Source organism: Arenibaculum sp., assembly GCF_035998295.1.
GTDB lineage: Bacteria > Pseudomonadota > Alphaproteobacteria > Azospirillales > Azospirillaceae > DASYHS01.
The window spans coordinates 1-53,787 of the sequence record NZ_DASYHS010000035.1; the positions used below are offsets into that span (position 1 = coordinate 1).

The following is a 53,787-nucleotide window of genomic DNA, read 5'->3' on the forward strand; positions in this document are numbered from 1 at the left end:
CGGCGAGGCCGTTGCGCGCGGCGTGTTCGGCTCGCCCTTCTTCTTCGTCGACGGCGAACCGTTCTGGGGTTCCGACCGCCTGCCCATGATCGACGAATGGCTGGCCCGCGGCGGCTGGTGATCCCTCCATGCCGCCCGCCGAAGCCGACGACATCGAGGGAAAATAATCGAGATAATATTCCGGGAAAATAAACGCGCGCCAGTCACGAATATATTGTGATTTATACCGCGTATGGCGTTGACTCCGTTTCTTCATCGATACACGATTAGATAACAATTCAAGAAACAAAACGGCTCAGCACTCCAACATTGCTTCCGATAAACCTGCGCACGTCCTTTGACGGCGGCCGCTTCCACGCCGTGGGCTCCGCCTCGAGACCGCCGCCATCCCGTCCGGTCCGGCGATCCTCCGGGCCGTCCGCGAAATTCGACGAGGGCGAATGATGAGCAGCCATCCGGTTCGCGAAGCCGCGTCCGCCGGGCGCAAGCCCGTGACGCTGACGAAGCTTCGGGACATGCACCTCCAGGCCGAGCCGATCACCATGCTGACCTGCTACGACGCGACCTTCGCCGAAGTGCTCGACGAAGCGGGCCTCGACTGCCTCCTGGTCGGCGATTCGCTCGGCATGGTCGTCCAAGGGCACTCGACGACGCTGCCGGTGACCCTGGAGCAGACGATCTACCATACGCAATGCGTGGCCCGCCGGCTCTCGGCGGCATGGCTGGTCGCCGACCTCCCGTTCGGCAGCTACGGCGAGACGGTCGAGCAGGTCGTGAGGAGCGCGGCCGCCCTGATGAAGGCGGGGGCGCGCATGATCAAGCTGGAAGGCGGAGGATGGACGGCCGAATGCGTCCGCGCGCTCACCGAGCGCGGCATCCCCGTCTGCGCCCATCTGGGCCTGACGCCCCAGAGCGTGCATGCGCTGGGCGGCTACCGGATCCAGGGTCGGACGGAAACCTCGGCGGAGCTGCTGAAAAGGCAGGCGCGCGAGCTGTCCGACGCCGGCGCATCGATGCTCGTGCTCGAACTGATGCCCTCCTCGACGGCCGCGGAGGTCGGACGGGAGGTGCCGGAGATCGTCACGATCGGGATCGGCGCCGGCCCTTCCACCTCCGGCCAGGTCCTCGTGCTCCACGACATGCTGGGCCTGACGCGGGGAAGGCTGCCCCGCTTCGTCAGGAACTTCATGGCCGGCAGCGCCGGCATCGAAGCGGCCGTCCGGTCCTATGTGGAGGCGGTCAAGGACCGGTCCTTCCCCGACCCCGAGCTGCACGGCTACTGAGCGGCCGGATGAACGTCGATCCGCCGAGGGGATGACATGCAGGCCCTGCAATCCATGCCGGCGCTGTTCGGGGGCCGGTCGGCGGGAACGCCTCCCGACGGGTCGGGATACGTCCGTTCCTTCGACGGGCTCGACATCTACTACGAGATGCGGGGGCACGGCCCGCCGCTGGTGATCTCCAACAGCTTCTTCATGGAGACGCGGCACTGGGAGCTGTTCACGCGCCGCATCCGCCGGAGCCACACCGTCGTGACCTACGACCTGAGGCATCAGGGGCGGTCGGGGCGGGTGGACGGACCGATCGCGCCGGCCGACTATGTCCGCGACCTCGGCCGCCTCGTCGATCACCTCGGCTTCGACACCGTCTCGCTGCTCGGCACCTGCGTGTCGACGCTGACGTGCCGCGACTACGCGCTCGAGGCGCCGGGCCGGGTGGCGCGCCTCGTCCTGGTCGGCCCCATGTTCGGGCCCTTCGGCAGCCTCTACCGGGCCTTCTTCCACCGGTCGCTTCTCGCGAGCCTGGAGGCGGGCGGCCCGGAAGCGCTGTTCGACCACTGCTATCCCCTGCTCCACACCTCCAGGACGATCGAGAACAACGGGACCGCCGGGTACCTCGCCCTCAAGATCCGGTTCGCCGACGACCACCCGGAAGACCAGCTCCGCCGGCATCTTTGCTCGATGCTGAAGATCGAGGAGCGCCCGGAGACCTTGAAGCGGCTCCAGGCCCCGACCCTGCTGCTGTGCGGCGAGGACGACTTCCTCATGAGCCGCAACGCGCTCGAAATGCTGTGCCGCCTGATCCCGAACGCCTCTTGCCAGCTGGTGGCGATGGCCGGGCACAACCCCCATGTCGAAGCGACCGCGGAGTTCGAGAACCGCGTCGTAGCTTTCCTTCTGGCGGGAGACCTGGCAGAAGACCAGGAAGAGGACGCGGCCCCCGACGCCGCCGCGGGCCGCCGATGACGCCGTCCGCACGCCTCGGCGACGTTCTTCTCGATGCCTGCGCACGGACGCCGGCGCATCCGGCCGTCGTCGCCGGCGGGGACGCCTGGACCTACGCCCGGCTCGCCGAGGCCGTCAGGCATGTCGGCGAGGATCTGCGGCTGCGCCTGGACGGGACGCGGTGCATGTTCGTCCCGGAGCCGCTTCCATCGTCGGTCGCCACCCTCTTCGCCCTGTTTCGCGCCGGCAAGGTGCCGTTCATCGCGGACCCGACCTGGCCCGCGGCCGTCCTGCTCGACATCTGCGGGACCTTCGGCTGCAGGACCGTGGTGGCCGGGTCCGGACATTCCTTTTCCGAACCCCTCCCCGGCCGGCAACCCGTCCGCGACGACCGCCGGTCGCCGCCGTTCGCCTGGACGCTGCCCTGGATAGCCGACGGGGGCGCGCTGCACCCGAGCACGGCCTTCGTCCGGTTCAGCTCGGGCTCGACCGGCAGGCCCCGGGCCCTGGAGTTCTCCGCGTCCGCCGCCCTCGAAGCCGCGGGGACCTGGCGGGCGGCGGCGGCGATCTCCGAGCGGGACAGGATCTTGTGCCTGGCGACCCTCAACAACGGCCTCGCCTTCAACACGAGCCTGCTGTCCGCCCTGCTCGCCGGCGCGACCCTGCACCTCCACGCGGGCCTTCCCACCCCCGGCGCGATCGTCAGGAACGCGCTGCAGGTCCTGCCCACGATACTGGTCGGCTTCCCGTTCATCCTGGAACTGCTCCTCGGCCAGGGCGAAAAGCTGCGGCGGAGCCTGGGCGAGGCCAGGCTCGTCGTCAGCTCGGCAGCGCCGCTGCCGGCCGATGTCGCCACGCGGTGGCAGGACGTGACCGGCCTTCCCATCGGGCACTACTACGGCATCGCGGAGACGGGGCCCGTGACCTTCAACGACGGCCGGACGCCGGGCAGCTCGGGGACGCCGCTGCCGGGAACCCGCATCCGCGCCTCCGGCCGGGAAGGATCGCCCGGGCCGATCGCGGTGCGCACCCGCTACCAGGCGACCGCCTATGTGGACGATGGCGGCCCCCCGCTCACGGACGCGGCCGACGCCGAGGGATATTTCCTTACCAGCGACTTAGGCCACCTGGCGGCGGATGGCGGCCTGCGCATCGTCGGGCGCGCCGGCCGCGTGGCGAACCTGGCGGGAAACAAGTTCTCCCTGGACGCCGTGGAAGCGGCGATCGGCTCGCTGCCGGGCATCGAAGGCGTGCACGTCCAGATCCGGGACGGCGTCATGACCGCCTACGTCCATGGCCCCGGGATTCCGGTCGACGCCGTCCGGGCGCATTGCCTGCGCGTCCTGCCGCCGCTCCAGGTCCCCCACCGCATCCGGCAGGTCCCCCATCTGCCGCGCTCCGCCGCCGGGAAGATCAGCGTGGCGTCGCTCGAGCTGCTGAGCGAGCGCCCCAACCGCACGACGTACTCCACAGGGGAAGAGACATGAACCAGTCCGCGGCGCAGGCCGACGCCGAGCTCCGCACGCGCCTTTGCGACGTGCTGAGCGAGGTCAGCCAGGGCAAGATCACCGTCTCCCGCGCGCAGTTTCAGGCCCCGCTCAAGGACCTGGGCATGGACTCCGTGACCCTCCTCAGCTTCCTGGTGGCGGTGGAGGACCTCGTCGGGATCGAATGGCCGGCGGACATACCGAAGTCGACGTTTGCGAGCATCGACTCGATCGCCGACTACATCGACTCCGCGTAGCCGGAACCGGATTTCGGCCCATGGACCGCCCGTCGACCTCTCCCGCAGCGACCTTCGCCCACACCGCGACTGCCGTGGCCTATGTCGTGGTCTGCCAGCTCGCGCTGCGGCTCGTGCTGCTGCCGTTCGCGCCCGTCGCCCATCTGTCGCGGCTGGGCGGCCTGGACGCCGCGGCCCGGCGGTTCCCGGCGACGGCCCTCGCCCTCACCGTTCCCCCCGTGACCTGGGTCGCCGCCTCCGGCTGGGCCTCGCCGTTCGGGCCCGACCCGTCGGCCATCCTGCTCGGAACCGTCGTCTGGCTGTTCCTGCTCCATCTGCTGGGCGTCGCCTACACCGCCGCCGCGCAGACCCCGACCGATCCCCGGGCCTACGAGGCGGCCGTCGCCGGCCGATGGCCCGACCGCTGGTACGCCCGCCACCTGCGGACCCCCGCCAACGCGATCTATGTCCGCACCCTGGTCGTCAACACGATCGTGCGGATCCCCGCGGTGGCCGCGCTGATCTGGCCGGGGCATGTCGGCCTCTACGCCGTCGCGTTCTTCGTGATCGTGGACCTGCGCAGCGGGATGGCCCACGAGGTCCTCGACCACGCCGACATCCACAACAACCTGTTCTCCCGCCGGCACCTGCGCCCGGGATTTCCGAAGCTGGTCCTGTGGCTCACCGGCGGCTACCTGCGCCTGGTGCTGAACCTCGCCTATCTGCGCGTGCCGCATTTCTATCGGGTACAGCATGTCTACGTCCATCACGTCGAGAACAACGGCACGCTGGACACGCAGACCACGCTGCTGCGCGACAGGACAAGCTTCTTCGACTTCTGCAAGCACGCCCTCGCCTATGCGCTGAGCTGGTCGTTCGCGCTCGACGTCTACCGGCACCAGAAGCGCAGGAACAACGCGAGGGAGTGCCGCCTCCTGGTCACGGGCTTCGCCGCGTGGCTCCTGGTCCTCGCCCTCGTCGCCACGGTCAACCCCGGAGCGGCCGGGTTCTTTCTCCTGTACCGCTTCCTCGGCGGGCCGGGCAGCGCGATGGAGAGCTATTTCCAGCACGGGCTGGTGGACGCCGCCGATCCGGACAACGTCTACACCAACACCGTGAACTGGGTCGTCCACGACCCCTCCACGCCGGCGGCGGGGGACTTCCTCCACGTCCGCCACCACCTGCGCAGCGGCGAGCACTTCAGCCGGCAGCTCCAGATGTCGCAGGAGGACGAGCGGGCCTGGGCCGGGCGCGGCGTGCTGGCGCTGGGCCACGGGATCGATTCGTCCCTGCTGCTCCAGGCACTCCTGTCGCGGAGGTTCGACCTAATCTCCCGGTACGTCGTCCCGCTGGACGGCGCGCGCCCGGGCGAGGCGGAGCTGTGCGACCTGATCGAAAGGCGGACCCGCCCCGTCGCCGCCGTTCCCCATGGGCGCTTCTATCGCGCGGCCGATGCTTACGCGGCCCGCCTCTTCCTCAAATACCTGCTGCCGGCCGACGCGCCTCCGCCCGCACCCGCCGGACCGGAGGCGCCGCGATGAGCGACGCCTTCTCCTTCGACCTCGCGCGGCAGGACGTCAGCCACGCGCTCTCGACGGTGTCGTCGGTCTGCGCCCAGGTGAAGCTCGACACGCTCCTCCTCCACCCGGCGCCGCTCGTGACGACGACGCCGGAAGGCCGGCGCCGCGTCGAGACGCTGGCGTCCTTCCTGGACGCCGCCTACGGCTACAGGCTCCACGACGACAGGCTCACCCGCTACGCGCCCTCGGCGGGAGCCCGCTACCCGACCGAGGTCGTGACGGTCGCGCGGGTCGACGGGCGCTGGCGCTGCGCGATCTTCGACTTCGCCGAACGGATCTTCCACGAGGCCGCCGACGACCGGCCGGGCCGGGACGTGGCGGCGTTCCTGGGCCTCGAGCCCGACGCCGCCTTCATCGGCGCGATCTCCGTCCTGTGGCGGACCGTCCAGCGCTACGGCATGCGGGGCCACCGCTACTGCATCGTCGACGCGGCCTGCGTCGTCTCCAACCTGGTCGAGCTTGCCCGCGACGCCGGGGACGATCCCGTGTGCATCGGGCCGGCGCGCTGCGCCGCCGCGACGAGGCTGATGGACCTCCCCGCGAGCGCGCCGGTCGTGGCCGGCGTGCGGCTGGACCTCGCCCGGATGGAGCCGCCGGGAGACCCGCGGCCCGACCCCGGCGACGCGCTCGCGCGCCTCGTCGTCCGGGAGGAGACGCCGGCGATGAGTCCGCTCCTGAAGCGGGTGGAGCTGTTCCACGCCAGGGCCTCGCTCGAAGCGGCCGAAGCCGACTATCGCCCGCCGGCCGTGAGCGCGCCCGTCCGGCCTCCCCGTCTCTGGGCGGCCCGGCGACACTCCATGAAGGAGGGGCTCGCGGCCCCGTTGCCCGAGCGGACGGAGACCGACCTGATCGGCCATCTGTGGGCGCTGGTCGCACAGCCGCCGGCGCCCGGCCGGGTCCGGCTTTCGTTCGCCTATCTCCGTTTCTCCGGGACGAGGCGGCTGGAAGAGGCCTGGCGGTACGACGCCTCGGGGGCGGCCGCCGTCACGATCCTGCGCGATGCCGACTGCGAGGAGATCGCCGAACGGTGCTTCGAGGGCCAGGGCGTCATCCGCGCGGCCGCGTCCCTGGTCCTGGTCGGGCCGGGCCGCGACGACCTGTCGGGACATGGCGCCTACCTGGACGCGTGCCACCAGGTCGGGTTCGCCATCCCCGAGTTCTACAGGATCGCCGTGGCCCTGGGGATCTCGAGCACCGCGATCGGCGGCTACTCGTGGAATGCCCTGTCCGACTACCTCCTGCTTCCCGACTTCTACCCGCTGATGGCCCATGCCTTCGGCCGGCCGAGCCGACCGGGAGGAAAGCAGGACACGGACGCCTGGCAGTCGCACGCCCTTGCGCCGGGGGCCGCGCCGGGCTCCCGGAACCCGAAATCCAGCTCCAGGAGGTCATCTTGAACCCGACCGAAATCGAGGCCCGCCTTCTCGATGCCTTCAGGGCGTCGCTCGACGTCCCGGAACTGGCCCCGGAGGACGACGTGTTCGCCCGGGGGACCAACTCGATCGCCATCGCCAGGGCCATCGTGGCCGCAGCCGAGGCGGGGGTCGCGGTCTCCATCGCCGGCGTCTACGAGCACCGGAACGTCCGCGGGATCGCCGCCGCCTCCGCGGGCCTCGAAGCGCCGCCCGACGGCACGGTCGAGCCGTTCCCCCTGACCCCCACGGGACGGTTCCTGATGGCGGAGGGCCGGTTCGCCGAGCGGTACAACATCTGCGACCTCTGGGACTTCGACCCCGGGGAGCTGCGCCTCCCGCTTCTGAGCGCGGCGATCCGGACGGTGATGTCGACGCTGCCCACGCTCGGCGTCCGGCTGGACCGCACGCGCGACGGGATCCTGCAGGTGCACCGGCCGGCGATGCCGGAGGAGCCGCTGGAGCACGTGGACCTGAGCCGCCTTCCGGCCGACGCCTTCTCCGAGGCGGTCGAGCGGGCGGCCGCCAGGCTCCAGCGCTCCCTGGTCTTCGAGGCGTCGTCGCCCCTGATCCGCTTCGTCGTCTTCGAGCCGGCGGCGGGACCGTGGAAACTGTTCATCCTGGCCCACCACCTGTTCCTGGACGGCGTCGGCTTCAGGCATTTCCTGCACGACCTGGGGCGCGCCTATGCCGCGCTACGCGACGGACGCGCCCATGTCTCGATCGGCTCGATGGCCGCGCCGGACTTCTGGGTGCGCCGCCTGGTCAGGTACGCGAACGAGGAATGCCCGGCCGAGCTTCCCTACTGGCGGAGCTTTCCCTGGGACGCCTACGCCGCGTTCCGCCTTCCCCCGCAGTTCGACGCCGCCCCCGACGACCCGAAGCCGACATTCTCGGACGCGACCGCGAGGGCGCTCCACCATGATGCGGGCGAGACGCGGCAGGACCGCGACGCGCTGTGCCGGGACCAGTGCACGGTCCGCCGCCGGCTCGACGCCGCGCGCAGCGCCGCGTTCTTCGCCCTCGACACGGGCGCGCAGTTCGACACCGTGCTGTTCGCCACCACGGACGTGCTGCACCGGTTGACCGGCTCGCGCGACCTCTGGATCGACACGTTCGATTCCCTGCGCGGCCCCGTCTTTCCCGACTGCGACACCAGCCGCGTCGTCGGCTACGTCAACGAGATCGTCCCTCTGCCCCTGCGCGTGCCCGAGGGCCTCGGCACCGCGGACGCCATCCGGGACATCGGCCGCCAGCGCCGGCAGGTCCCGAAGCGCGGCCTGGGCTTCCGCGCGCTGCGATACATGAACGCGACGCCGGAACTGGCCGCGGAGGCGGCGCGCTGGCCCGAACCCAAGATCGCCGTGAACTACATCGCCTCCATGCAGCGCGACTACCCGCGGCGCTTCCTGGACCTGCCCACGGCGCCGGAATGGCCAGGGCCGCCGATGGACGAGCAGCACACGCCCTACCTGCTGGCCTTCTCCGTCTCCTGCGTCGACGGCCTGCTGACCGTCGACACCCGCCACGCCCCCGCCGTCAGCTTCCGGGCCGCGGACATGGCCAACGAACAGGTGCTCGGCGCGTTGGCCGCGCTGTGCGACGGGCCGGCGCGCCTCGGGTCCGCCGCCTGAGCAACCGAGCCGCGGAGAAAGCCATGAAAGTCATCCCCACGATACACGCCCTTCGGGCGGAGCTGGCGGCCGCGCGCGGGCGGGAACGGACGATCGGCCTCGTCCCGACCATGGGCTACCTCCACGAAGGCCATCTGACGCTGGCGGGCCGCGCGCGGCGCGACAACGACGTCGTCGTGGCCAGCATCTTCGTGAACCCGATCCAGTTCGGCCCCGGCGAGGACTACGAGTCCTATCCCCGGGACCTCGACCGCGACGTGTCGCTGCTCGCGGCCGCCGGCGTGGACGTCGTCTTCGCGCCCCCGGTCCGGGAAATCTACCCGACGCCGCCGAAGACCTTCGTCGAGGTGCCGCATATCGGCTCGCTGCTGGAGGGCGCGGTCCGGCCCGCCTATTTCCGCGGAGTCGCCACCGTCGTCTCGAAGCTGTTCAACATCGTCCAGCCGACCAGGGCCTATTTCGGCGAGAAGGACTACCAGCAGGTGATGGTGATCCGCCAGATGGTGGCGGACCTGTCCTTCCCGGTGGAGATCGTCCCGGTACCCACCGTGCGCGAGAGCGACGGGCTCGCGCTCAGCTCGCGCAACGTCTACCTGACCCCGGAGGAGAGACGGGCGTCGCTGCGCCTCAGCCAGGCGCTGGCCGAGGCGCAGGCGATGGTGCGGCGGGGCGTCGAGAGCCCCGCGGCACTGGAGGCGCATCTGCGCCGCTACATCGCCGAGGAGCCGCTGGCCCGCATCGACCTCGTCGCCGTGCGCGACGCCGACACGATCGAGGAAACCGGCGACCGCCTGCCGGGCCGGGTCCTCGTGCTCCTGTTCGTCCGCTTCGGCAAGGCGCAGCTGCTCGACCACGTCGTCATCGACCGCGGCGACCCGGCGGCGGAAGGCTTGCGGGCGACGGGCGGATGACGATGCCCGGCACGCCCGATCCCCACCACCTGCACGTCGATCCCGAGGACGTCCGGAAATTCGGCCACCGCATGGTGGACATCGTCGTCGAGCACCTGGCCGACCCCGGCGGCCGGCCCGTCTACCCGCCGCCGCGGACCCCGGCGGAGGCCGCGGCCCTCCTGGGGCGGACGCCGCCGTGGGAAGGGTCCGACCCGATGGCGCTTCTGGAACGCCTGCGTCGCGACCTCGTGCCGGCCTCGGCGAACTTCCTCCATCCCGGCATCATGGCCTGGGTCGCCGCCACGCCCCTGCCTCTGCCCGGCCTGCTGGACGGCCTGCTCGGCGCGCTGCGCATCTTCCCCCACGCCTGGAAGCTGACGCCGGGCAGCATCCAGATGGAACTCACGGTCGGCCGCTGGCTCGCGCAGATGGTCGGCTTCCCGGACGACGCCTTCGGCTACGTGACGACGGGCGGCACGATGGCGAACCTCTACGGGCTCGCGGCCGCGAGATGCGACCGGGCGGGCTGGGACATGCGCGAGCGCGGCGTGGCGGGCGGCCCGGGACTGACCGTCTACGCCTCCGAGCACGCCCATATCTGCATCGAGCAGAGCCTCGCGCTGCTGGGGCTGGGCACCGCCAACCTGCGCCGCATCGCCCTCGACGAGGGGTCCCGCCTGCGCTGCGACCTGCTCCTGGCCGCCATCGAACGGGACCGCGGCGACGGGCTGAGGCCGATCTGCGTCGTCGGCACGGCGGGGACCACGCCGACCGGCGCGGTGGACCCGCTCGACGCGATCGCGGACGTCGCGCAGGAGAACGGGCTCTGGTACCACGTCGACGGCTCCTACGGCGCGCTGGCGGCGCTCGACCCGCGCAAGCGGCCCCTGTTCGCCGGGCTGGCCCGCGCGGACTCGCTCGCCGTCGACCCGCATAAATGGCTGAACATCCCCTTCGAAGCCGGCTGCATCCTCGTCAAGGACAAGGCCTGCCTGGAACGGGCCTTCGGCTGCGTGCCGGCCTATCTGTCCGGCGGGGATTCGTCCGCGGGGCACGATCACTGGCATTACGGCTTCGAGCTCACCCGCGCCGACCGGGCGACCAAGATCTGGCTCGCGCTGAGCCAGTACGGCGTCCGGGCCTTCGCGGACATGGTCTCTGCGCACAACGACCTCGCGGCCGGGCTGCACGGCCTCCTGCTGCTCGACCCGGACTTCGAGCCGGTGCACGTCCCCAGCCTGAGCGTGCTGTGCTTCCGCTATGCCCCGCGGGGGCTGCCCGACCATGCGGTCGACCGCGTCAACGGCCGCATCGAGGGCCAGCTCAACGCCCGCGGACGCGTGGCCGTCGCCGGCAGCGCATTCCGAGGCAGGCCCGTGCTCCGCGTGTGCTTCGTCAACCATCGGACGTCCTGGGCGGACGTCCTGGCCGCCGTCGAGGAGATACGCGAGGTCGGCAAGGGCCTCGCGGACGCCTCCCGGCGGGAAGCGGCCGCCGTCTGATCCCCAAGCGAGAGGCACCGACCATGCCGCCAGTCACGCTCTCCGGAACCGCCACCTCGACCGGCCGGAGCCTTCCGATCGAGGAGGCCGCGCGCAAGCCCGGGGACGCCGCGGCCATCGCCGCCCTGCGCGAGGACGGCTTCGACCGCTTCGTCGCGGCCGAGCGCACCGTGGTCGACCTCGTGGCCGAGGCCATCGAAAAGGGACTGGAGCGGAACCACCTCCTGGCCGAAGACGTGGACGCCGTCGTCTTCTCCACCGAAAGCTTCTGGGACACCGGGGTCGAGCGGTCCGCCGACACCCTCCCGGAAGGTAGGCGCATCCGCGACGGGCTGTTCGAGGCGATGTCCAGGCTCGGGCTGCGCAACGCGTACCCCTATGCGAGCTGGCTGTCGAGCTGCGCCAATCTCGGGCCGGCCCTGGTCCTGGCGAAGAGCCTCGTGGAGACCGGGCAGCACGCGCGCGTGCTCGTCGCCCTGGCCGACAGGCAGCCGGCCGCCCTGGGTCCGCTGATGGACAATGGCGCCTCCGTGTACAGCGACCTGGCCGTATGCTGCACCCTGGACCGGCGCGACGCCGGGTACCGCGTCGAGCGCGTCGTGTCCCACGCCTCCCCCGGCCTGGCGACCCTGCGAGCGCCCGATGCCGGCCCGAACTTCGTGCTCGAGACCAACCGCGCGGTCAAGGCGCTCGGGCGGAAGTTCCGCGCCGCCACCGGCAAGGGATGCGACGCCTACCGGCTCGTGCTGACGAACAACTACAACCTGCATTCGCTGAAGATCATCTGCGACGCGCTCGGCATCGACGGGGCCGCGGTGCGGCGCGACACCCGCGCGGACATCGCCCACGGCAACGCGAGCGATCCCCTCGTCACGCTGGACCACCTCACCCAGGCCGACGCCGTCGCGGACGGCGAGGAGGTCCTGCTGCTGTCGACGGGCGTGTATTGCTGGAGCCTGGTCGTCCTGCGCCGGGCGGCGCCGTCGAAAGTCCGCCCATGACGACGGTCTCCTTCATCGGCGCCGGCCGGGTCGCGTCCGTCCTGGGCAGGGCGCTGTCGGCGCGCGGCGTCCAGGTCGCGTGCGTCGCCAGCCGGCGCGACGCCTCCGCCCGCCGGCTGGCGGCGGCGCTGCCGGGATGCGAGGCCGGTCCCGCGCAGGCCGCGGCCGCCCGTTCCGACGTGGTCTTCGTGACCGTGCCGGACGACGCCCTCGCCGAAGTGGCGTCCTCGCTGTCGTGGCGCCCCGGATCGGTCGTCCTGCATTGCAGCGGCGGCACGGAAGTCGGCGTCCTCGCCCCCGCCGCATCGGCGGGCGCGCTTACGGGCGGCTTTCATCCGCTGCAGAACTTCGCCGATCCCGACATCGCGCTCGGCATGCTGGAGGGATGCGCGGTGGCCGTGGAGGGCGACGGACGCGTGGCCGTGCTGCTGGAGCGGTTCGCGGCGCTGCTGGGCATGACGCCGATACGGCTGCCGCCGGAGGCGAGGACGCGCTACCACGCCGGCGCGAACTACGCGGCCAGCTTCCTGCTGTCGGCCCTGGGCGAGGCGGTGGCGCTGTGGCGGAGCTTCGGCGTGGACGAGGACGAGGCCCTGCGCGCCCTCCTGCCGCTGTCCCGGGCGACGCTGGAGGCCGTCGCGAAGGGCGGGCTGGCCCATGGCCTGTCGGGCCCCTTCTCGCGCGGCGATGCGGGCGCCGTCGCCGCGCATCTCGACCATCTCGGCCGCCTCGGCGCCGACCACGCGGACTTCTACCGGTCCGTCGGCAGGCGCCAAGTGGAGATCGCCGCGGCGGCGGGGCGGCTGGAACCGGGACGGCTGCGCCGAATGACGGACATCCTGCGGGAGGGCACGCCATGAACGCTGCGACGCCGCGCGAACCGGGTGCAACCCTGCTCCGGCAGCTGGCCCTGGGATGCCGCATCCTGTCGCTGCACGGGCACGACGACTTCAACCAGGGCCAGTTCTCCGCCCGGCTGCGGGGCGGCGGCGATTTCCGGATCAAGGCCGCCCGCCGGGGCTTCGACGACGCGGCGCCGGAAGACATGGTGACCTGCCCGGTATCGCGGGAGGGCGAGCCGCCGCCCGAAGCGCCGCCGGAAACCCCGCTGCACCAGGCGATCTACGCCGCGCGCCCCGACGTCGGCGCCGTCGTCCACTCCCATGCCGAGCACGCGACCGTCTTCGGGGCGACCGATCTCGACATCGTGCCCCTCTCGCACGAAGGCTCGTTCTTCCAGGGAAGGGTCGGCCGTTTCGAGGAGACGAGCCACACCATCCTCGACCACGACGTCGCCGACGCGGTGGCGCGTGCGCTCGGCCGGAACGACGGTCTGTTCCTGTGCAACCATGGCCTCGTCGTGGTCGCGCCGACCGCCCGCCAGGCGGTGGTCCTGACATTGATGCTGGAGCGGGCCTGCCGCCTGCAGCTCCTCGCCGAGGCCGCCGGACGCCCCTACCGCACCAGCCGCGCCGACGAGGTCGAGGCGAAGCGCCGCTACATCTATTCGGACGTCGCCCTGCGCAACTACTGGGACCATGCCGCCCAGGCCGCGGTCCGCGCCTTCCCGGAAGCGGCGGCCTGGCACTCCCGGCAATAGGCGGCGACGGACCCTTTCCGCAGGGCTGACAGCCTGTTATGGTGCGGCGCACAACCGCGTCGGGGGCGGCTCATGAAAGTGATTTCCACGATCCGCGAGCTCCGCGCGGCGCTGGGCCCGCACCGCCTGCTCGGGCGGACCATCGGGTTCGTTCCCACCATGGGCTATCTGCACGAGGGGCACCTGACGCTCGCGCGGCACGCGCGGCGCGACACCGATATCGTCGTGGCCAGCATCTTCGTGAACCCGCTCCAGTTCGGCCCCGGCGAGGACTACGAGGCCTATCCCCGGGACGTCGACCGCGACCGCGCGATGCTGGAAAGCGTCGGCACGGACTATCTCTTCTCGCCCCCGGTCCGGGAGATGTACCCGACGCGGCCCGACACCTACGTCGATGTCCCGCATCTGGGCTCGATGCTGGAGGGGGCCGTGCGCCCCGACCATTTCCGCGGCGTCGCCACCGTCGTCACCAAGCTGTTCAACATCGTCCAGCCGACCAGGGCCTATTTCGGCGAGAAGGACTACCAGCAGGTCATGGTGATCCGCCGGATGGTAAGCGACCTGTCGATGCCGGTCGAGATCGTCCCGGTCCCGACGGTGCGCGACGAGGACGGCGTGGCGCTCAGCTCGCGCAACGTCTACCTGACCCCGGAGGAACGGCGCGCGGCGGTGCGGCTGAACCGGGCGCTGGCGCTGGCCCGCTCCCTCGTCGATGAAGGCATCGCGAGCCCGGCGGCGCTGGAACGGCGCCTGCGGGACTACATCTGCGAGGAACCGCTGGCCGGGATCGACCTGGTCGCGATCCGCGACGCCGACACGCTGGAAGACCCGGGCGACGCCTTCCCGGACCGCATCCTGGTGCTGCTGTTCGTCCGCTTCGGCAAGGCCCGGCTGCTGGACCAGGTCGTCATCGAGAACCGGAAGGCGGAAGGCTGACGGCGTCCGCCGTCACTCCGGATCCGACGACGCCACCACCACCCGCGGCCCGGGCAGGCCGGCGATCTCGCGCACCATCTTGGCCAGCACCGCGTCGCGAAAGCTGGTGCCTTCGTCCGCGGTGACCACGAAGGCGCCGAAGCCGCCGATGACCTCGCGCTCGTAGTTGTCCTCGAGCGGCTCCGCCTGATAGCCGGGGCGTCCGCCGCCGGGGGCCGCGATCGCCAGCGCGTTGATCGTGATCCCCGCCAGCACCGCCTCGTCGCGCGCCGCCGTGACCGGGCGGCCGCCGTAATGGGGCGCGTCGCCCGAGACGTCGATCACCATGCGCAGGCCCTCGATCCCGTTCGTGCGCAACAGGACCGCGGCATGGTCGATGGCGCCGCCGATGGAGTTCCAGCCCGAGGCCGCGCGCGGAGCCGCGACCAGCGCCTCGGCGAAGGCGGCGGCCGACGGCTCGTCCTCGACCACCATCCAGTCGACGATGACGTGCTGGCTGTCCGCCCCGCCCCATTCCGTGAAGGCGAGCGCGATCCGGCCGAGCGGGCCGGAACGGATCGCGTCCAGGACCCGCGGGCTGGTCACGGCGGCGGCATAGCCCTCGCGCTGGAAGCGCAGCTCCTCGTCGTCGATCGAACCGGACCCGTCGGCCGCGAGCACCAGTTCCAGGTCGACGGGCCCGATGCCGACGGGCTGCGCCGCGGCCCAGGGCGGGACGAAGGAGACGAGCAGGCACGCCATCGCCGCCATGCGGAACATCGCAACCTCCCTTCCCCTCTCGCCCCGGCTTCCGGTCAGCCGGTCACTGCGCCATCGCCTTTTCCCAGACATCGTGCGTCCAGGCGCCCTCAGGGGTCTCGTTTATGACCGGGTCGGACTGGCCCGACATCAGGACCCCGACCGTCCGCTCGTAGGCTTCCGGATCGAGGCGGCCGGCCTCGTCGCCGGTCTTCGTGATCAGCTTGCCGACCTCCTCCAGCATCCTCGCCTGATGCTCCTCGGTCTGGGCGCCGGACGCGTCGTTCTCCAGCACGATCTCGACCGCCTCCTCCTGGTTCTCGATCGCGTATTCCCAGCCCTTCATCGACGCCTTCACGAAGCGGGCCAGCTTGTCGACCATGGCCGGGTCCTGGAGGTTGGCCTCCAGCGTGTAGAGCCCGTCCTCGAGCGTGGCGACGCCCTGGTCCTCGTACTTGAAGACGATCAGCTCGGACTCCGGGATGCCGGCGTCGATGATCTGGCCGTACTCGTTGTAGGTCATCGTCGAGATGCATTCCGCCTGGCGCTGCAGGATCGGGTCGACGTTGAAGCCCTGCTTGAGCACCCGCACGTCGGGATCGGCGCCGTCGGTCGAGAAGCCCAGCTTGCTCATCCAGGACAGGAAGGGATACTCGTTGCCCGCGAACCAGACGCCGAGCGTCTTGCCCTTGAAGTCCGTGGGCTGGGTGATGCCGCTGTCCTTGCGGCAGGTCAGCATCATGCCCGAGCGGTCGAAGGGCTGCGCGATGTTGACCAGCGGCACGCCCTTCTCGCGCGTCGCCAGCGCCGAGGGCATCCAGTCGACGACGACGTCCGCCCCGCCGCCCGCGATCACCTGGGACGGGTTGATGTCGGGCCCGCCCGGCTTGATCGTGACGTCGAGCCCGACCTCGTCGTAGAAGCCCTTGGCCTCGGCGACGTAGTAGCCCGCGAACTGCGCCTGGGTCACCCATTTGAGCTGCAGCGTCAGCGGGTCGGCAGCCTGCGCGACCGAGGCCGCGCCGACCATCGCGGCGGCGGCCGCGAAAACCGTCAGTGTCTTCATCGTCCCTGTTCTCCTCAGCCTCTTTTTTCGCGAGTGCTCATTTCCTGAACGAAGGATGCCAGAAGGTCGTCCCCCGCTCGGCCAGTGAGATCAGCCCGTAGAAGGCGGAGCCGGCCAGCGCGGCGAGCGCGATGGTGGCCCACACGATATCGACGTTCATCCGGGCGACCTCGGTGGAGATGCGGAAGCCCATGCCGACGATCGGCGTGCCGAAGAACTCGGCGACGATGGCCCCGATCAGCGCGAGCGTGGAGTTGAGCTTCAGCGCGTTGAACATGAACGGAAGCGCGTTGGGCAGGCGCAGCTTCAGCAGCGTCTGGCCGTAGCCGGCCGCGTAGGAACGCATCAGGTCGCGCTCCATCGCACCCGTGGCCGCGAGGCCGGCCAGCGTGTTGACCAGCATCGGGAAGAAGGTCATGACCACGATGACCGCGGCCTTGGACTGCCAGTCGAAGCCGAACCACATCACCATGATCGGGGCGACGCCGACGACCGGCATGGCGCTGATCATGCTGCCCAGCGGCAGCAGCCCCCGCTGCAGGAACGGCGAGCGGTCGATCGCGACCGCGGCCAGGAACCCCGCCAAACAGCCCATCAGGTAGCCCGGCACGACCTCGCGCAGGACCGTCTGGCGGAAATCCGCCATCAGGGTCGGGAGGTTCGCGACCAGGGCTTGCCAGATCGCGGACGGCGCCGGCAGCAGCACGCGCGGCACCTCGAACCCCGTCACGAGGACCTCCCACAGCCACAGCAGCAGCAGCCCGAACAGCGCCGGCACCGCGAGCCGGGCCGCGAGGCCGTCCCCGCGCGATAGCAGCGCCATCGTCCAGCAGGCGGCGAGCGCGGCGACAAGGCCGGCGGCCAGCCCCGCCGGGCCGCCCGCCGGGGCGATGGAGACGGTCAGGGCGCCGAGCAGGAGGGCGCCGAGGGCCAGCGTCGTGGCGAGGGAGGCGGACCGCGCGTTCAAGGCCGGCCTCCGCGCAGGCGCACGACCAAGCGTTCGCACAGCGCGACCGCCGCGATCAGGACCAGGGCCAGGAACGCCGACATGAACAGCGCCGACCAGATCTGCACGGTCTGCCCGAAATAGGAACCGGCCAGCAGCCGGGCGCCGAGCCCGGCCTGGGCCCCGGTCGGCAGCTCGGCGACGATGGCGCCGACCAGCGCCAGCGCGATCGCCACCTTCAGGCTCGGGAACAGGAAGACGGTCGAGGCCGGCCAGCGCAACTTGGAGAACACCTGCGCGCGCGTGGCGCTGTAGGTGCGCATCAGGTCGAGCTGGATCGGGTCGGGCGAGCGAAGCCCCTTCACCATGCCGATCGTGACCGGGAAGAAGCTGAGATAGCCGGAGATCACGGCCTTCGGCAGCACCCCCGTGAATCCCAGATTGCCGAGCACGACGACCACCATCGGCGCGATCGCCAGGATGGGAATGGTCTGCGATGCGATGATCCAGGGCATCAGCGAGCGGTCGAGCGTGACCGCGTGGACGATCCCGATCGCGAGCGCGATGCCCAGCACCACGCCGATCGCGAAGCCCGCCAAGGTCGCCGACAGGGTCACGCCGGCGTGGTGGACCAGGCTGCGCTTGGACGTGACCGGCTTGTCCACGACCGTGTCCCACAGCTCGACCGCGATCTGGTGGGGGGCCGGCAGGACCGGCCGCTCCATCGCCCAGGTACCGGCGACGAGATCCGTGGCGCTCCAGGGCTGGCCCGCGCGCTCCAGGCGCTCGCGGACCTGCGGCGCGTTGAGCCAGACCGCCCCCAGGTACCAGACGACCGCGAGGGCGGCCAGCACCGTCAGGATCGGCAGCGCCTTGCCTTCCTTCAGCCGCACCGGCGGCGCCAGCGTCGTCGCCGCGACGCTCATGGCAACCGCCCCGGTTGCCGGAGGGAGAGAGATCTTCCAGGGTCAGTCATAGCTGTGCCCCGCGCGCAGCGCGACGCGGACGCGGCGGGCGACCTCCAGGAACTCCGGCGTCTCCCGGGCGTCCAGGTCGCGGCCGGCGGGCAGGTCGCTGTCGATCACCTCCAGGATGCGGCCGGGGCGCGGCGACATCACGACGATGCGCGACGACAGGAACACCGCCTCGGGAATGGAATGGGTCACGAAGATCACGGTGATCCCGGTCTTCTCCCACAGCCGCAGCAGGTGCAGGTTCAGCGTGTCGCGCGTGATCTCGTCGAGGGCTCCGAACGGCTCGTCCATCAGCAGCAGCGCCGGCTCGAAGCTCATGGCGCGCGCGATCGACACGCGCTGCTGCATGCCGCCGGAGAGCTGCCACGGGAACTTGCGCTCGAAGCCGGCGAGCCCGACCAGGTCGAGGTAGCGGCGCGCGCGCTCCCGCCGCTGCGCCGCGGGCTGCCCCATGATCTCGTGCGGGAGCATCACGTTGCGCTCGATCGTGCGCCAGGGATAGAGCGCCGGGGCCTGGAACACGTAGCCGTAGGCGCGGTCGAGCCGCGCCTGCTCCGGCGAGACGCCGTTGACCAGGATGCTGCCCGAGGTCGGCTTCTCCAGGTCGGCGACGACCCGCATCAAGGTGGTCTTGCCGCAGCCGGACGGCCCGATCAGCGACACGAAGTCGCCCTTGCGGATCGTCAGGTCCACCTCGCTCAGCGCCGTCACCGGGGCGTCCGGCGTCTGGAACACCAGGCTCAACCCGCGCGCCTCGACCACCGCGGGCCGGGACGCCGGCTCCGTCTCGGAAGGTGCCGGGCGTCCCGCGGCCATTCTCGCCGTCATGCCGCGCGGTCCGCCATCGCCTTGTCGTAGGCCAGCACCGCGCGCAGCAGCACGTTGGCCCCGGCCGCGGCCTGGTCCGGCTCGATCTTCTCCGACTCGTTGTGGCTGATGCCCTTCTCGCAGGGCACGAACACCATGGCCGTGGGGGCGACGCGGGAGATGTAGGCGGCGTCGTGCCCGGCGCCCGACACGATGTCGCGGTGGCTGTAGCCGAAATCCTCGGCCGCGGCCCGAACCGCGCCGACGCAGGCCGGGTCGAAATGGACCGCGGGCGAGTTCCAGATGTCGGCGACCGCGGCGTCCAGCTTCATCTCGCCGGCGATGCGCGCGATCACGGCCTTCACCTCGCCCTCCATCTCGGCCAGGACGACGTCGTCGGGATGGCGCAGGTCGATCGAGAAGAAGACCTCGCCGGGCAGGATGTTGCGGGAGTTCGGCCGCACCTCCATCAGCCCGACGGTCGAGACCGCGAGCGGGGCGTGCGCCAGCGCCACGCCGTTGATCGCCTCCACCATCCGCGCGGCGCCGACCAGCGCGTCGCGGCGCAGATGCATCGGCGTGGTGCCGGCGTGGCTCTCGAACCCGGTCACGGTGACCTCGTACCAGCGCATGCCCTGCACGCCGGTGACGACGCCGACCTCCTTCCGCTCGTCCTCGAGGATCGGCCCCTGCTCGATGTGCAGCTCGAAGAAGGCGCCGATCTTCCGCTCGCCGCATTTCTCGCTGCCGCGATAGCCGATGCGCTCCAGCTCCTCGCCGAAGCGCTTGCCCTCGCGGTCCTCGCGGCTGTCGGCGAAGGGGCGGTCGAACGCGCCCGCGAACACGCCCGAGGCCAGCATCGCCGGCGCGAAGCGGGACCCCTCCTCGTTGGTCCAGTTGACGACCTCGATCGGGGCGTTGGTCTCGTACCCGGCGTCGTTCAGGCTGCGGATCACCTCCAGCCCGGCCAGGACGCCGAGGACGCCGTCGAACTTGCCGCCGGTCGGCTGGGTGTCGAGATGCGATCCCATCGCGATCGGCGGCAGCGACGGGTCCTTCCCCGGCCGGCGCGCGAACATGTTGCCGAGCTCGTCGACCGTGACCTCGCACCCCGCGGCCTCGCAGGCCGAGCGGAACCAGTCGCGCACCTGCCGGTCCAGATCGGTCAGCGTCAGCCGGCAGATGCCGCCCTTCGCCGTGCCGCCGATGCGCGCGGTTTCCATCAGGCTGTCCCAAAGACGTTCGGCATTGATCGTGAGATTTTGCATGACGCTCCCTGTCCGCCGCGTTCCTTATCATGAAGCAAGGAGGGTGCCACCAGGCAAGGCGGCCACTCCCGCGGCGCGGACCTTCGGCGACCGGTCCGGCGTCTAGATGTTATGCACAATTGTGCCGCCGTTTTAAGCAGCATTCGCACCCCCGCATTCAGGCGCAGGACTGCTGCGCCGATCGGGTGAAGTTCAGGCGCGAGGGAAAACGCCTCAGGCGGCAGGCGGCAGCTGCGGCGGCCGGTTCACGATGCCGTCGAGTTTGTCGAAGACGAACTGCACGGCGTATCCGGTGATGAACGCCAGCAAGCCGAGTGAGAACTCAAACCCGGGATCGGCATCGCCGCCTGCCATGAACAGGAGGCTGACGAGACCTCCCAGCATCGCGCCGAGGACGACCCGCGTCGCGGCCAGCAGCAACTCGCGTGGCTCCAGCGTCCAAGCCTCGAGGTGGCGGTGCAGGTTCCGGAACACGAAGACGCATGCCCCGATGAAGCCGAGCAGTCCGGGGATGACATAGCTCGTCAGGCTGTCAAGCTTGATCCTGCTGCGCAGCTCGGTACGCTTCCATGCCCCCTGCAGGTCGGCAAAGACGCTCGATCGGTCTGAAATCCGTAGTTCCGTCGTACTCACCTTCGTCGCGGAGGGTTCGCCGACGGTCGAAGCGGTGGCCGCCGACGAAACCATGAATACCCCTCCCCCACCTTCCGCGATGTAATCGTCCAGCAACCTCTGCACATCGGGCCGGATTATCCATGGCACGAGCAGCACGTTGGACATCCTTTCCGTTGCGGCGTTCCACTCTCCCAGCTGAAGATACGTGATCGCCATCTTGCGCTTCATGTCCCATTGCCGCTCGCACAGGGCGCGAATGGTCTCCTCACGACTCGACGCATTCGGTCGCAGGTCGCCGTCGGCAGCACCGGTCTCCTGCGAACTCACCATGGAGGCCGCGACTCTTCCTCGGGGCTCGGCATCCTCACTTGCCGCACCGGCCACGTTTCCGGCCGAGCCCGAGCACAAAAATCCTCTAGCGCCTACGCGATCGGCGGCAGCCCGCGCCAGCATTGGGTCGAGCGCGGCCTGCTCGACACTAAGCTGTTCGATCCGTTGGAGAACTGCCTCGCCCGAAAGCACGTGGATCAGGATCATCACAGTGGCCAGAACCATGGCGACGCCGACGAAACCGAGTATCCAGTAGGCCCCTAGAAGGTTTCGAACCCCCTGCCTGATCCTGTCATCAGCATTGTCCCGGTCGTGGCCTGGCTTCTGATATCCCGCTTTGTAGCTCCCTCTCTCGACGAACATCCGGGTAAAGCGGATCGAACCCACTGTCGCCGGCCGGACGGTGGACGCAAGCCCGTCCACCGCCTCCAGCAGCGCCTTCCACAAAGCCGTGTCGCGAACCAATTCTTGCGGCGTGGCTCTCAGGCTCTCCAGGAACTCGTCCTTGGTCCAGGGCGCCGCCCGATCGGATCCAAACGCCCGCTCCTTACGCTCCGAGACGAAGCTCAACAGGAGCAACGCATCCTTTTGCATGGCGCTGACGGCCTGCAATAGCTCCGTGCGCGGATCAAGTGGATCGGGGCGTGAACTGCCAGTCATGGTTGCCTCTCAAGGCGCGCCGATCCTCCCGAACCCACGCGGAGGCTGGAGCGATCCGGCACCGGAGATCACACTGGAACGTTGGACATCATATCACTCTCCCGCAACTATAGCATTAGGTCCCTTTAGTATTATTCCCTCTCAGGTCCTCAAGACCCGCCCCCGTACGGAAGCCACCGCTGGGCTGGCACCGCGGGCGCGGGCCCTCGCCGGGCTATCGGTCCCGCCGCGTCGGCGGAAGCATGGCGCTCCTTCCGTCGATGCCGCCGGCCGCGAAGGCGACGTGGCCTTGATCGGAGCTGTGAGCCTGCCGGCCGCGCCGCGTCAGGCCGGCTCCAGCAGCGCCCTGTACAGCAGCCCGGTCGCGGCCATGAAGTCCGCCATCTCCATCGCCTCGCGCGGGTTGTGGGAGCCGTTGTCGTTGCGCACGAAGACCATCGCGGAGGGAATGCCGGCATTGGCGAACACCGCCGCGTCATGGCCGGCGCCGCTCGGCACCGTCTCGGTCGGCAGGCCGAGGCGGCCCGACAGGTCGACCAGGCGGCGCACCCAGGCCTCGTCCATCCGGGCCGGAGGCGAATCGACGCGGCGGTCGAACGCGAACTCGACCTTGCGCTGGGCGGCGATGCCCGCGCATTCCGTCCGCATCAGGTGGTAGAAGGCCTCCAGCGTGTCGCGGCTCTGGCTGCGCACCTCGAAGCTGAAGCCGACCTCGCCGGGGATGCGGGAGATCGCGTGCTCGTCGGGGTTGGTCGCGATGATCCCGCAGGTCACGACCAGGTCGAGGCCGCGCTCCAGCAACGCCCGCCAATGCTCGTCCAAGCGGCTCAGCAGCTCGGCGACGGCGAAGACCGCGTCGCGCCGCAGCCAGCGCGGCACCGCCCCGGAATGCCCGGCCTCGCCGCGGCACACGATGCGCTTGTGGCGGATGTTGCCGCGGATTCCGGTCACGACCGCGGTGCGCAGGTCGCGCGCCACCATCACCGGCCCCTGCTCGATGTGCAGCTCCAGATACGCCGCCACCTCGGCCGGGTCGAGCAGGCGCTCGCCGGCGGCGATCCGGTCGACCGCGGCGCCGCAGTCGCGCATGCACTCGCCCAGGCTGCGCCCGCTGCGGCGGTGCGCGGCCGCGAGGTCGTCGGGCGTCAGCAGCCCGAACAGCGCGCTCGATCCCATGTAGGCCTTGCCGAACCAGGCGCTCTCCTCGCCGCGCAGGCCGATCACGCGGACCGGCCGCGGCGGGCGCACGCCGGCGCGCCGCATCGCCACCAGGCACAGCAGCCCCGCGACGACCCCGGCGGCGCCGTCGTAGTTGCCGCCCTGGGGCACGGAGTCCAGGTGCGAGCCGCACAGGACGTACGGGCCCGGCGCCTCGCCGGGCAGCGACAGGACGAGGTTGCGCGCCGCGTCGAAGCCGACCTCGATCCCCTCCGCCCGCGCGACCTCAGCGACATGGGCGATCGCCGCGTCCTCGCCGGGACCGTAGCTGTCGCGGGTGATGCCGACGCCGTCCCCGCCGAGGCGGCGCAGCTCCGCGAAGAGCGCGGATGCGAGCGGGGCGAGCGCGTCGGTCCCCTCCGAGCGCTCCATCGCCGGGGCGGCGGTCACCACGCCACCTCGGCGGCCGGTCCTTCGGCGACTGGTCCTTCGGCGACGGCGCCGACCAGGTCGGCGACCCGGTCGATGCCCCGCCGGGCGCAGAACCCTTCCAGGCCGTCGATGACGGAGGTCAGGGCGGTCGGGTGGATGAAGCTGGCCGTGCCGACCTGGACGGCCGAGGCGCCCGCGAGCAGGTACTCGACCGCATCGTCGGCGGTGGAGATGCCGCCGCAGCCGATCACGGGAATGCCGACGGCGCGCGCGCACTGGTAGACCATGCGCAGGATGATCGGCTTCACCGCCGGCCCGGACAGGCCGCCCATCACGTTGCCCAGCGTCGGGCGGAAACTCTCCACGTTGATGGACATGGCGAGGATCGTGTTGGCGACGACGACCGCGTCGGCGCCGGCGGCCTCCGCCGCGCGCGCGACGGCCGCGACGTCGCCGGTGTTGGGGGTCAGCTTGGCCCACAGCGGCAGCGGCGTGGCGGCGCGCAGGCGCTCCACGACCGCCGCGGTCGTGCCCGGCTCCATCGCGAAGGCGCGGCCGTCCGCCTCGATGTTCGGGCACGAGATGTTAGCCTCGATCGCGGCGACGCCCTCGACCGTCACCTCCCGGGCGAGCACGGCGAACTCGTCGGCGCTGTGCGCGGAGATGCTGACGACGAGCGGCGGGCCGTAGCCGCGGTAGAAGGGAACGGTCTCCGCGAGGAAGGGAGCGACGCCCTTGCTCGGGATGCCGATGGAGTTGAGCATGCCGTCGCCCGCCTCGGCGACGCGCGGCACGGGGTTGCCGGCGCGCGGCTCGCGCATGATCGTCTTGGTCACGAAAGCGCCGAGCCGGTCGAGCGGGATCACCCGCGCCAGCCCCTCGGCGAAGGTGCCCGACGCCGGCATCACGGGGTTGGCGAGCGTCAGGCCGCCGATCCGGACCGACAGGTCTACCATGACACGGCCTCCTCCAGCGGGAAGACGGGCCCGTCCCAGCAGACGCGCCGGCTCACGTGGCGGCCCTCGACCTCGAAGGCGCGCACGCAGCAGAAGCACATGCCGAGGCCGCAGGCCATCTGCTGCTCCAGCGCGACCTGGCCGGGGATGCCGTGCTCGCGCCCAAGCCGCTTCATCAGCGCCAGCAGCCGGTTCGAGCCGCAGGTGAAGAACGCGTCCGCCCGGCCGAGCCGCACCAGCCCCGAGACCAGCTTGCCGACGCGCCCGGGATCGCTGCTGCCGTCGGAATCCAGAACCGGGAACACCTCCGCCCCGGCAGCGCGGAAGCGGTCGGCCGACATCACGAGATCGGGCGAACGCGCGCTCAGGATCGCCGTGACCCGCACGCCGGCCGATGCCGCCAGTTCGGCGAGCGGGGCCAGCGTCGCGAGCCCGACCCCGCGCCCGAGGACGACGATGGACGCCCAGGCCGGATCGAGCCGGAACCCGGTGCCGAGCGGGCCGACGACGTTGAGCCGGTCGCCCGGAACGAGAGTGGCGAGGCCGCGGGTGCCGGCCCCCGTCACCTTGTAGAGGAACTCGATCCGGCCCGCCGCGCGGTCGGCGCGGTACGTGCTCATGGGACGCCGGAAGAACGGCCGGTCCGCGCCCGAGGCCGGGCACAGCAGGTGGAAGAACTGCCCGGCCTCGGCGAGGGTCGCCGGCGCGCCGGCCTCCAGCACCAGGTGACGGTACTCCCCGTTGACCGGCAGGTTCGAGACGACCGGCAGTTCCAGTTCGGCGGCCTCGGCCTGGTATCCCCGGTCCGCGAGCGCTGTAGTCGACATGGGCGGCCTCGTCAGTTCGCGAGCAGGCGCGGCAGCAGCAGCGAGACCGAAGGCACGTAGCTGACCACCGCGAGGACAAGGAGGTTGGCCGCGATGAACGGCCATATGCCGGCGACGACCGTCTCGACCGGCCGGTCCAGCGTCGTCGAGGTCACGAAGAGGTCGAGCCCGAAGGGCGGCGTGATCATGCCGATGCAGATGTTCAGGCACACGATCAGGCCGAAATGCACGGGGTCGATCCCGAGCGAGACCGCGACCGGGTACAGCGTCGGCACCAGGACGAGCAGGATCGAGTTAGGGTCGATGAACATGCCCGCCACCAGCAGCAGCAGGTTGACCAGCAGCAGGAAGGAGATCCAGCCGATCTGGTTGTCCTGGAAGAAGGCGATCAGCAGGTTGGGAACCTGGGCCAGCGTGATGAAGTAGGCGACGAGCGAGCCCATCGCGAGCAGCACGAAGATGGTGACGGTCGTGACCGCGCTCGCCTGCGCGGTGTCGACGACGTCGCGCCAGCCCAGCGAGCGGTAGACGCCGATCTCGACCAGCAGCGCATAGGCGACGCTGACCGCAGCGGCCTCGGTCGCGGTGAACTTGCCGCCGTAGATGCCGCCCAGGATGATGACCGGCATGCCGAGCGCCAGCAGCCCGGCCTTCAGCGCCGCGACGCGCTCGGCGGCGCTTGCGCGCGGGTCGGGCCGCGCGCCCGAGCGCCGCGTCTCGATATGGACCATCGCGAGGAAGGCGAGGCCGAGCACGATGCCGACCGAGAGTCCGCCCGCGAACAGCGCCGCGATCGACGTGCCGGTGAGCCAGCCATAGACCAGCAGCGTGATGCTGGGCGGGATCAGCAGCGCGCATTCGGCGCTCGATGCGATCAGGCCGAGCGAGAAGCGCTCGCTGTAGCCCGCCCGGACCAGCTCCGGCTTCAGCAGCCGGCCGAGCGCCGCCACCGTCGCGGGCGCCGAGCCGCACACGGCCCCGAAGCTCATGCAGGAGACGACCGTCGTGTGGCCGATGCCGCCGGCGCGGTGGCCGAGGTTGCGCTGGATCAGGTCCATCAGCCGCTTGGCGATCGTGCCGCGCGCCATCAGGTCGGCCGCGAAGATGAAGAAGGGGATCGCCAGCAGGGTCGACACGTTGACCCCGCCCATCATCTTCTGCGCGATCACGATGTCGGGAAGACCCGGCTGGTACACGTACCGGCTCGCGATGGCCGGCACTCCCATCACCAGGAACATCTCGAAGCCCAGGACCAGCAGCGCGGCCGCAAGCAGCAGGAGCAGGACGAGCACCATCCGCGAACCCTCAGTAGTCCTGCCCGCCGGAGCCGGCGAAGCGGTTGGAGAAGCCGAGCGTCTCGCGCAGGTAGCGCAGCGCCAGCAGGGCGAAGCCGATCGGCATCGCCGCGTACAGCCAGGCCATGGAGACGCCGAGCGTCGGGCTCTCCTGCCCGCTGGCGCGGACGAACAGCGTCAGCTCGAGACTGATCTTCGCGGCGTAAAGCGCGAAGACGAGGCCGGTCACGTTGATCGCGAGGACGACCGGCCGGCGCAGCGGCTCGGGCAGGCGCGCCCTCAGCGCCGCCATGGCGACGTGGCGGCCGCGCTCCAGCGCGGCACCCAGCCCGAGGAACACGAGCCAGGCCAGCGCGAACAGCGCCGCCTCCTCGATCCAGACGAAGCGGTGCGACTGGGAGACGAAGAATTCCCGCACCAGGATGTTCAGGTCGTAGGCGAGCGCCATGCCGATCATCAGCGCCGCCAGCACGCCCCGCTCGCCGCCCCTCAGGAGCGCCATAAGCCGTCCGAGCATCGAAACCGTCCCCCCGTGGGTGGAGGGCGGCGCGCCCCGGCCGGGCGCGCCGCCTGCATGGCGTCAGAGGCCGAGGCGCTTCAGCTCCGCCTCGTAGACCTCGACCGCCTTCTGGCCCTCGGCTCCCGCGCGCTGGAGATAGGCCTCGCGGGCGGGCGGGTACATTTGCTCGCGCCACGCCGCACGCTGGGCGTCGTCGAGCGCGTGCTCCTCCATGCCGCCCTTGCGCAGCGCGTCCAGCGCCTGGACCTGGGCCTCCTCCTTCATCCGCTCGACCTCGGGGCGGACCTCCTCGAAGGCCTCGACGATCACCTCGCGGTGCCCTTCGGGCAGGCCGTTCCACCAGGTGGGATTGAACAGGATCACGTCTTCCATCGCGCCGTGGTCGGACACGACGAGATGCTTCTGCACCTCGTGGAACTTCATCGTCGCGATGGTGTCGAGCGGGTTCTCCTGGCCGTCGACCATGCCGGTCTGGAGCGCCGTGTACAGCTCGCTGAACGGGATCGCGATCGCCGAGGCGCCGACGCCGGCGAACTGGGCCATCAGAATGTTGCTGTCCATGACCCGGAACTTCTGGCCCTTGAAGGCGTCGGGCGTGGAGATCGGCTTGCTGGAGGTGACGCTCTTGCGGCCGTTCGGCCACAGGCCGATCGCCGTCAGCCCGCGCGAGGAGAAGCTGTCGAGCAGCATCTCGCCGAACGGGCCGCCGCGCAGCTCCTGGGCCTTGGCCCGGTCCGCCGGCATCACGAAGGGGACGTCCAGGATCGACACGACGGGGTTGAACCCGCCGAGGAAGGCGGCCGGCATCACCGTTCCCTGCATGGAGCCGAACTGCGTCCCCTCGACCATCTGGCGGGCGTTGCCGAGCTGGGAGGCCGGGAACAGCTTGAACTGCACCTCTCCGCCGGTGCGCTCCTCCACGAGTGCCGCCACCTTCTCCAGGCCGCGGTGCCGCGGCTGGGTCGGCGCCTCCAGGTGCCCGATATTCGCCACGTACTCCCCGGCGGCAAGGACCGGCCCGGTGAACACGGTGGTTGCGAGCAGCGCCGCGGCCGCCGCACCCATCATCAGAGCCCTACGCGAAAAGACCATCTCTCATCTCCTGTGTGAAGCCCGGTCCTACTTGTTTTTGCGACTTGTCTCAATAATAAGACAGCCGCGACCGCCGCGCGTCAAGGGGGGTCTTCCGCCGGCCGGGCTCGCCCCGGCGGGTCCTCCGCACCCAGTCGCTGCACCAGGCCGCGCAGCCGGGAGGCCCCGCGGGCCCCCTTGAGCGAACGCGACCACAGATCCGTCACCAGCTTCTCGTACAGCGCGACGGCCTCGGGGGCCGCGGTCACGGTCGCGATGCCGATGCGGATGTTCGGTTGCTCGCCGAGCCGGAACGGGCTGACGCCGAGCAGCGTCACGTCCGGCAGGCGGAAGATCTGGAAGGTGAGGTTCGGCAGCACGTCCTCGACCAGGCCGAGCTGGACGCCGATCGGCTCCTGCTCCATCAGGTCGGCGATGCGCGCGACCTCGCGCCGCGCCGCCTGCCGGCGCTCGGCCAGCACCTCGCGCGGGAGGTCGAACCGGCCGACGAGGCCGATGCGCAGGAACCGCTCGATCTCGGACAGGCCGATAAGGCTGACGATTCCCGGGCAGCGCCGGCGGGCCGCCGCCTTGCGCTCGTCCAGGATCGCCATCGCGCCCTCGACCTCGGCCAGCGCGTCGCGGCGCGCGGCCGGGGAAAGGCCGTCCGGCACCGCCTCCTCCAGCATCAGCCGGAGATGGCCGGAATATTCGTCCGAGGTCAGCAGGTAGGAGACCGGCTCGAAATGGGCCAGCACCTGCTCGGCGTCAGCCTCCATCTGGCGCATGCGCTCGAAATAGCCGACGGCCTTCGGGTAGTACTCGACCCCGACGCCCAGCAGCGAGGGCAGCGACACGCCCAGCAGCTCGGCCAGCCGCTCCAGGGTGTCGATCTTGATCAGCTCGCCCTTCTCGAACCGGTAGACGGCGGCGCGCGAAACCCCGAGGCGGTCGGCCACCTGCTCGGCCGTCAGCGCGGCTGCGAGCCGGTAGGCCTTCAGCCGCTGTCCTATGTGGTCGTAGCGTATCGTCATCGAAAACCTGTGGCGGGCCCGGGGCGATCCGAATATCCTCGCATGCGCCTTATCTTATTTTTTAGACGCAGGCGTTAAAATTTTACCACCGTCCGTGGGAGCGACGATGAAACTCGAGGAACTCCGCGCCTGGCTCGATGCCCAGAACGACGGGCTCGGCACGATGCGGGCCTACTACGCCCGATGCACCGACGCGGTCGCCGAGGCCGAGCGGGAAGCCGCGGCCCTGCAGCTCCTGGGCCTCGTCACGATGCGCTTCGTCGAACGCTACGAAGGGGAACCGCTCTACGCCCCGGTCGCCAAGGCGGCGCGCGAGCGGCTGCTGGACCTGACGACGCAGGCCGCCCGGGCCGCGACCGCCGGCCCGGACGCGCAGGTCGACTGCCTCAACGCGCTGGCGCGCGCCGATCTGGGGTGAGGATCGACCGGGGGCGCAAGCGCCCCCCTCTGCCTGCCCCTACTCCGCCGCCTCGCGCCGCATCGGGTTGTTGGGGTGGTCCTTCCAGGTCAGGTCGGGCTTGCCCTCGTCGATCTCGACCATCGTGATGCAGTCCTCGACCGGGCATACGTGCATGCAGAGATTGCAGCCGACGCATTCCGCCTCGATGACGTCGTAGCGCCGGCGCCCGCCTTCGGTGCGCACGGCCGCGATCGACTGGTGCGACGTGTCCTCGCAGACGATGTGGCACTTGCCGCACTGGATGCACAGGTCCTGGTCGATCTGGGCCACGATCTTGTAGTTGAGGTTCAGGTCCTCCCAGTGGACGTAGTTCGGGACCGCCGCGCCCTGGAAGTCGCGCGCGGTCGCGTAGCCCTTGCCGTCCATCCAGTTCGACAGCCCGTCCGCCATGTCCTCGACGATGCGGAAGCCGTGATGCATCGCCGCGGTGCAGACCTGGACGGTGCCGGCGCCCAGCGCCATGAACTCCGCCGCGTCGCGCCAGGTCGACACGCCGCCGATGCCGGAGATCGCCATGCCCCGGCACTCCGGGTCGCGCGCGATGTCGCCGACCATGCGCAGCGCGATCGGCTTGACCGCCGGGCCGCAATAGCCGCCATGGGTCCCCTTCCCGTCCACGGTCGGGGTCGGCGCCATCGCGTCCAGGTCGATCGACATGACGGACTGGATCGTGTTGATCAGCGACACCGCGTCCGCCCCGCCTCGGCGCGCGGCGCGCGCGGGCCCGAGGATGTTCGTGATGTTGGGCGTCAGCTTCACGATGACGGGCATGCGGGTGTTCTGCTTGCACCAGCGCGTGACCATCTCGACGTATTCCGGCACCTGCCCCACGGCCGAGCCCATGCCGCGCTCCGACATGCCGTGGGGGCAGCCGAAGTTCAGCTCGATCCCGTCGCACTGCGTGTCCTCGACCTGCGCCAGGATGTTCTTCCAGGCCTCCTCGGTGCAGGGCACCATCAGCGAGACGACGACGGCGCGGTCCGGCCAGTCGCGCTTGACCTGCTTGATCTCCCGCAGGTTGACCTCAAGCGGGCGGTCGGTGATCAGCTCGATGTTGTTGAAGCCGGCGACCCGCGTGCCGTTGTAGGTCGCGGCCCCGTAGCGCGAGGAGACGTTCACGATCGGCGGGTCCTCGCCCAGCGTCTTCCAGACCACCCCGCCCCAGCCCGCCTTGAAGGCGCGGACGACGTTGTACTCCTTGTCCGTCGGCGGCGCCGAGGCGAGCCAGAAGGGATTGGGCGAGCGAATGCCGACGAAGTTCGTGCCGAGATCTGCCATGGTCCTCGTCTCCCCGCTTCGGGCGGCCTCAGGAGGCCGCCGCCGTTCCGTTCGTCCGATCGTACTCGTCGTAGAAGGCGGCGAGGCGCGGGCACAGGGCGCGCACCTTCGCGTCGACGTCCGGCCGGAACGGCTTGCGCTCGTAGCGGCCGGACACGCCGCCGGAATGGAAGTTGCCGAAGGCGATCTCGAAGCGCTCGAACAGCCCGGGCTCGTGCTCCCAGACGTAGCGCACCATGTCCTCGTGGCTGCGCGGCAGCGCGAACCAGCCGTCCTCGACCGGCCAGCCCAGCGCCCGCACCGCGTCCGGTGCGCCGGGCCGGCGGGCGACGAAATCCTCGTAGGCGACGACCGCGTCGAAGCGGTCCCGCTCCGCGAACACGCGGTCCAGCAGCTCGAACTTCTCGTCGATCAGGCCGCAGTGGTTGCGCCAGGGCTTCGACATCAGGCTGTAGTAGTTGTCGTACGGCCGGCGCAGCAGCAGCACCGTCGCGTCGGGGCGGAACCGCTCGACATGGACGTCGATCGGGAAGCCCGTGGTCATCACGCATTTCACCAGCGCCGGCACCCGTGCCTCCAGGCGCGGCGCGGCGTAGTTGTTCGGCACGTCGACCAGCGCGATGCAGTCCGGCCGCTGCGCCAGCAGATAGGCGAAGGTCGAAGCGCCGCTCGACTGCATGCCGTAGATCAGGAGGCGCATCCGGCCCTCATTCCGCGGCGCGCCGCGCCGCCAGCATCCGGTCGATGGCATGGGCCGCCACCTTGCCGTCCTGCACCGCGCTGACCGTCAGGTCGGTCCCCGGCACGCAGTCGCCGCCGGCGAAGACGCCGGCCAGCGAGGTCTCGCGGTCCTCGTTGACCGCTATGCGCCCGCCCGCCAGTTCCAGCACGTCGTGCGCCTCGCCCGCGAACGGGGACGGCACGAAATGCTGGCCGATCGCCTTGAACACCTGGTCGGCCAGCAGCGCGAACGTCTCCCCGGTGCCGACGAGCCGGCCGGTCTCGTCGAGGCGGGTATACTCGAACTCGACCTCCTTCACCCTGCCCTGCCAGCCGAGGATGCGGCGCGGCTGGGCCCAGTGGCGGATGCGCACGCCGTTGGTCTGCGCCCATTCCTGCTCGGCGCCCGTCGCCGACATCGCCTCGGCGCCGCGGCGGTACACGATCGTGACGTCCTCCGCGCCCAGCAGGCGGCACTGGGTCGCGACGTCGATCGCGGTGTTGCCACCGCCGATCACGACCACCCGCCGGCCGACCGGCACTTCGGCCTTGTCGCGGGCCTGGCGCAGGTCGGCGATGAAGTCGACCGCGGCCGCGACCCCCGCCAGGTCCTCCCCCTCGACGCGCAGCGCGTTGACGGCGTTGTGCCCGAGGCCAAGGAACACCGCGTCGAAGTCGCGCCGCAGGTCGGCGAGCCGCAGGTCGCGCCCGAGCGCCTTGCATTCCAGCCCGATGCCGCCGATCGACAGGATGAAATCGACCTCGCGCCGCGCGAAGTCGTCCGGGGTCTTGTAGGCGGCGATGCCGTACTCGTTGAGGCCGCCGGGCTTGGGGCGCGCCTCGAACACCGTCACCTCGTGGCCGAGCGTCGCGAGGCGGTGCGCGCAGGAAAGGCCGGCGGGCCCGGCCCCCACCACCGCGATGCGGCGCCCGGTGTCGGGCAGGCGCCGGAAGGGCTGGCCGCGCCGCTCGAACAGCCAGTCGGTCGCGTGGCGCTGCAGGGCGCCGATCTCGACCGGCTTGCCTTCCTGCGCCGTGCGGACGCAGGCCTCCTCGCACAGCACCTCGGTCGGGCAGACGCGGGCGCACATGCCGCCCATCACGTTCTCTTCCAGGATCGTGACCGCCGCGCCGTGGACGTTGCCGGTCGCGATCGCCCGGATGAAGCCCGGTATGTCGATGCCGGTCGGGCAGGCCTCGATGCAGGGCGCGTCATGGCAGTAGTAGCAACGGCTCGCCTCGACGACGGCCCTGCGGCCGCTCAAGGGCGGGACCGCGTCGGCGAAGTTCCTGGCGTACTCGTCGGGGGCGAGCCGCCCCGCCGCGATGTCGGACACGCTCGTCATGACCGCCTGCTCCTGTTCCGCTGGACCGGCGCCTTGGGACGCTCTTACCGGGATACGCTAAAAAACTTTGACCGATCGGTCAAATCATTTCAAGAATGCACCCCGAAAGGGACGAAACGGTCAAGCCATGGGCACCATGACGAAATCCCCGGCATCGGACGGGCCGGAGCGCCGGCCTCCCCGGGCGAAGCCGCGCCGCCGGGCGGAGCTGCGCCGCGACATCGAGGCCCGCATCCTGGAAGCGGCGGAGCAGGTGTTCGCCGAGACCGGGTTCGGGGGGGCGTCGACCTCGCGCATCGCGGCGCTGGCGGGACTGCCGAAGGCGAACCTGCACTATTACTTCGGGACCAAGGACGCCCTGTACCGCGCGGTGCTGACGGGAATCCTCGACCTCTGGCTGGACGCGGCCGACGGCTTCGAGCCGGCGGGCGATCCGGCCGCCGCGATCGAGGCCTATGTCCGGGCGAAGATGGAATGGAGCCGGACCCGCCCGCTCGCGTCCCGGGTCTTCGCGAACGAGCTGCTGCACGGCGCGCCGTTCCTCCAGGAATACCTGGAGACCGATCTCAAGGACTGGGTGGAAGCCAAGGGCCGCGTCGTCGAGGCCTGGGTCGCGTCCGGACGGATGGCGCCGGTCGAGCCGCGGCACCTGTTCTTCATGATGTGGGCGGCGACCCAGACCTATGCCGATTTCGCGGTGCAGGTCAGGGCCGTGCTCGGCCTGGACGCCCTGGACGACGGCGCGTTCGACCGGGCCAGCTCCGAAGTCGTCGCCTTCGTCCTGCGGGGATGCGGGCTGTCGGAGGGGCGACCGGCGCTTCCGGGGCAGCTTTCGGTCCAAACGAGGTAAGCCGGAACTTCGAGCGTGTCGCCGCGTTGTATCGGTCGAGACCTGGTCAACTGAAAACGTCGGCCAGTTCTTGCCGGAGACTGATCAACGAGGCAGAAGATGCTGTATTGGGCTTTGGTCTTTCTGGTCGTCGCCATCATCGCCGGAATACTCGGCTTCGGCGGGATCGCGTCGGCCTCGGCAGGGATCGCACAGGTCCTCTTCTTCATCTTCATCGTCATCTTCGTGATCAGCCTCATCGTCGGGCTGGTTCGACGTCGCTAGCCCGCCGAGGCGACTGCCTCCACGACGTCCGGACCCGGATGGACTGGAAACGGGTCCCTGTACCCTAGCCTCTCGATGTTAGCCTCGCACCTCGGCGGCAGCACTTCCTTCGGGCGGTGCTGCCGCTTCTTCTTGCGCGCAAGGAAAAGGCCGCCCGGCCTGAGGCGAGGCGTCGGAGGGTGAGGCGAACGCCGCCCGCGTCATGCGCGGTTGCTAACCCTTCCGATAGCCAGAACGCGCGGATCGCCCGTTCGTTCCATTCCTGAATCGAAAGAAGGGGTGATGACCCCACATTCGCGCTCTACCGCCGCATGCTGGACGGGGCCGCGGTCCGCTGCCATCCTGCCGCCGGTCCAAAACCACAGCAACCGCGCCGCCATGCCGATCTCCCCCCTCTCCTCTCCCGGCGTCGAAGACGCCGACTGCATCGTCGTCGGCGCGGGGGTCGTCGGCCTCGCCGTCGCCCGCGAACTCGCCCGGGCCGGACGCGACGTCATCGTCCTCGAGGCGACGGACTGCATCGGCTCGGGCACCAGCTCGCGCAACAGCGAGGTGATCCACGCCGGGATCTACTACCCGCAGGGATCGCTGAAGGCGCGGCTGTGCGTCGAGGGCAAGGAGCGCCTGTACCGCTACTGCGCCGAGCGCGGGGTGGCGCACCGGCGCTGCGGCAAGCTGATCGTCGCGGCCGACGCGGCGCAGATCGGCAAGCTCGACGAACTGACGACGAAGGCGGCGGCCAACGGCTGCGCCGACCTGGTGGCGATGGACGGCGCGCAGGTCCGGGCCCTGGAGCCCCGGGTGTCGGCGGCGGCCGGCCTCCTGTCGCCCTCGACCGGCATCATCGACACCCACGCCCTGATGCTGGCCTACCAGGGCGAGGCGGAAGACCATGGCGCCATGGTCGCCTTCTCCAGCCCCATCGCGGGCGGCGAGGTGACCGCCGGCGGCATCGAGATCCGCACCGGCGGCGCCGAGCCGATGCGCCTGCGGTGCCGGGCGCTGGTCAACGCGGCCGGCCTGCACGCCCAGGAGGTCGCCGGCGCGATCGCCGGCCTGCCCGCGGACACCGTGCCGACGCGCTATCTCGCGCGCGGCAACTACTTCTCGCTCGCGGGCCGTCCTCCGTTCACGCACCTGATCTATCCGGTGCCCGAGCCGGGCGGGCTCGGCATCCACGCGACGATCGACATGGGCGGCCAGGTCCGTTTCGGGCCCGACGTCGAATGGGTGGAAGAGATCGGCTACGACGTCGATCCGCGACGGGCCGAACGGTTCTACGCCGCGATCCGGCGCTACTGGCCCGACCTCCCGGACGGGGCGCTGCTGCCCGCCTATTCCGGCATCCGGCCGAAGCTGGTGCCGGCCGGCACGCCCGACGCGGACTTCGTGGTGCAGGGACCGGAGATCCACGGCGTCGACGGCCTGGTCAACCTCTACGGAATCGAATCGCCGGGCATCACCGCGTCGCTCGCCCTCGCCCGCGAGGTCGCCGAAAGGCTGTGCTGACCGGCGGGCTAACCCCACGGGCCGCGTGACCATTCCGCCTTAGGGGCGTTGTCGCAAGCGCCGGCCAGGGCCGGAACTGCGCGGGACGGGCCGGATCGTCGCCGCTCCGGTCGGCCTGCCGGCATGGAACTGCGGACGATCATGGAACGTTCCGTCAAAGTGGGCAGGTGGGGAAGAGCATTAGCTGATTGGGGGATAGGATAGCCGAATGTCGCCTTGGGACGACCCGTGCCCTGTGCTAGAGGTAGCCACGAAAAATAAGGAAGACAGGCCGACATGAAGATCCTGAGAAGAATCACCGTCATTACGGTATTATTAATCGCTCCAAGTCCCGTACTGGCGAACCTTCAGGATCGAACAATAAAAGCCTTGGAACAACTGTCTGAAAGCGGAAGCGTCCGGGCAAGCTTCGAGTTGGGACGTCACTACGAGATGGGTATCGGCGTGCCGGCCGATCACGAGCGGGCCTTCGACCTGTTCTGCCAAGCGGCCGAGTCCGGCCACCCCGCCGCCGCCTACCACCTCGCCCGCATGTACCTGCACGGCCAGGGCGTCGAGCCCGACCGCAAGGCCGCCGCCGTGTGGATCGGGCGCGCGACGGCGCACGGCCATCCCCAGGCGGCCGATCTCGGCATCGAGGTCGCCGACGTCGCCGCATCGGCCGAGCCGAGCTGCCGGCGGCTGTCCGCGCAGGCGCCGCGCCCGCCCCGGGAGATCCTGTCCCTGGTCGAGACCATGGCGCCGGAATACGGCCTCGACCCGCAGCTCGTGATCGCGGTGATGGCGGCCGAGTCCGGCTTCCGCGTCTCCGTCCGGTCGCCGCGCAACGCCATCGGGCTGATGCAGCTGATCCCCGACACGGCCGCCAGGTTCGGGGTCAAGAACCCCCTCGACCCGAAGGACAACATCCGCGGCGGGATGAAGTACCTGCGCTGGCTGCTCTCGTATTTCGGGGGCAGCGTGCCGTTGACGCTGGCCGCCTACAATGCGGGCGAAGGGGCGGTCCTGCGCCACGAGGGCATACCGCCCTACAAGGAGACGCAGAACTACGTCCGCAAGATCCTGTCGGTCTACCCGCGCGAGCGCCATCCCTTCGAGCCCGGGCTCGCGGAGCCGCCGTCCTCGGTGCTCAAGATACTGGCAGGCGCGGTCGCCTCGAGGTGAGGCGCGCGCCGGTCAGCGGCGCCCGCCCGCGAGCAGAGCCGCCTCCGGCCGGGCGCGCAGGCGCAGCATGGCCCAGATCCCGGCCGCGGGGCCGAGCGCCAGGAACGTGAAGGCCCAGCGCCAGCCGACAAGCTCGGCGGCCAGCGGCACCAGGTGGATCGTCAGCAGCGTCAGCAGGAAACCCGCGCAGGTCTGGACCGTGAGCATGGTGCCGACGAGCCCGCGGTCCGACAACTCGGCGACGCTGGCGGAGAACTGGGCCGAATCGGCGACGATGCTGGCTCCCCAGACGAGGCAGAAGGCGACCAGCAGGGCCGGATGGGCCCCGAACAGGGTGCCCGCCAGCAGCGAGCACGCGCCGCTGACCGCCAGTGCCGCGACGGTCAGGGTCGTGCGGCCCCAGCGGTCGGCCGCCGCCCCGCCGGCGAGGCAGCCGACGGCGCCGGCGGCGACGGTCGCGAATGCGGCAAGCCGTGCCAGCGCGGCGGCGTCTCCCTCCGGCAGGGTCTGCGCGAAGCTGGCCTGGAGGAACACCGCGATCCAGGCCCACATCGCGTAGAGCTCCCACATGTGGCCGAGATAGCCGAGATTGGCGAGGCGCAGCGGCGGCACGGTCCAGGCCCGCAGCGCGAAGCCCGGCTCGAACCGCTGCGCCTTGGCGACGTTCGGGCCGACCTGCGCGAAGTTGACCAGCACCCCGGCCAGGACCGCGGACGCCGAGGTGGCGGCGATCGTGAAGCGCCAGTCGACCCCGCCCAGCGCGTTGAAGAGATGCGGCGAGGCGGAACCGAGGGTGAGCGCCCCCACCAGCAGCCCGACCAGCAGGCCCAGATCGCCCTTGGCCCAGGTGGACGCCAGCTTCATGCCGACGGGATAGATCCCCGCCATGCACAGGCCGGTCGCGAAGCGGGCCGCCGGGACCAGCGCCGAGGTGGGCTCGACCAGCAGGATCGACGCGTTGGCTGCGGCCGCGGCCAGGGCGGAAGCCATGAACAGGCGGCGGGGGTCGAGCCGGTCGGCCAGGCCGAGCACGGCGCTGGCGAGCGTCCCGGCGACGAAGCCGCCCTGGACGGCGCTGGTGAACAGCGACGCCGTGAACGCGTCGAGGCCCGCCTCGGCGCGCAGTTCGGGGACGACGGCGGTCGCGGAGAACCAGAGGGCCAGCGCCAGCACCTCGGCCAGGGCCAGCAGCGCCAGCGACCTCCACTTCCTTTCCATTCGCGCCACCTTCGTTCTATGGTCTGCGCCGCCAACGACGATGCCACGGAGACGGCCGGGATGCGCCACTATTTCGCCTACGGCTCGAACATGAGCCGACGCCGCATGGATGCGCGCTGCGCCGGCCACGCGCCGGTCGGCGTCGGCGAACTCGACGGCCACGCGCTGGTGATCAACGGGCGCGGCGTGGCGACGGTGGCGCCGCGGCAGGGCTCCTCGGTCGAGGGCGTGGTGTGGACCATCTCCGCCGAGGACGAGGCGAGCCTCGACGGCTTCGAGGGCGTGGCGGCCGGCCGCTATGCCAAGCACGAGATGACGGTCCGGCTCGCCGACGGCCGCCGGGTCGAGGCGCTGGTCTACGTAGACCCGGACTGCCTGCCCGGCACGGGCTGCCGGCCCGGCTACGCCGAGTTCCTGATCGAGGGCGCGGAGGATTTCCGCCTGTCCGAGCGCTATCGCACGACCTTGCGGACCACCCTCGGGCTGTGACGTCCGCCGCCAACCGGAGCATTTCGCCATGAGCACAGCCATGAACACCAAGGACATCGTCCATATCGCCCTCTTCGCGGCCCTCACCGCCGCGCTGGGCGTGTTCCCGCCCGTGACGCTTCCCGTCATCGGCGTCCCGATCACCGCCCAGTCCATGGGCGCCATGCTCGCCGGCTCGATCCTCGGCGCCAGGCGCGGCGCCCTGGCGCTCGTGCTGTTCCTGGTGCTGGTGGCGGCCGGCCTCCCGCTCCTGGCGGGCGGCAGGGGCGGTTTCGCCGTGTTCCTCGGCCCCAGCGCGGGCTTCCTGTTCGCCTGGCCCCTGACCGCCTTCGTCACCGGCTGGCTGTTCGAGCGGTACTGGGCCCGCCTGACCTTCCTGCATGCGGTCTCGTTCCTCGCCTTCGCCGGCATCGTCGTGCTCTATCCGATCGGCATCCTCTGGATCGCCGCCGTCGCCGGGGCGCCCCTCGCCACCGTGGCGGCCTCGTCCGCGGCGTTCATTCCCGGAGACGTCGTCAAGATCGTGCTGACCGCCGTCGTGGCGCTCGCGGTGAAACGGTCCTATCCCCTGATCCCCGGCATCCGGGGCCGGGAACTGGCGGGTACTCCGTGACGACGCCGCTGCCGCCGCGAACGCCATGATCGAGTTGCGGGACGTCAGCCACGCCTTCGGCGACCGGCAGGTGCTCAAGGACGTCGACCTCGCCTTGCGCGAAAGGCGGATCGCGATCGTCGGCAGCAACGGCTCGGGCAAGAGCACCTTCGCGCGCCTCCTGAACGGCCTGCAATTGCCGACGCGCGGCCGGGTGCTGGTGGACGGGCTCGACACCCGGACACATGGCCGCGACGTCCGCCGGAAGGTTGGCTTCGTCTTCCAGAACCCCGACAACCAGATCGTCTTCCCGGTCGTCGAGGAGGATCTGGCGTTCGGCCTGAAGAACCTCCGGCTGGGCCGGGACGCCATGAGCGAGCGGATCGACGGCGTGCTGGCCCGCTACGGCCTGACCGAGTTCCGCCACCATCCCTCGCATCTGCTGAGCGGCGGGCAGAAGCAGCTCCTCGCGATATCGAGCGTGCTGGTGATGGAACCCGAATACGTGGTCTTCGACGAGCCGACGACGCTCCTGGACCTCAGGAACAAGCGGCGCGTCGCCCAGGCGATCCGCGAGCTGGCCCAGACCGTCGTCGTCGTCTCCCACGACCTCGACCTCCTCGCCGACTTCGACCGGGTCATCGTGTTCGAGGGCGGCCGGGTCGAGGTGGACGACGCGCCCTCGCCGGCGCTCAGGCGCTACGTGGAGATGATGGCGTGAGCCTCGGCCTCTACTTCCACGCGGACACGCCCATCCACCGGCTGCCCCCGGGCGTCAAGGTCGCCTCCCTCGTCGTCGTCGGCACGGCGATGTTCGCCCTCTCGGACTGGCGGCTGCTCCTGGGCTGTCTGGCGGCGGTCCTGGCGCTGTACGCGCTGGCCCGGATACCGTGGCGCCAGGCCGCCTCGCAGGCGCGGCCGGCCCTGTGGCTGCTTCTGGCGATCTTCGTCGTCCAGGTGCTCGTCGACGGCTGGGCGGCCGGCTTCGTGGCGATCCTGCGGTTCGCGATCCTGATCCAGCTTGCCGCCCTCGTGACCATGACGACGCGCGCCTCGGCGATGATCGAGGCGATCGAGGCGGGCCTGCGCCCCCTCGCCGTCCTGGGGATCGATCCGGGCAAGGTCAGCCTCGCCCTGTCGCTCGCCCTGCGCTTCATTCCCGTCGTCTCGGCCGTGACCCGCGAGGTCCGGGAGGCGCAGGAGGCGCGCGGCCTGAACCGGAGCATCGTCGCCCTCGCGGTGCCGGTGATCGTGAGGACGCTGAAGATGGCGGACGACGTCGCCGACGCGATCGAAGCCCGGTCCTAGGCTCCCGCCCGCCGCCCGCCGCCGGGACCGGCGCGCGCCGCCTCCAGCAGCCAGTCCCGGAACGCCGCCAGCGCCGGCGCGTCGCCGGCCGAGGGACGGTGCACCAGATACCAGGCGCGCCCCTTCGGCACCGAGACCGCGAAGGGCGCCACGAGGCGGCCGGCGGCGAGGTCGTCGACGACGTAGGGTCCGAGGCCGATCGCCACCCCCATCCCGTCCAGCGCCGCCTGGAGCGCCAGCCCGTAATGGTCGAACAGCGGGCCGTGCCCGGCGTCGAACTCCGGCGCCCCGGCGGCGTCGAGCCACAGCCGCCAGTCGTCGCGCGCATGCGCGACGCGCAGCAGGACCGCCGAGGCGAGGTCGGCCGGCCGCGCGAGGCCGCGGGCGACCGCGGGCGTGCAGACCGGGAACAGGTCCGGCGCGAACAGCGGCGTCGCCGCCAGGTCCGGCCAGTCGCCGTCGCCGAGCCGGATCGCCGCCGTCCAGTCGTCGCGCAGCACCACCCGCCCCGTCGAACCGCCCAGCACCGTGACCAGGCGGACCTCCACGTCGGGATGGCGGGCTTGGAACCCGACCAGCCGGGGCACGAGCCAGCGCATCGCGAAGGTCGGCCCGACCGCCAGCGTCAGGACCGGTTCCCGGCGCAGCGCCGCCACCTCCGCCGTCAGGCGGGCGACCGCGTCGAAAGCCTGGGTCAGCCCCGGGCCGTAGGCGGCACCCTGGGCCGTCGGCGCGAGACCGTTCGGCCGGCGCTCGAACAAGGCGAAGCCCAGCCTTTCCTCCAGCAGGCGGACGAGCCGGCTGACGGCCGCGGGCGTCACGTTCAGCTCGGCCGCCGCGGCGGCGAAGCTGCCGAGCCGGGCGGCGGCCTCGAAGGCCCGGAGGCCGTTCAGGGACGGCAGGCGCTGCATACCCCACCCTCAGTTTTCCTGATGCCCAGCCCGACATAACGGCGTTTGCCGGATAGGCCGGATACCGTCAGCATCATGCCAGGCAGCATCATGCCAGGGATCGCCTGCGACGAGGACCAAGAATGCTGAGCCTGCCCCTGCTGTCCGGCCTTGCCGGCGCGATCCTGGCCACCTCGTTCCTGTCGGGCCTGTTCGGCATGGCCGGCGGCATGATCCTGATGGGCGTCCTGCTGCTGATGCTGCCGGTGGCCCAGGCCATGGTGCTGCATGGCGTGACGCAGCTCGCCGCCAACGGCTGGCGCGCCTGGCTGTGGCGGCGCCACGTCGCATGGCCGGTCGCGGCCGGCTATGCCGCCGGCGGCCTGCTGGCGCTGGCGGCGTTCGCGAGCCTGCGCCTCGTCCCCGACAAGGCGGTGGTGCTCGTGGTGCTGGGCGCGATGCCCTTCGCCGTGCGCCTCCTGCCCGAGCGGCTGGCGCCCAACGTCGCGCGCCGCGGCAACGCGCTGCTCTGCGGCGCGGTCTGCACGGCGCTGCAGCTCCTGGCCGGCGTCTCGGGACCGGTGCTCGACGTCTTCTTCCACGACAGCGGCCTCGACCGGCGCGCGGTCGTCGCGACCAAGGCGCTGACGCAGAGCTTCGGCCACGGCCTGAAGCTCGTCTATTTCGGCGGGCTGGCCGGGGCCGGCCTGCCGGACGCGCCGGTGGTCCTGCTGGCGGTGACGGTCGCCGTCGCCGGCACGACCCTGGCCCGCGGCGTGCTGGACCGCATGGACGAGGCCGTCTTCCGGCTGTGGAGCCGGCGCATCATCACGATGACGGCGCTGGCCTATCTCGGCCAGGGCGCGTGGGACATGCTGGTCTGACCGTCACGCGATCAGGGCGACCGGCACCGGCGGCGCGTCCTTGACGACGTCCAGCACGATCGAGGAGCGGACGTCCTTCAGCCCGGGCAGGCGCAGCAGCCGCCGCATGATCGAATCGGCGAGGTCGTCGAGGTCGCGCGCGACGATGCGCAGCAGGAAATCGTAGTCGCCCGTCAGCGCGTGGCATTCCGTCACCTCCTCGAGGCGGGCGACCTCCTCCTCGAACCGGCCGGCCTCCTCGTCGGTGTGGCGCGCCAGGTTGACCTGCACGAAGGCCAGGACGCCGAAGCCGACGGCCCGGCGGCTGATCCGCGCCTCGTAGCCCTTGATGATGCCGTCGGCCTCCAGCGCCTTGACCCGGCGCAGGCACGGCGACGGCGCCATGCCGACGCGCTCCGCCAGCTCGACGTTCGGGATGCGGCCCTCGGTCTGCAGCACGCGCAGGATGCGGCGATCCGCCTCCGACAGCGGGCGCGGCTTCGCCGCTTTCCGGCTGATAGTCATTTTTCCTCTATCTTATCCAGGTTCATGGTCACAACATGACCGAGTAGACGCCCATATGGCCCAAATTGGGCCGGATCGGACCGGCAGGCAAGAGTATCATGGTCGGAACTGACCGAAAGGGAGCCATGCCATGACCGGCAACACCAAGCCCGGCAAGACCAAGCACGGTGCCGCCGCGGGCGAGACGGCCCGCCCCGAGCGCGCGGATTGGACGATCGACCAGGGCTGGGACTCCTACACCGCCGAGGAGCACGGGGTCTGGAAGACCCTGTACGAGCGCCAGGCCAAGCTGCTGCCCGGCCGCACCTGCCAGGAGTTCGTGTCCGGCATGGCGGACCTGGCCTTCCCGACCGACCGCATCCCCGACTTCCGCCGGCTCAGCGACGTGCTGATGCAGCGGACCGGCTGGCAGGTGGTCGCGGTGCCGGGGCTGGTCCCGGACGAGGTCTTCTTCGACCATCTCGCCAACCGCCGGTTCCCGGCCGGGCACTTCATCCGCAAGCCCGAGGAGCTCGACTACCTGGAGGAGCCGGACGTCTTCCACGACGTGTTCGGCCATGTCCCGCTGCTGCTGCAGCCGGCCTTCGCCGACTACATGCAGGCCTACGGCGAGGGCGGCCTGCGCGCGCAGAAGCTGGGCGTGCTGCCCAACCTCGCGCGGGTCTACTGGTACACGGTCGAGTTCGGGCTGATCCGCGCCCCCGAAGGCATGCGCATCTACGGGGCCGGCATCGCGTCGTCCTTCACCGAGACGCGCTTCTCGCTCGACAGCCCGTCGCCGAACCGCATCCGCTTCGACCTCGCCCGGGTGATGCGGACCCAGTACCGCATCGACGACTTCCAGGAGACCTATTTCGTGATCGACAGCTTCGACGAGCTGCTCCGGCTCTCGGAGGTCGATTTCGGCCCGGTCTACGAGGCGGTGAAGGGCCAGCCGGACCACGATCCCGGCGACGTGCTGGAGAGCGACGAGGTGCTGACGCGCGGCACCGGGGAATACCACGCCGCCAAGCGGCAGGCCGCCTGAGGAAGGGGCCTGGGAAAGGAGAAGGAACGATGAAATTCACCGGCCGCACGGTCGTCGTCACCGGCGCCGCGGGCAATCTCGGCCGGGCGGCCGCCGCCGCCTTCGCCGAGCGCGGCGCCTCGCTCGTGCTGCTGGACCGGCGCGCGGAGGATCTCGCGGCGGCGTTCGGCCCCGACGGCGAGGGGCGCGTGGCGCTCGCCGCCGACCTGCTGGACCGGGCGTCGGCGGAAGACGCGGTCGGGACCGCCGCCGCGCGCTTCGGGCGCATCGACGTGCTGTGCAACCTCGCCGGCGGCTTCCACATGGGCGAGCCCGTGCACGCCATCCCCGACGCGGCCTGGGACCTGATGCAGGACCTGAACCTGCGCACGCTGCTGAACGCGTGCCGGGCGGTGGTGCCGCGCATGCTGGACGCCGGCGGCGGGCGCATCGTCAACGTCGGCGCCAACGCCGCGCTGCGCGGCTCCGCCCACATGGGCGCCTATGTCGCGGCCAAGAGCGGCGTGATCCGGCTGACCGAGACGATGTCGGCCGAGCTCAGGTCCCGCAACGTCAACGTCAACTGCGTGCTGCCGAGCATCATCGACACGCCCGAGAACCGTGCGGCGATGCCGGACGCCGATCCCTCGCACTGGGTGGCGCCCGCCGACCTGGCGGCGGTGATCGCGTTCCTCGCCTCCGACGCGGCCCGCGCGGTCCACGGCGCGGCGCTGCCGGTGACGGGCCTGAGCTGACCCGAGCCGACGGTGGCGGCGGTCTCCCGGTAGTATATACAGGCGAGGCGGTCTCCGCCCGGGACCGCCTGCCCGGAGACCGACGATGCCGCTTCCCGACGCCGCCAGCCCTCTCTACGAACGCGTGAAGGGCTACATCCTCGGCCGGATCGGGTCGGGGGAGTGGATCGCGGAGCACAAGCTGCCGTCGGAGAACGACCTCGTCCAGCAGCTCGGCGTGTCGCGCATGACCGTCCACCGCGCGCTGCGCGAGCTGACCTCGGCCGGCGTCCTGGTCCGCGTCCAGGGTGTGGGCACCTTCGTCGCCGCGACCCGGCCGCAGTCGGCGCTGATGGAGGTCAGGGACATCGCCGAGGAGATCCGGGCCCGCGGCCACCGTCATTCCAGCGCCGTCCTGGCTCTGGAGAAGACCAGGCCCGGGCGCGACCTGGCGCGCGAGTTCGAGGCGGCCGGCCTGCGCACCGTGTTCCGCTCCCTGATCGTCCATCGCGAGAACGGCGAGCCGGTCCAGGTCGAGGAGCGCCACGTCAACCCCGGGATGGCGCCCGCCTATCTGGAGCAGGACTTCGAGCGGACCACGCCCTACGACTATCTCCAGCGCTGCGCGCCGGTGACGGAGGTCGAGCACGTCATCACCGCGGTCCGGCCCGGCGCCGAGATCGGCTCCCTCCTCGGGATTGCCCCGGATGCGCCCTGCCTCCTGCTTCGGCGCCGGACATGGTCGGGGACCGCGGTCGTGACGGTCAACCGTCTCTGGTATCCTGGCGAACGCTACAGCCTCGGCGGGCGCTACCGCGTCGGCAGCCGGGGGCCGGCATCTTGACAGGGACGCCGGGCGGGCCGTAGGATGCGTTTACTTGTATATACAAGTCTATGCCAGGGAGGACCGAACCGGCCATGACACAGCTTGCCAACCGCCCCGTGATCCGCGCCCCGAGGGGGACCGAACTGCGCGCGAAGTCCTGGCAGACCGAGGCGGCGCTGCGCATGCTGATGAACAACCTCGACCCCGACGTGGCCGAGAACCCGGACGAGCTGGTGGTCTATGGCGGCATCGGCAAGGCCGCGCGCAACTGGGACAGCTACGCCGCGATCGTCGACGCGCTGGAACGCCTGGAGGCGGACCAGACGCTGCTGGTCCAGTCGGGCAAGCCGGTCGGCGTCTTCCGCACCCATGCCGACGCGCCGCGCGTGCTGCTCGCCAACTCCAACCTCGTGCCGCGCTGGGCGACGTGGGAGCATTTCCGCGAACTCGACGCCAAGGGGCTGATGATGTACGGCCAGATGACGGCCGGCTCCTGGATCTACATCGGCTCGCAGGGCATCGTGCAGGGCACCTACGAGACCTTCGCCGAGATCGGACGGCGCCACTACGGCGGCGACCTGCGCGGCCGCTGGATACTGACCGGGGGCCTGGGCGGCATGGGCGGGGCGCAGCCGCTGGCGGCGACCATGGCCGGCGCCGGCTGCCTCGCCGTCGAGTGCCAGCCGAGCCGGATCGAGAAGCGGCTCGAGACCGGCTATCTCGACCGCATGGCGACCGGCCTCGACGAGGCGCTCGACATCCTGCACGACGCGCTCGGGCGCGGCGAGGCGCTGTCGGTCGGCCTGCTCGGCAACGCCGCCGAGGTATTCCCCGAACTGGTGCGCCGCGCGGCTTCCGACCCGCGCTGCCGGCCGGACGCGGTGACCGATCAGACCAGCGCCCACGACCCGCTGAACGGCTACCTGCCCGCCGGCTGGACGGTCGCCGAGGCCGAGGAGCGCCGGCGCACCGATCCGGACGGCGTCGTGCGCGCCGCGAAGGAATCCATGGCGGTCCAGGTCCGCGCCATGCTCGACTTCCACCGCACGGGCGTGCCGACGCTCGACTACGGCAACAACATCCGCCAGATGGCCAAGGACATCGGGGTCGCGGACGCGTTCGACTTCCCGGGCTTCGTCCCGGCCTATATCCGGCCCCTGTTCTGCCGCGGCGTCGGGCCGTTCCGCTGGGCCGCCCTGTCCGGCGACCCCGAGGACATCTACCGCACCGACGAGCGGGTGAAGGAACTGCTCCCGGACGACCGGCACCTGCACAACTGGCTCGACATGGCGCGCCGGCGCATCCGCTTCCAGGGCCTGCCGGCGCGCATCTGCTGGGTCGGCCTCGGCGACCGGCACCGGCTCGGCCTCGCCTTCAACGAGATGGTCGCGCGCGGCGAGCTGAAGGCGCCGGTGGTGATCGGGCGCGACCACCTCGACAGCGGCTCGGTCGCGAGCCCGAACCGCGAGACCGAGGGCATGCGCGACGGCTCGGACGCCGTTTCGGACTGGCCGCTGCTGAACGCGCTGCTGAACTGCGCCTCCGGCGCGACCTGGGTCAGCCTGCATCACGGCGGCGGGGTCGGCATGGGCTACAGCCAGCACTCCGGCGTCGTGATCGTCGCCGACGGCACGCCCGAAGCGGCGCGCCGGCTGGAGCGCGTGCTGTGGAACGATCCCGCGACCGGCGTCATGCGCCACGCCGACGCCGGCTACGAGACCGCGCTCGACTGCGCCCGCGAGCAGGGCCTGGACCTGCCGATGGCCAACCCCGGAGGAAAATGATGGAGACGCTCGTCCTCGAACCGGGGCGGATCACGCTCGCCCAGCTCCGCGCCGTCGCGCGCACGCCGGCCGTGCCGGCGCTGGCGCCCGGCTGGCGCGGCCCCGTCGACGCCTCGGTCGAGGTCGTGCGCCGCATCGTCGACGAGGGGCGCGTCGCCTACGGCATCAACACCGGCTTCGGCAAGCTCGCCAGCACGCGCATCCCCGAGGACAGGCTGGCCGAACTGCAGCGCAACCTCGTCCTGTCCCACAGCACCGGCATCGGCCCGCTGCTCGACGACGCGACGGTGCGGCTGGTCCTGACGCTGAAGGCCGCGAGCCTGGCGCGCGGCTGCTCGGGCGTGCGCCCGGAGGTGATCGAGCGGCTACTCGACCTGCTGCGGCTCGGCGTGCTGCCCTGCATTCCGGCCAAGGGCTCGGTCGGCGCCTCGGGCGACCTGGCGCCGCTCGCCCATATGAGCGCGACCCTGATCGGCGTCGGCAGTGCGCGCGTCGGCGGCGAGGTGCTGCCGGCCGCCGACGCGCTCGCGCGCGCCGGGCTGGAGCCGATCGGCCTCGCCCCCAAGGAAGGGCTGGCGCTGCTGAACGGGACCCAGGTATCGACCGCGCTGGCCCTCGTGGGCCTGTTCGCGGCCGAGGACGCCTTCGCGGCGGCGCTCGCCGCCGGCGCGCTGTCGGTCGAGGCAGCCAAGGGCAGCGATGCGCCTTTCGACGCCCGCATCCACGAGGTCCGCGGCCAGCCGGGGCAGGTCGAGGTGGCGGCGCGGCTGCGAGCGCTGCTTGCCGACAGCGCCATCCGTGCCTCGCACCGGGACTGCGAGAAGGTCCAGGACCCCTACTCCCTGCGCTGCCAGCCCCAGGTAATGGGCGCCTGCCTCGACCTGATGCGCAACGCCGCGCGCACGCTCGGGATCGAGGCGAACGCCGTCTCCGACAACCCGCTGGTGTTCGCGGATACGGGCGAGGTGGTCTCGGGCGGCAACTTCCATGCCGAGCCCGTCGCCTTCGCCGCCGACGTGCTGGCCCTGGCGCTGGCCGAGATCGGCGCGCTGTCCGAGCGGCGCATCGCGCTGCTGACCGACCCGGTCATGAGCGGGCTGCCCCCCTTCCTGGTCGCCGACAGCGGCGTCAATTCCGGCTTCATGATCGCCCATGTGACCGCGGCGGCGCTGGCGTCCGAGAACAAGCTCCTCGCCCATCCGGCGAGCGTCGACAGCCTGCCGACCTCGGCCAACCAGGAGGACCACGTCTCCATGGCGACCCATGGGGCGCGCCGCCTCGGCGACATCGCGGGCAACGTCGCGGGCATCGTCGGGATCGAACTGCTGGCCGCGGCCCAGGGCATCGAGTTCCATCGCCCGCTCGCAAGCTCGGCGCCGCTCGAGCGCGTGCTGGCGGCGATCCGGGCCGACGTCCCCGCCTACGACCGCGACCGTTTCTTCGCGCCCGACATCGAGGCGGCGACCGCCCTCGTGGCGGCCGGCCGGTTCCGGGACGTGGCGCAGGGCCTGCTGCCCTCGGACGCGGCGTAGCGCCGGACCGGCCTCACCCCGGGCTGAACTCCAGGACGAGCCTGGTGCCCGTACCGCGCTCCCAGCGCAGCTCGGCGCCGATCTGCCGGGCGAGCCCGTCGATGAGCTGCATGCCCGAACCGACGGACGCGGGGCCGTTCTCCGGCGTGCCTTTGCCGTTGTCGTGCAGGACGAGGCTGGCCTTCCTGCCGTCCGGCACGATTTCGACTCGGATCAGGCCGGGTCCGCCGTCGAAGGCGTGCTTGATGCTGTTGGTGATGAACTCGGTGACGATCAGGCCCAGCGGTATCGCCTTCTCCGGCGCCACGTCCAGGGGGACCGTCTCGACCTCGAGCCGCACGTCGGCGACCCGCTCGCCGTTGAAGCTGAACAGCGCCGACACGAGCTCGCCGACATAGCCGCCAAGGTCGATCCAGTCGACGGTGCCGGTCACGTGGAGCTTGTCGTGGACCAGCCGCAGCGCCTCGATGCGCTCGCCGAGCGCGTGCAGCTCGTCCCGCGCCTCCTGCGATTGGGCCCGTCGGGTCCGGATGCGGACCAGGCTCGTGATGACCTGCAGGTTGTTCTTGACCCGATGCTGAAGCTCCATCAACAGCCGCTGCTTTTCCGCGACGGCGTCGCGCAGAAGGGCGACCCCGCACATCCGGCCGACGGCGGCCCCGATCAGGTTCGCATGGGTGTGGAGGAAGCTGATGTCGTCGTCCGTGTAGTGCCGCGGCGCGCGCGCGTCGACCTCCAGCACGCCGTACACCGCGCCGGTGCCGGCCACCTCGACGGTCACGTTGACGCTGGACCGGATGCCGTGGTCGCGCAGAAGCTGCGAAACCTCGAACCGGGTCTCCAGGTCGAGGTCGGGCGATACGATCGGCTGGCGCGACTGGACCGTCAACCCTGCCGCCGACCGGTGTCCGGCACCGATGACGGCGTGCCCGACGACGCCCGGCTTCCAGCCGACGCCGGCGCGGATCAGGAACGACGCGCCATCCGGCCGGAGTTCCATCATCTTGGCGCACTCGGCCCGGAGCCCCGTCGCGACCAGACGGCATCCTTCGCCCAGGATCTCGTCGAGGTCTTCCGAGCGTAAGGCGAGATCGCCGAAACGCGCGAGTGCCGTCTGCTGCTCCAATCGGATCTCGCGCTCGTGGTCGGATGATTCGGTCATATCCGCGACAATGCCTCTCGGCCCGAGTGGTTCCACCGCCAGAAGATCAGCAGGAGATCAGCAGGGAATCGGCGGGGATGTCCGGCGGATGCCGGCCGCGCGGCAGGGTGCCGCGGCCGGGGGTGGCGCGCCGAAAGGGCGAAGTGGCCGGTATTTCGGCAGGCTGGCTGCCGCGTCTGCGCCGGTACCCGCGGCGAGGGCGGGTCCGGCCAGGTCGACGCCGTGCCGGGAACGACGGGGAGGAGGAGGGAGGGATCGCGGCCCGGCTAGAAGATCAGGGCCAGCAGCCCGATCACGACGAGCAGGCCGATCAGGAATATGACTCCGACTGTACCGCCGATGAACTTCAACATGGATCAACCCCACGAACGTTTTCACGTCGACAGAAAGCGGAGGGGGCTCGGCGCCCCCTCCCTGCGGCCTGCCGCTCAGTTCTCGCTGATCTCGCCCGTTTCGGCGTCGATGCTCAGTTCGCGCTCCGCCCCGTCCTTCTCGGCGGAGGCGGTGAACTCTTCGCCTTCCTTCTGGACGTTCTCGATATTCTGGTAGCCCTGCGCTTCCAGCATCACGCGGACGCTTTCCTCGTTCATCGCGGTCTCTTCCCCCTGCGGGGCGTCCGCGGCCGCGCCGGCAGTATCGCCGGTCGTCGGGCTGGTGCCGCTCGCACCGCCGGAGGCGGCGGTGTCTTCGCTCGTCGGGCTCGTGCCGCTCGAACCACTGGAAGCGGCGGTGTCGCCGGTCGTCGGGCTCGTCGCGCCGCTCGAACCACCGGAAGCGGCGGCGTCGCCGCTCATCGGGCTCGTGCCGCCCGCGCCGCCGGAAGCGGCGGTGTCGGCCGTGTCCGCATCATCCATGAGCGGATCGCTCTCGGCCGTGTCCGTCCCCGAAGGCAGCGCGGCATCCGGGATGTCGGCGGCGGTGTCCGGGGTCTCGGCGGGCTCGGTCGCGCCCGCATCGTCGGTCAGCGGATCGCTCTCCGCGGTTTCCGCGCCCGTGCCCAGCGGCGCCGCTGCGTCGGGGATCTCGCTGGCCCCGGCCGTGGCGTCGCCGGCCGTACCGGTCGTCGACCCGCTCGGCAGCGGGCTGTTGCCGGCGGTGGTGTCCGCCTCGCCGGTGATGCCTGGGCCGGCCGTATCGCCCTGGGGCATGGAGGACGTATCCGTCTGGGCCAAAGCAACCGAAGCACCGCCCATCAACAAAGCTGCAGCAAAAGCTGAAATCGGATAGCGCATGTGAACCTCTTCTCCTTCAGCGTTCCAGAACCAAAGTCTGATATCGCCGCCGCCACTTGAACTGGCATGCTCGACCCGGGCATCTCGACGAGGAGGCCCGATGCGTGCGACGGCGAACCCAACAGGACTACGTTCGAATAGGTTCCGGGAGACTCCGGAGCTACTCATCCGGGCCGAACCGGGACGAAATGATAGGAAGACGGGACATGCAGCCGAGCCGACGCGAAGCGGAACTCGAGGCCGCCCTGGCCGAGGTGCTGAGGGAAGCGACGGCCGCCCGCGCCGCGCTGTGCGAACAGGAACTGCTGGTCCGCCTGGAGAACATCGCGCGCCGCGCCGAAGCCGCGCTCCGGGAATGCGGTGGCACGCGCGGCGGCTGATGCTAAAGTCCGCTCTATCGGACGGAAAGACGGCGAAGGGACGAGGAATGGGCGGCAGCGGCGGCTCGGAATTTCAACTGCCACCGGAGATCGGCGGCCCATCCGCCTGGTACGGTCCCGACATGGCGCGGCGCCGGGACTGGGTGGCGACGCTGTCGCCCGAGGAAATCGCCGAGGTCGAGGCCGCTATCCGCAAGACGCTCGCGCGCGGGACCGACGTGGCGGCGATCCGGCGCGACGGCTTCCCCCTGCCCCGCCTCGCGCCGCGGCTGGCCGGCATCCTGGGCGACGTGCTCGACGGACGCGGCTTCGCGGTGATCCGCGGCCTGCCCGTCGAGCGCTGGACGGTCGAGGAAGCCGCCGTCGCGTTCTTCGGGATCGGCAGCCATCTCGGCAGCGCGCGCTCGCAGAACGGCAAGGGCCATCTGCTCGGCCACGTCAAGGACCTGGGCCTCAGCTCGACCGACCCGGCGGTGCGCATCTACCAGACCCGCGAGCGCCAGACCTATCATACCGATTCCTGCGACGTGGTCGGGCTCCTGTGCCTCAGGACCGCGAAGTCCGGCGGGCAATCGGCCCTCGTCAGCTCGGTCACGATCCATAACGAGATGCGCCGGCGACGGCCCGACCTGCTGCGCCTGCTGTTCCAGCCGATCGCGACCGACAGGCGGGGCGAGGTCGCGCCGGGCCAGAAGCCCTATTTCGATATCCCCGTCTTCTCCTGGCACGAGGGGCTGCTCACGGCGATCTACCAGCGCCAGTACATCGAGTCCGCGCAGCGCTTCCCTGACGCGCCGCGCCTCACGCCGGAGCTGACCGAGGCGCTGGACCTGTTCGACGCGCTGGCGAACGACCCGGCCCTGAACTTCACGATGGACCTGCTGCCGGGCGACCTCCAGCTCGTCCACAACCACTCCCTGCTGCACGACCGTACCGGCTTCGAGGATTGGCCGGAGCCCGGGAAGAGGCGCCACCTCCTGCGGCTGTGGCTCGCCCCCGCCGCGGCCCGGCCGCTGCCGGCGGTCTTCGCCGAGCGCTTCGGGACGGTCACGCCGGGCGGGCGTGGCGGCATCCTGCTGCCGGGCGTCGTGCCGAACGCACCGATCGAGGCGGTCTGAGCAGTACCATGCGCCCCGCCGAGACCGAGCTGTATGCGCCGGTGAAGCGGTTCCTCGAAGGCCTGGGCTTCGCCGTGAAGGGAGAGGTCGGGCATTGCGACGTACTCGCGGTGCGTGCGGACGAGGCGGTCGCGGTCGAACTCAAGGCCGAGTTCGGCCTCAAGCTGGTCTACCAGGGCATCGAGCGGCAGGCCGTGGCCGACCTCGTCTGGCTGTGCGTGCCGGAGCCTCCGGCCGCGCGGGCGCACGCCGCCTGGACGCGCCGTCTCGGCGACGCCGTGCGCCTGTGCCGGATGCTCGGCCTCGGCCTGATGTCGGTCCGCCGCGGCCGGGTCGCGGTTCACGCCGACCCGGGTCCCTATCGCCCGCGGCGCGACCGCGTGGGCCGCGTGAAGCTGCTGGCGGAGTTCGCCGCGCGGGCCGGCGACCATACGCCGGGCGGATCGACGCGCCGCCCGATCGTCACCGCGTACCGCGAGGATGCGCTCCGCTGCGCACGCGCGCTCGCCGACGGCCCGCTGGCCGTCGCGGCGGTCCGCCGCATGGCCGAGGTCGACCGCGCGGGGGCAATCCTGCTGAGGAACGTCTACGGCTGGTTCGCGCGGGAGGGCCGCGGCCGCTACGCGCTGACCCCGGACGGCCACGCGGCGCTGGAGCGCTTCGCCCACGTTCTCGCGGAATGATCCGGCCGCCCGGCGTTCGGCACTTGCATGCCGATGCCGAAGGCCTCAGATTAGGGTTCGGTATTCAACAACGGAAAGGAGGTGATCCAGTGTCTGATTGTCTCGAACCGCGGGCGCTAGGCGCCGTGACCTGGATCTTCGCCTCCGAGCGGATCCGCGTCGCCTGAGGCGGTGCCTCGCGGTCCCGGCGGGACCGCGGTCTGACGATCGAAGGGCTGCCCGGTGGGCAGCCCTTCTTCGTTTTCTTTCTCCGACGGACGCCATGACCGAGATCTACGTCGACGCCGACGCCTGCCCCGTGAAGGAGGAGGTGCTGCGCGTCGCGGCGCGCCATGGGCTTACCGTCCATCTCGTCAGCAACCGCTGGCATCGCGGCCCTTACGACCCGCGGATCAACCGGATCGTCGTGCCCGAGACGCCCGGCGCCGCCGACGACTGGATCGGGGAGCGCATCGGCGAGGGCGACGTCGCGATCACCTCCGACGTGCCGCTGGCGGCGCGCTGCATCGACAGGAAGGCCCTCGTCCTCGGGCCGACCGGCCGGCCCTTCACCGAGGCGTCGATCGGCATGGCGCTCGCCATGCGCGACCTGTCGGCCCATCTGCGCGAGACCGGCGCGATCACCGGGGGGGCCGCCCCTTTTTCCCGGCA

The 53,787-nt window shown here is 70.9% G+C and carries 56 protein-coding genes; 33 read left to right on the forward strand and 23 right to left on the reverse strand.

Annotated elements, in window-relative coordinates; translation table 11 throughout:
• The 14 genes from VGO20_RS03450 to panC (VGO20_RS03515) all read left to right on the forward strand — a co-directional run.
• Window positions 1-121 (forward strand): DsbA family protein (locus VGO20_RS03450; RefSeq protein WP_327500945.1); only part of this gene is annotated, 121 nt, incomplete at its 5' end.
• A 319-nt stretch (window positions 122-440) separates the two neighbouring features.
• The gene (gene panB / locus VGO20_RS03455) at window positions 441-1,283 is read left to right on the forward strand and encodes a 3-methyl-2-oxobutanoate hydroxymethyltransferase (RefSeq protein ID WP_327500891.1); all 843 of its coding nucleotides are present in this window, start codon (window positions 441-443) and stop codon (window positions 1,281-1,283) included.
• Window positions 1,284-1,319: 36 nt separating this feature from the next.
• Entirely contained in the window at window positions 1,320-2,246 is a 927-nt protein-coding gene (locus VGO20_RS03460) for an alpha/beta fold hydrolase (protein WP_327500892.1), read from the forward strand.
• Window positions 2,243-3,712 carry a class I adenylate-forming enzyme family protein gene (locus VGO20_RS03465; protein WP_327500893.1) on the forward strand — a complete coding sequence of 490 codons (1,470 nt, stop codon included), beginning with the start codon at window positions 2,243-2,245 and terminating at the stop codon, window positions 3,710-3,712. Before VGO20_RS03460 ends, VGO20_RS03465 begins: the two co-directional genes overlap by 4 nt.
• Complete coding sequence (locus VGO20_RS03470; protein WP_327500894.1) at window positions 3,709-3,969, forward strand: acyl carrier protein; 261 nt, start codon at window positions 3,709-3,711, stop codon at window positions 3,967-3,969. Before VGO20_RS03465 ends, VGO20_RS03470 begins: the two co-directional genes overlap by 4 nt.
• A 20-nt stretch (window positions 3,970-3,989) precedes the next feature.
• Window positions 3,990-5,489 carry a fatty acid desaturase gene (locus tag VGO20_RS03475; protein WP_327500895.1) on the forward strand — a complete coding sequence of 500 codons (1,500 nt, stop codon included), beginning with the start codon at window positions 3,990-3,992 and terminating at the stop codon, window positions 5,487-5,489.
• Complete coding sequence (locus VGO20_RS03480; RefSeq protein WP_327500896.1) at window positions 5,486-6,925, forward strand: nitroreductase family protein; 1,440 nt, start codon at window positions 5,486-5,488, stop codon at window positions 6,923-6,925. The genes VGO20_RS03475 and VGO20_RS03480 overlap by 4 nt, the downstream gene beginning before the upstream one ends.
• Window positions 6,922-8,574, forward strand: coding sequence for a condensation domain-containing protein (locus VGO20_RS03485; protein ID WP_327500897.1), 1,653 nt, complete (start codon window positions 6,922-6,924; stop codon window positions 8,572-8,574). Before VGO20_RS03480 ends, VGO20_RS03485 begins: the two co-directional genes overlap by 4 nt.
• 23 nt (window positions 8,575-8,597) lie before the next feature.
• Window positions 8,598-9,485, forward strand: coding sequence for a pantoate--beta-alanine ligase (gene panC, locus VGO20_RS03490; RefSeq protein ID WP_327500898.1), 888 nt, complete (start codon window positions 8,598-8,600; stop codon window positions 9,483-9,485).
• Window positions 9,482-10,969 carry a pyridoxal phosphate-dependent decarboxylase family protein gene (locus VGO20_RS03495; RefSeq protein WP_327500899.1) on the forward strand — a complete coding sequence of 496 codons (1,488 nt, stop codon included), beginning with the start codon at window positions 9,482-9,484 and terminating at the stop codon, window positions 10,967-10,969. Before panC (VGO20_RS03490) ends, VGO20_RS03495 begins: the two co-directional genes overlap by 4 nt.
• A 23-nt stretch (window positions 10,970-10,992) precedes the next feature.
• A complete protein-coding gene (locus VGO20_RS03500; RefSeq protein WP_327500900.1) occupies window positions 10,993-11,970 on the forward strand; it encodes a hypothetical protein in 978 nt (325 codons plus the stop codon).
• On the forward strand, window positions 11,967-12,830 hold the full coding sequence (locus tag VGO20_RS03505; RefSeq protein ID WP_327500901.1) for a Rossmann-like and DUF2520 domain-containing protein: 864 nt from the start codon (window positions 11,967-11,969) through the stop codon (window positions 12,828-12,830). The genes VGO20_RS03500 and VGO20_RS03505 overlap by 4 nt, the downstream gene beginning before the upstream one ends.
• A complete protein-coding gene (locus VGO20_RS03510; protein ID WP_327500902.1) occupies window positions 12,827-13,570 on the forward strand; it encodes a class II aldolase/adducin family protein in 744 nt (247 codons plus the stop codon). The genes VGO20_RS03505 and VGO20_RS03510 overlap by 4 nt, the downstream gene beginning before the upstream one ends.
• 72 nt (window positions 13,571-13,642) lie before the next feature.
• A complete protein-coding gene (gene panC, locus VGO20_RS03515) occupies window positions 13,643-14,506 on the forward strand; it encodes a pantoate--beta-alanine ligase (RefSeq protein ID WP_327500903.1) in 864 nt (287 codons plus the stop codon).
• 12 nt (window positions 14,507-14,518) lie between these two features.
• Here the strand turns inward: panC (VGO20_RS03515) and VGO20_RS03520 are convergent, their stop codons facing one another.
• The 14 genes from VGO20_RS03520 to VGO20_RS03585 all read right to left on the reverse strand — a co-directional run bounded on the left by VGO20_RS03520 (window position 14,519) and on the right by VGO20_RS03585 (window position 29,203).
• Window positions 14,519-15,265 (reverse strand): DUF1194 domain-containing protein, encoded by a 747-nt coding sequence (locus VGO20_RS03520; protein WP_327500904.1) that lies wholly within the window; start codon window positions 15,263-15,265, stop codon window positions 14,519-14,521.
• 43 nt (window positions 15,266-15,308) lie between these two features.
• A complete protein-coding gene (locus VGO20_RS03525; RefSeq protein ID WP_327500905.1) occupies window positions 15,309-16,310 on the reverse strand; it encodes an ABC transporter substrate-binding protein in 1,002 nt (333 codons plus the stop codon).
• 37 nt (window positions 16,311-16,347) lie between these two features.
• Complete coding sequence (locus VGO20_RS03530; RefSeq protein ID WP_327500906.1) at window positions 16,348-17,277, reverse strand: ABC transporter permease; 930 nt, start codon at window positions 17,275-17,277, stop codon at window positions 16,348-16,350.
• Entirely contained in the window at window positions 17,274-18,182 is a 909-nt protein-coding gene (locus VGO20_RS03535; RefSeq protein WP_327500907.1) for an ABC transporter permease, read from the reverse strand. Before VGO20_RS03535 ends, VGO20_RS03530 begins: the two co-directional genes overlap by 4 nt.
• Before the next feature lie 42 nt (window positions 18,183-18,224).
• Entirely contained in the window at window positions 18,225-19,058 is an 834-nt protein-coding gene (locus tag VGO20_RS03540; protein WP_327500908.1) for an ABC transporter ATP-binding protein, read from the reverse strand.
• Window positions 19,055-20,305, reverse strand: a complete 1,251-nt coding sequence (locus tag VGO20_RS03545; protein WP_327500909.1) for a Zn-dependent hydrolase — start codon at window positions 20,303-20,305, stop codon at window positions 19,055-19,057. Before VGO20_RS03545 ends, VGO20_RS03540 begins: the two co-directional genes overlap by 4 nt.
• Window positions 20,306-20,518: 213 nt before the next feature.
• Window positions 20,519-21,910, reverse strand: a complete 1,392-nt coding sequence (locus tag VGO20_RS03550) for a hypothetical protein (RefSeq protein WP_327500910.1) — start codon at window positions 21,908-21,910, stop codon at window positions 20,519-20,521.
• A 324-nt stretch (window positions 21,911-22,234) separates the two neighbouring features.
• On the reverse strand, window positions 22,235-23,518 hold the full coding sequence (locus VGO20_RS03555) for a Zn-dependent hydrolase (RefSeq protein ID WP_327500911.1): 1,284 nt from the start codon (window positions 23,516-23,518) through the stop codon (window positions 22,235-22,237).
• Entirely contained in the window at window positions 23,515-24,456 is a 942-nt protein-coding gene (locus VGO20_RS03560; RefSeq protein ID WP_327500912.1) for a dihydroorotate dehydrogenase, read from the reverse strand. The genes VGO20_RS03555 and VGO20_RS03560 overlap by 4 nt, the downstream gene beginning before the upstream one ends.
• Window positions 24,450-25,283, reverse strand: coding sequence for a dihydroorotate dehydrogenase electron transfer subunit (locus VGO20_RS03565; RefSeq protein WP_327500913.1), 834 nt, complete (start codon window positions 25,281-25,283; stop codon window positions 24,450-24,452). Before VGO20_RS03565 ends, VGO20_RS03560 begins: the two co-directional genes overlap by 7 nt.
• A gap of 11 nt (window positions 25,284-25,294) precedes the next feature.
• Window positions 25,295-26,578, reverse strand: a complete 1,284-nt coding sequence (locus VGO20_RS03570) for a TRAP transporter large permease (RefSeq protein ID WP_327500914.1) — start codon at window positions 26,576-26,578, stop codon at window positions 25,295-25,297.
• Window positions 26,579-26,588: 10 nt separating this feature from the next.
• On the reverse strand, window positions 26,589-27,095 hold the full coding sequence (locus VGO20_RS03575) for a TRAP transporter small permease (RefSeq protein ID WP_327500915.1): 507 nt from the start codon (window positions 27,093-27,095) through the stop codon (window positions 26,589-26,591).
• A gap of 63 nt (window positions 27,096-27,158) precedes the next feature.
• Entirely contained in the window at window positions 27,159-28,190 is a 1,032-nt protein-coding gene (locus VGO20_RS03580) for a TRAP transporter substrate-binding protein (protein ID WP_327500916.1), read from the reverse strand.
• An 80-nt stretch (window positions 28,191-28,270) separates the two neighbouring features.
• A complete protein-coding gene (locus VGO20_RS03585) occupies window positions 28,271-29,203 on the reverse strand; it encodes a helix-turn-helix domain-containing protein (protein ID WP_327500917.1) in 933 nt (310 codons plus the stop codon).
• A gap of 106 nt (window positions 29,204-29,309) precedes the next feature.
• On the opposite strand from VGO20_RS03585, the gene VGO20_RS03590 reads away from it, so the two are divergent.
• Entirely contained in the window at window positions 29,310-29,621 is a 312-nt protein-coding gene (locus tag VGO20_RS03590) for a hypothetical protein (protein WP_327500918.1), read from the forward strand.
• A gap of 39 nt (window positions 29,622-29,660) precedes the next feature.
• On the opposite strand, the gene preA is transcribed toward VGO20_RS03590, so the two are convergent.
• Genes preA through VGO20_RS03605 form a run of 3 tightly spaced genes read right to left on the reverse strand, consistent with a single transcriptional unit; the run spans window position 29,661 to window position 33,007 of the window.
• Entirely contained in the window at window positions 29,661-30,941 is a 1,281-nt protein-coding gene (gene preA, locus VGO20_RS03595) for an NAD-dependent dihydropyrimidine dehydrogenase subunit PreA (RefSeq protein WP_327500919.1), read from the reverse strand.
• A gap of 28 nt (window positions 30,942-30,969) precedes the next feature.
• Window positions 30,970-31,641 (reverse strand): hypothetical protein, encoded by a 672-nt coding sequence (locus VGO20_RS03600; RefSeq protein WP_327500920.1) that lies wholly within the window; start codon window positions 31,639-31,641, stop codon window positions 30,970-30,972.
• Between the two features lie 7 nt (window positions 31,642-31,648).
• Complete coding sequence (locus tag VGO20_RS03605) at window positions 31,649-33,007, reverse strand: NAD(P)-dependent oxidoreductase (protein WP_327500921.1); 1,359 nt, start codon at window positions 33,005-33,007, stop codon at window positions 31,649-31,651.
• A 127-nt stretch (window positions 33,008-33,134) separates the two neighbouring features.
• Here VGO20_RS03605 and VGO20_RS03610 point away from each other — a divergent pair, with 127 nt between their 5' ends.
• From VGO20_RS03610 to VGO20_RS03625, 4 genes are all read left to right on the forward strand, one after another.
• Window positions 33,135-33,857 (forward strand): TetR/AcrR family transcriptional regulator, encoded by a 723-nt coding sequence (locus VGO20_RS03610; protein WP_327500922.1) that lies wholly within the window; start codon window positions 33,135-33,137, stop codon window positions 33,855-33,857.
• Between the two features lie 99 nt (window positions 33,858-33,956).
• Window positions 33,957-34,121, forward strand: a complete 165-nt coding sequence (locus tag VGO20_RS03615) for a DUF1328 domain-containing protein (protein ID WP_327500923.1) — start codon at window positions 33,957-33,959, stop codon at window positions 34,119-34,121.
• A 378-nt stretch (window positions 34,122-34,499) separates the two neighbouring features.
• Window positions 34,500-35,630: an NAD(P)/FAD-dependent oxidoreductase gene (locus VGO20_RS03620; RefSeq protein ID WP_327500924.1), complete on the forward strand. Its 1,131-nt coding sequence runs from the start codon at window positions 34,500-34,502 to the stop codon at window positions 35,628-35,630.
• A gap of 369 nt (window positions 35,631-35,999) precedes the next feature.
• Window positions 36,000-36,794 (forward strand): transglycosylase SLT domain-containing protein, encoded by a 795-nt coding sequence (locus VGO20_RS03625; RefSeq protein ID WP_327500925.1) that lies wholly within the window; start codon window positions 36,000-36,002, stop codon window positions 36,792-36,794.
• A 12-nt stretch (window positions 36,795-36,806) separates the two neighbouring features.
• On the opposite strand, the gene VGO20_RS03630 is transcribed toward VGO20_RS03625, so the two are convergent.
• Entirely contained in the window at window positions 36,807-38,012 is a 1,206-nt protein-coding gene (locus tag VGO20_RS03630; RefSeq protein ID WP_327500926.1) for an MFS transporter, read from the reverse strand.
• Between the two features lie 60 nt (window positions 38,013-38,072).
• Here VGO20_RS03630 and VGO20_RS03635 point away from each other — a divergent pair, with 60 nt between their 5' ends.
• From VGO20_RS03635 to VGO20_RS03650, 4 genes are read left to right on the forward strand one after another with little or no spacing between them, the layout of a single operon-like run.
• Complete coding sequence (locus VGO20_RS03635) at window positions 38,073-38,501, forward strand: gamma-glutamylcyclotransferase family protein (protein WP_327500927.1); 429 nt, start codon at window positions 38,073-38,075, stop codon at window positions 38,499-38,501.
• Between the two features lie 28 nt (window positions 38,502-38,529).
• Window positions 38,530-39,114, forward strand: a complete 585-nt coding sequence (locus VGO20_RS03640) for a biotin transporter BioY (RefSeq protein ID WP_327500928.1) — start codon at window positions 38,530-38,532, stop codon at window positions 39,112-39,114.
• Window positions 39,115-39,139: 25 nt separating this feature from the next.
• Window positions 39,140-39,814, forward strand: coding sequence for an energy-coupling factor ABC transporter ATP-binding protein (locus tag VGO20_RS03645; protein ID WP_327500929.1), 675 nt, complete (start codon window positions 39,140-39,142; stop codon window positions 39,812-39,814).
• Window positions 39,811-40,401 (forward strand): energy-coupling factor transporter transmembrane component T family protein, encoded by a 591-nt coding sequence (locus tag VGO20_RS03650; RefSeq protein ID WP_327500930.1) that lies wholly within the window; start codon window positions 39,811-39,813, stop codon window positions 40,399-40,401. Before VGO20_RS03645 ends, VGO20_RS03650 begins: the two co-directional genes overlap by 4 nt.
• On the opposite strand, the gene gcvA is transcribed toward VGO20_RS03650, so the two are convergent.
• The gene (gcvA, locus tag VGO20_RS03655; RefSeq protein ID WP_327500931.1) at window positions 40,398-41,312 is read right to left on the reverse strand and encodes a transcriptional regulator GcvA; all 915 of its coding nucleotides are present in this window, start codon (window positions 41,310-41,312) and stop codon (window positions 40,398-40,400) included. The two genes, VGO20_RS03650 and gcvA, sit on opposite strands and share 4 nt — an antisense overlap.
• Before the next feature lie 122 nt (window positions 41,313-41,434).
• Between gcvA and VGO20_RS03660 the strand changes: the two genes are divergently transcribed.
• Window positions 41,435-42,175, forward strand: a complete 741-nt coding sequence (locus tag VGO20_RS03660; RefSeq protein WP_327500932.1) for a TSUP family transporter — start codon at window positions 41,435-41,437, stop codon at window positions 42,173-42,175.
• A 3-nt stretch (window positions 42,176-42,178) separates the two neighbouring features.
• On the opposite strand, the gene VGO20_RS03665 is transcribed toward VGO20_RS03660, so the two are convergent.
• Complete coding sequence (locus tag VGO20_RS03665) at window positions 42,179-42,679, reverse strand: Lrp/AsnC family transcriptional regulator (RefSeq protein WP_327500933.1); 501 nt, start codon at window positions 42,677-42,679, stop codon at window positions 42,179-42,181.
• A 130-nt stretch (window positions 42,680-42,809) separates the two neighbouring features.
• Between VGO20_RS03665 and phhA the strand changes: the two genes are divergently transcribed.
• The 5 genes from phhA to hutH all read left to right on the forward strand — a co-directional run bounded on the left by phhA (window position 42,810) and on the right by hutH (window position 48,561).
• Complete coding sequence (gene phhA / locus VGO20_RS03670; RefSeq protein ID WP_327500934.1) at window positions 42,810-43,706, forward strand: phenylalanine 4-monooxygenase; 897 nt, start codon at window positions 42,810-42,812, stop codon at window positions 43,704-43,706.
• A gap of 29 nt (window positions 43,707-43,735) precedes the next feature.
• Window positions 43,736-44,440, forward strand: a complete 705-nt coding sequence (locus VGO20_RS03675) for an SDR family oxidoreductase (RefSeq protein WP_327500935.1) — start codon at window positions 43,736-43,738, stop codon at window positions 44,438-44,440.
• Window positions 44,441-44,525: 85 nt separating this feature from the next.
• Window positions 44,526-45,263 carry a histidine utilization repressor gene (gene hutC, locus VGO20_RS03680; protein ID WP_327500936.1) on the forward strand — a complete coding sequence of 246 codons (738 nt, stop codon included), beginning with the start codon at window positions 44,526-44,528 and terminating at the stop codon, window positions 45,261-45,263.
• A gap of 74 nt (window positions 45,264-45,337) precedes the next feature.
• Window positions 45,338-47,029, forward strand: coding sequence for a urocanate hydratase (hutU, locus tag VGO20_RS03685; RefSeq protein WP_327500937.1), 1,692 nt, complete (start codon window positions 45,338-45,340; stop codon window positions 47,027-47,029).
• The gene (hutH, locus tag VGO20_RS03690) at window positions 47,026-48,561 is read left to right on the forward strand and encodes a histidine ammonia-lyase (protein WP_327500938.1); all 1,536 of its coding nucleotides are present in this window, start codon (window positions 47,026-47,028) and stop codon (window positions 48,559-48,561) included. The genes hutU and hutH overlap by 4 nt, the downstream gene beginning before the upstream one ends.
• Window positions 48,562-48,574: 13 nt before the next feature.
• Here the strand turns inward: hutH and VGO20_RS03695 are convergent, their stop codons facing one another.
• The 3 genes from VGO20_RS03695 to VGO20_RS03700 form a co-directional block, all read right to left on the reverse strand.
• Window positions 48,575-49,723 (reverse strand): sensor histidine kinase, encoded by a 1,149-nt coding sequence (locus VGO20_RS03695; RefSeq protein ID WP_327500939.1) that lies wholly within the window; start codon window positions 49,721-49,723, stop codon window positions 48,575-48,577.
• Between the two features lie 266 nt (window positions 49,724-49,989).
• Complete coding sequence (locus tag VGO20_RS28690) at window positions 49,990-50,076, reverse strand: small membrane protein YohP (RefSeq protein ID WP_152527856.1); 87 nt, start codon at window positions 50,074-50,076, stop codon at window positions 49,990-49,992.
• 75 nt (window positions 50,077-50,151) lie between these two features.
• Window positions 50,152-50,955, reverse strand: a complete 804-nt coding sequence (locus tag VGO20_RS03700) for a PepSY domain-containing protein (RefSeq protein WP_327500940.1) — start codon at window positions 50,953-50,955, stop codon at window positions 50,152-50,154.
• Between the two features lie 206 nt (window positions 50,956-51,161).
• Between VGO20_RS03700 and VGO20_RS03705 the strand changes: the two genes are divergently transcribed.
• The 4 genes from VGO20_RS03705 to VGO20_RS03720 all read left to right on the forward strand — a co-directional run.
• Window positions 51,162-51,335: a hypothetical protein gene (locus tag VGO20_RS03705; RefSeq protein WP_327500941.1), complete on the forward strand. Its 174-nt coding sequence runs from the start codon at window positions 51,162-51,164 to the stop codon at window positions 51,333-51,335.
• 47 nt (window positions 51,336-51,382) lie between these two features.
• Window positions 51,383-52,453: a TauD/TfdA family dioxygenase gene (locus VGO20_RS03710; RefSeq protein ID WP_327500942.1), complete on the forward strand. Its 1,071-nt coding sequence runs from the start codon at window positions 51,383-51,385 to the stop codon at window positions 52,451-52,453.
• Window positions 52,454-52,461: 8 nt separating this feature from the next.
• On the forward strand, window positions 52,462-53,136 hold the full coding sequence (locus VGO20_RS03715; protein ID WP_327500943.1) for a DUF2161 family putative PD-(D/E)XK-type phosphodiesterase: 675 nt from the start codon (window positions 52,462-52,464) through the stop codon (window positions 53,134-53,136).
• Between the two features lie 262 nt (window positions 53,137-53,398).
• Window positions 53,399-53,787, forward strand: a 389-nt coding sequence (locus VGO20_RS03720; protein ID WP_327500944.1) for a YaiI/YqxD family protein, incomplete at its 3' end; no start/stop codon positions are given.

Coding starts and splice junctions, on each gene's coding strand:
- panB (WP_327500891.1), top strand. CDS start 441: ATGATGAGCAGCCATCCGGTTCGCGAAGCCGCGTCCGCCGGGCGCAAG.
- VGO20_RS03460 (WP_327500892.1), top strand. CDS start 1,320: ATGCAGGCCCTGCAATCCATGCCGGCGCTGTTCGGGGGCCGGTCGGCG.
- VGO20_RS03465 (WP_327500893.1), top strand. CDS start 2,243: ATGACGCCGTCCGCACGCCTCGGCGACGTTCTTCTCGATGCCTGCGCA.
- VGO20_RS03470 (WP_327500894.1), top strand. CDS start 3,709: ATGAACCAGTCCGCGGCGCAGGCCGACGCCGAGCTCCGCACGCGCCTT.
- VGO20_RS03475 (WP_327500895.1), top strand. CDS start 3,990: ATGGACCGCCCGTCGACCTCTCCCGCAGCGACCTTCGCCCACACCGCG.
- VGO20_RS03480 (WP_327500896.1), top strand. CDS start 5,486: ATGAGCGACGCCTTCTCCTTCGACCTCGCGCGGCAGGACGTCAGCCAC.
- panC (WP_327500898.1), top strand. CDS start 8,598: ATGAAAGTCATCCCCACGATACACGCCCTTCGGGCGGAGCTGGCGGCC.
- VGO20_RS03495 (WP_327500899.1), top strand. CDS start 9,482: ATGACGATGCCCGGCACGCCCGATCCCCACCACCTGCACGTCGATCCC.
- VGO20_RS03500 (WP_327500900.1), top strand. CDS start 10,993: ATGCCGCCAGTCACGCTCTCCGGAACCGCCACCTCGACCGGCCGGAGC.
- VGO20_RS03505 (WP_327500901.1), top strand. CDS start 11,967: ATGACGACGGTCTCCTTCATCGGCGCCGGCCGGGTCGCGTCCGTCCTG.
- VGO20_RS03510 (WP_327500902.1), top strand. CDS start 12,827: ATGAACGCTGCGACGCCGCGCGAACCGGGTGCAACCCTGCTCCGGCAG.
- panC (WP_327500903.1), top strand. CDS start 13,643: ATGAAAGTGATTTCCACGATCCGCGAGCTCCGCGCGGCGCTGGGCCCG.
- VGO20_RS03520 (WP_327500904.1), bottom strand. CDS start 15,265: ATGTTCCGCATGGCGGCGATGGCGTGCCTGCTCGTCTCCTTCGTCCCG.
- VGO20_RS03525 (WP_327500905.1), bottom strand. CDS start 16,310: ATGAAGACACTGACGGTTTTCGCGGCCGCCGCCGCGATGGTCGGCGCG.
- VGO20_RS03535 (WP_327500907.1), bottom strand. CDS start 18,182: ATGAGCGTCGCGGCGACGACGCTGGCGCCGCCGGTGCGGCTGAAGGAA.
- VGO20_RS03540 (WP_327500908.1), bottom strand. CDS start 19,058: ATGACGGCGAGAATGGCCGCGGGACGCCCGGCACCTTCCGAGACGGAG.
- VGO20_RS03545 (WP_327500909.1), bottom strand. CDS start 20,305: ATGCAAAATCTCACGATCAATGCCGAACGTCTTTGGGACAGCCTGATG.
- VGO20_RS03550 (WP_327500910.1), bottom strand. CDS start 21,910: ATGACTGGCAGTTCACGCCCCGATCCACTTGATCCGCGCACGGAGCTA.
- VGO20_RS03560 (WP_327500912.1), bottom strand. CDS start 24,456: ATGGTAGACCTGTCGGTCCGGATCGGCGGCCTGACGCTCGCCAACCCC.
- VGO20_RS03565 (WP_327500913.1), bottom strand. CDS start 25,283: ATGTCGACTACAGCGCTCGCGGACCGGGGATACCAGGCCGAGGCCGCC.
- VGO20_RS03570 (WP_327500914.1), bottom strand. CDS start 26,578: ATGGTGCTCGTCCTGCTCCTGCTGCTTGCGGCCGCGCTGCTGGTCCTG.
- VGO20_RS03575 (WP_327500915.1), bottom strand. CDS start 27,095: ATGCTCGGACGGCTTATGGCGCTCCTGAGGGGCGGCGAGCGGGGCGTG.
- VGO20_RS03580 (WP_327500916.1), bottom strand. CDS start 28,190: ATGGTCTTTTCGCGTAGGGCTCTGATGATGGGTGCGGCGGCCGCGGCG.
- VGO20_RS03585 (WP_327500917.1), bottom strand. CDS start 29,203: ATGACGATACGCTACGACCACATAGGACAGCGGCTGAAGGCCTACCGG.
- VGO20_RS03590 (WP_327500918.1), top strand. CDS start 29,310: ATGAAACTCGAGGAACTCCGCGCCTGGCTCGATGCCCAGAACGACGGG.
- preA (WP_327500919.1), bottom strand. CDS start 30,941: ATGGCAGATCTCGGCACGAACTTCGTCGGCATTCGCTCGCCCAATCCC.
- VGO20_RS03600 (WP_327500920.1), bottom strand. CDS start 31,641: ATGCGCCTCCTGATCTACGGCATGCAGTCGAGCGGCGCTTCGACCTTC.
- VGO20_RS03605 (WP_327500921.1), bottom strand. CDS start 33,007: ATGACGAGCGTGTCCGACATCGCGGCGGGGCGGCTCGCCCCCGACGAG.
- VGO20_RS03610 (WP_327500922.1), top strand. CDS start 33,135: ATGGGCACCATGACGAAATCCCCGGCATCGGACGGGCCGGAGCGCCGG.
- VGO20_RS03615 (WP_327500923.1), top strand. CDS start 33,957: ATGCTGTATTGGGCTTTGGTCTTTCTGGTCGTCGCCATCATCGCCGGA.
- VGO20_RS03620 (WP_327500924.1), top strand. CDS start 34,500: ATGCCGATCTCCCCCCTCTCCTCTCCCGGCGTCGAAGACGCCGACTGC.
- VGO20_RS03630 (WP_327500926.1), bottom strand. CDS start 38,012: ATGGAAAGGAAGTGGAGGTCGCTGGCGCTGCTGGCCCTGGCCGAGGTG.
- VGO20_RS03635 (WP_327500927.1), top strand. CDS start 38,073: ATGCGCCACTATTTCGCCTACGGCTCGAACATGAGCCGACGCCGCATG.
- VGO20_RS03640 (WP_327500928.1), top strand. CDS start 38,530: ATGAGCACAGCCATGAACACCAAGGACATCGTCCATATCGCCCTCTTC.
- VGO20_RS03645 (WP_327500929.1), top strand. CDS start 39,140: ATGATCGAGTTGCGGGACGTCAGCCACGCCTTCGGCGACCGGCAGGTG.
- gcvA (WP_327500931.1), bottom strand. CDS start 41,312: ATGCAGCGCCTGCCGTCCCTGAACGGCCTCCGGGCCTTCGAGGCCGCC.
- VGO20_RS03660 (WP_327500932.1), top strand. CDS start 41,435: ATGCTGAGCCTGCCCCTGCTGTCCGGCCTTGCCGGCGCGATCCTGGCC.
- VGO20_RS03665 (WP_327500933.1), bottom strand. CDS start 42,679: ATGACTATCAGCCGGAAAGCGGCGAAGCCGCGCCCGCTGTCGGAGGCG.
- phhA (WP_327500934.1), top strand. CDS start 42,810: ATGACCGGCAACACCAAGCCCGGCAAGACCAAGCACGGTGCCGCCGCG.
- VGO20_RS03675 (WP_327500935.1), top strand. CDS start 43,736: ATGAAATTCACCGGCCGCACGGTCGTCGTCACCGGCGCCGCGGGCAAT.
- hutC (WP_327500936.1), top strand. CDS start 44,526: ATGCCGCTTCCCGACGCCGCCAGCCCTCTCTACGAACGCGTGAAGGGC.
- hutU (WP_327500937.1), top strand. CDS start 45,338: ATGACACAGCTTGCCAACCGCCCCGTGATCCGCGCCCCGAGGGGGACC.
- hutH (WP_327500938.1), top strand. CDS start 47,026: ATGATGGAGACGCTCGTCCTCGAACCGGGGCGGATCACGCTCGCCCAG.
- VGO20_RS03695 (WP_327500939.1), bottom strand. CDS start 49,723: ATGACCGAATCATCCGACCACGAGCGCGAGATCCGATTGGAGCAGCAG.
- VGO20_RS28690 (WP_152527856.1), bottom strand. CDS start 50,076: ATGTTGAAGTTCATCGGCGGTACAGTCGGAGTCATATTCCTGATCGGC.
- VGO20_RS03700 (WP_327500940.1), bottom strand. CDS start 50,955: ATGCGCTATCCGATTTCAGCTTTTGCTGCAGCTTTGTTGATGGGCGGT.
- VGO20_RS03705 (WP_327500941.1), top strand. CDS start 51,162: ATGCAGCCGAGCCGACGCGAAGCGGAACTCGAGGCCGCCCTGGCCGAG.
- VGO20_RS03710 (WP_327500942.1), top strand. CDS start 51,383: ATGGGCGGCAGCGGCGGCTCGGAATTTCAACTGCCACCGGAGATCGGC.
- VGO20_RS03715 (WP_327500943.1), top strand. CDS start 52,462: ATGCGCCCCGCCGAGACCGAGCTGTATGCGCCGGTGAAGCGGTTCCTC.